General features: G+C 38.8%; 54 protein-coding genes (1 of these 54 cut by a window edge). 41 read left to right on the forward strand and 13 right to left on the reverse strand.

Going from position 1 to position 57,671, the window contains the following annotated elements; translation table 11 throughout:
• The 17 genes from T391_RS0105280 to T391_RS08130 all read left to right on the forward strand — a co-directional run.
• Positions 1-1,167: glycosyltransferase (locus T391_RS0105280; protein ID WP_027327446.1), on the forward strand; the 1,167-nt coding region annotated here is incomplete at its 5' end.
• 23 nt (positions 1,168-1,190) lie between these two features.
• Entirely contained in the window at positions 1,191-2,540 is a 1,350-nt protein-coding gene (locus T391_RS0105285; protein ID WP_476702729.1) for a S41 family peptidase, read from the forward strand.
• 9 nt (positions 2,541-2,549) lie between these two features.
• Positions 2,550-3,647, forward strand: coding sequence for an SH3 domain-containing protein (locus T391_RS0105290; protein WP_027327448.1), 1,098 nt, complete (start codon positions 2,550-2,552; stop codon positions 3,645-3,647).
• On the forward strand, positions 3,634-4,335 hold the full coding sequence (locus T391_RS0105295; RefSeq protein ID WP_027327449.1) for a lysophospholipid acyltransferase family protein: 702 nt from the start codon (positions 3,634-3,636) through the stop codon (positions 4,333-4,335). Before T391_RS0105290 ends, T391_RS0105295 begins: the two co-directional genes overlap by 14 nt.
• Positions 4,336-6,288: a ribosomal protection-like ABC-F family protein gene (abc-f, locus tag T391_RS0105300; protein ID WP_027327450.1), complete on the forward strand. Its 1,953-nt coding sequence runs from the start codon at positions 4,336-4,338 to the stop codon at positions 6,286-6,288.
• A 53-nt stretch (positions 6,289-6,341) separates the two neighbouring features.
• Complete coding sequence (locus T391_RS0105305; protein ID WP_027327451.1) at positions 6,342-7,694, forward strand: AAA family ATPase; 1,353 nt, start codon at positions 6,342-6,344, stop codon at positions 7,692-7,694.
• On the forward strand, positions 7,691-8,215 hold the full coding sequence (locus T391_RS08440; RefSeq protein ID WP_051420629.1) for a hypothetical protein: 525 nt from the start codon (positions 7,691-7,693) through the stop codon (positions 8,213-8,215). The genes T391_RS0105305 and T391_RS08440 overlap by 4 nt, the downstream gene beginning before the upstream one ends.
• A 1-nt stretch (position 8,216) precedes the next feature.
• Positions 8,217-9,152 carry a branched-chain amino acid transaminase gene (locus tag T391_RS0105315; RefSeq protein ID WP_027327452.1) on the forward strand — a complete coding sequence of 312 codons (936 nt, stop codon included), beginning with the start codon at positions 8,217-8,219 and terminating at the stop codon, positions 9,150-9,152.
• The gene (locus T391_RS0105320) at positions 9,142-10,221 is read left to right on the forward strand and encodes a prohibitin family protein (RefSeq protein WP_027327453.1); all 1,080 of its coding nucleotides are present in this window, start codon (positions 9,142-9,144) and stop codon (positions 10,219-10,221) included. Before T391_RS0105315 ends, T391_RS0105320 begins: the two co-directional genes overlap by 11 nt.
• 2 nt (positions 10,222-10,223) lie before the next feature.
• A complete protein-coding gene (locus tag T391_RS0105325) occupies positions 10,224-10,775 on the forward strand; it encodes a DUF2393 family protein (RefSeq protein ID WP_027327454.1) in 552 nt (183 codons plus the stop codon).
• A complete protein-coding gene (locus T391_RS0105330) occupies positions 10,772-11,464 on the forward strand; it encodes a YaaA family protein (protein ID WP_027327455.1) in 693 nt (230 codons plus the stop codon). The genes T391_RS0105325 and T391_RS0105330 overlap by 4 nt, the downstream gene beginning before the upstream one ends.
• A gap of 76 nt (positions 11,465-11,540) precedes the next feature.
• Positions 11,541-13,268 (forward strand): pyruvate carboxylase subunit B, encoded by a 1,728-nt coding sequence (locus T391_RS0105335; RefSeq protein ID WP_027327456.1) that lies wholly within the window; start codon positions 11,541-11,543, stop codon positions 13,266-13,268.
• Complete coding sequence (locus T391_RS0105340) at positions 13,265-14,299, forward strand: D-alanine--D-alanine ligase (RefSeq protein ID WP_027327457.1); 1,035 nt, start codon at positions 13,265-13,267, stop codon at positions 14,297-14,299. Before T391_RS0105335 ends, T391_RS0105340 begins: the two co-directional genes overlap by 4 nt.
• A 2-nt stretch (positions 14,300-14,301) precedes the next feature.
• Positions 14,302-15,030, forward strand: coding sequence for an alpha/beta fold hydrolase (locus T391_RS0105345; protein WP_027327458.1), 729 nt, complete (start codon positions 14,302-14,304; stop codon positions 15,028-15,030).
• On the forward strand, positions 14,993-16,477 hold the full coding sequence (locus T391_RS0105350) for a UDP-N-acetylmuramoyl-tripeptide--D-alanyl-D-alanine ligase (protein ID WP_051420630.1): 1,485 nt from the start codon (positions 14,993-14,995) through the stop codon (positions 16,475-16,477). Before T391_RS0105345 ends, T391_RS0105350 begins: the two co-directional genes overlap by 38 nt.
• A 10-nt stretch (positions 16,478-16,487) precedes the next feature.
• Entirely contained in the window at positions 16,488-16,976 is a 489-nt protein-coding gene (locus T391_RS0105355) for an HIT family protein (protein ID WP_027327460.1), read from the forward strand.
• A 9-nt stretch (positions 16,977-16,985) separates the two neighbouring features.
• Positions 16,986-17,831, forward strand: coding sequence for an ankyrin repeat domain-containing protein (locus T391_RS08130; RefSeq protein WP_051420631.1), 846 nt, complete (start codon positions 16,986-16,988; stop codon positions 17,829-17,831).
• Here the strand turns inward: T391_RS08130 and xseA are convergent.
• Entirely contained in the window at positions 17,817-19,052 is a 1,236-nt protein-coding gene (xseA, locus tag T391_RS0105365; RefSeq protein WP_027327461.1) for an exodeoxyribonuclease VII large subunit, read from the reverse strand. The two genes, T391_RS08130 and xseA, sit on opposite strands and share 15 nt — an antisense overlap.
• Before the next feature lie 114 nt (positions 19,053-19,166).
• On the opposite strand from xseA, the gene T391_RS0105375 reads away from it, so the two are divergent.
• From T391_RS0105375 to T391_RS0105405, 7 genes are read left to right on the forward strand one after another with little or no spacing between them, the layout of a single operon-like run.
• Entirely contained in the window at positions 19,167-22,112 is a 2,946-nt protein-coding gene (locus T391_RS0105375; protein ID WP_027327462.1) for a restriction endonuclease, read from the forward strand.
• Positions 22,109-23,971: a site-specific DNA-methyltransferase gene (locus T391_RS0105380; protein WP_027327463.1), complete on the forward strand. Its 1,863-nt coding sequence runs from the start codon at positions 22,109-22,111 to the stop codon at positions 23,969-23,971. The genes T391_RS0105375 and T391_RS0105380 overlap by 4 nt, the downstream gene beginning before the upstream one ends.
• Positions 23,971-25,536, forward strand: coding sequence for an ATP-binding protein (locus T391_RS0105385; protein WP_027327464.1), 1,566 nt, complete (start codon positions 23,971-23,973; stop codon positions 25,534-25,536). Before T391_RS0105380 ends, T391_RS0105385 begins: the two co-directional genes overlap by 1 nt.
• A 21-nt stretch (positions 25,537-25,557) precedes the next feature.
• Positions 25,558-26,451, forward strand: coding sequence for a biotin synthase (locus T391_RS08135; protein WP_051420632.1), 894 nt, complete (start codon positions 25,558-25,560; stop codon positions 26,449-26,451).
• Positions 26,448-27,278, forward strand: a complete 831-nt coding sequence (locus T391_RS08140; protein ID WP_034583963.1) for a YihY family inner membrane protein — start codon at positions 26,448-26,450, stop codon at positions 27,276-27,278. Before T391_RS08135 ends, T391_RS08140 begins: the two co-directional genes overlap by 4 nt.
• Before the next feature lie 12 nt (positions 27,279-27,290).
• Positions 27,291-29,192 (forward strand): transketolase, encoded by a 1,902-nt coding sequence (gene tkt / locus T391_RS0105400; protein WP_027327465.1) that lies wholly within the window; start codon positions 27,291-27,293, stop codon positions 29,190-29,192.
• On the forward strand, positions 29,189-31,360 hold the full coding sequence (locus tag T391_RS0105405) for a PD-(D/E)XK nuclease family protein (protein WP_027327466.1): 2,172 nt from the start codon (positions 29,189-29,191) through the stop codon (positions 31,358-31,360). Before tkt ends, T391_RS0105405 begins: the two co-directional genes overlap by 4 nt.
• 29 nt (positions 31,361-31,389) lie before the next feature.
• Here T391_RS0105405 and T391_RS0105410 read toward each other — a convergent pair whose 3' ends face one another.
• A complete protein-coding gene (locus T391_RS0105410) occupies positions 31,390-31,653 on the reverse strand; it encodes an EscU/YscU/HrcU family type III secretion system export apparatus switch protein (protein WP_027327467.1) in 264 nt (87 codons plus the stop codon).
• 10 nt (positions 31,654-31,663) lie between these two features.
• A complete protein-coding gene (gene ribE / locus T391_RS0105415; RefSeq protein WP_027327468.1) occupies positions 31,664-32,272 on the reverse strand; it encodes a riboflavin synthase in 609 nt (202 codons plus the stop codon).
• A gap of 70 nt (positions 32,273-32,342) precedes the next feature.
• Between ribE and T391_RS0105420 the strand changes: the two genes are divergently transcribed.
• From T391_RS0105420 to T391_RS0105485, 14 genes are all read left to right on the forward strand, one after another.
• Positions 32,343-33,104: a TatD family hydrolase gene (locus tag T391_RS0105420; RefSeq protein WP_034583965.1), complete on the forward strand. Its 762-nt coding sequence runs from the start codon at positions 32,343-32,345 to the stop codon at positions 33,102-33,104.
• 69 nt (positions 33,105-33,173) lie between these two features.
• Positions 33,174-34,295, forward strand: a complete 1,122-nt coding sequence (locus T391_RS0105425; RefSeq protein WP_233709537.1) for a lytic transglycosylase domain-containing protein — start codon at positions 33,174-33,176, stop codon at positions 34,293-34,295.
• Positions 34,292-35,203 (forward strand): septal ring lytic transglycosylase RlpA family protein, encoded by a 912-nt coding sequence (locus tag T391_RS0105430; protein ID WP_027327471.1) that lies wholly within the window; start codon positions 34,292-34,294, stop codon positions 35,201-35,203. The genes T391_RS0105425 and T391_RS0105430 overlap by 4 nt, the downstream gene beginning before the upstream one ends.
• Complete coding sequence (locus T391_RS0105435) at positions 35,200-35,694, forward strand: KdsC family phosphatase (protein WP_027327472.1); 495 nt, start codon at positions 35,200-35,202, stop codon at positions 35,692-35,694. The genes T391_RS0105430 and T391_RS0105435 overlap by 4 nt, the downstream gene beginning before the upstream one ends.
• A 28-nt stretch (positions 35,695-35,722) precedes the next feature.
• On the forward strand, positions 35,723-36,238 hold the full coding sequence (locus tag T391_RS0105440; protein WP_156923065.1) for a hypothetical protein: 516 nt from the start codon (positions 35,723-35,725) through the stop codon (positions 36,236-36,238).
• On the forward strand, positions 36,223-36,696 hold the full coding sequence (lptA, locus tag T391_RS0105445; protein ID WP_034584181.1) for a lipopolysaccharide transport periplasmic protein LptA: 474 nt from the start codon (positions 36,223-36,225) through the stop codon (positions 36,694-36,696). The genes T391_RS0105440 and lptA overlap by 16 nt, the downstream gene beginning before the upstream one ends.
• A complete protein-coding gene (gene yihA / locus T391_RS0105450) occupies positions 36,693-37,289 on the forward strand; it encodes a ribosome biogenesis GTP-binding protein YihA/YsxC (RefSeq protein WP_027327475.1) in 597 nt (198 codons plus the stop codon). Before lptA ends, yihA begins: the two co-directional genes overlap by 4 nt.
• Before the next feature lie 40 nt (positions 37,290-37,329).
• Complete coding sequence (locus tag T391_RS0105455; RefSeq protein WP_051420696.1) at positions 37,330-37,746, forward strand: N-acetyltransferase; 417 nt, start codon at positions 37,330-37,332, stop codon at positions 37,744-37,746.
• Positions 37,713-38,177, forward strand: a complete 465-nt coding sequence (locus T391_RS0105460) for a hypothetical protein (RefSeq protein WP_027327477.1) — start codon at positions 37,713-37,715, stop codon at positions 38,175-38,177. Before T391_RS0105455 ends, T391_RS0105460 begins: the two co-directional genes overlap by 34 nt.
• The gene (mrdA, locus tag T391_RS0105465; RefSeq protein WP_027327478.1) at positions 38,161-39,954 is read left to right on the forward strand and encodes a penicillin-binding protein 2; all 1,794 of its coding nucleotides are present in this window, start codon (positions 38,161-38,163) and stop codon (positions 39,952-39,954) included. Before T391_RS0105460 ends, mrdA begins: the two co-directional genes overlap by 17 nt.
• Positions 39,954-40,955 carry a UDP-N-acetylglucosamine 4,6-dehydratase (inverting) gene (gene pseB, locus T391_RS0105470; protein WP_027327479.1) on the forward strand — a complete coding sequence of 334 codons (1,002 nt, stop codon included), beginning with the start codon at positions 39,954-39,956 and terminating at the stop codon, positions 40,953-40,955. The genes mrdA and pseB overlap by 1 nt, the downstream gene beginning before the upstream one ends.
• The gene (coaBC, locus tag T391_RS0105475) at positions 40,915-42,123 is read left to right on the forward strand and encodes a bifunctional phosphopantothenoylcysteine decarboxylase/phosphopantothenate--cysteine ligase CoaBC (protein WP_051420633.1); all 1,209 of its coding nucleotides are present in this window, start codon (positions 40,915-40,917) and stop codon (positions 42,121-42,123) included. Before pseB ends, coaBC begins: the two co-directional genes overlap by 41 nt.
• The gene (locus T391_RS0105480; RefSeq protein ID WP_027327481.1) at positions 42,120-42,848 is read left to right on the forward strand and encodes a hypothetical protein; all 729 of its coding nucleotides are present in this window, start codon (positions 42,120-42,122) and stop codon (positions 42,846-42,848) included. The genes coaBC and T391_RS0105480 overlap by 4 nt, the downstream gene beginning before the upstream one ends.
• Before the next feature lie 5 nt (positions 42,849-42,853).
• Complete coding sequence (locus T391_RS0105485) at positions 42,854-43,549, forward strand: di-trans,poly-cis-decaprenylcistransferase (RefSeq protein WP_027327482.1); 696 nt, start codon at positions 42,854-42,856, stop codon at positions 43,547-43,549.
• Here T391_RS0105485 and T391_RS08145 read toward each other — a convergent pair.
• Genes T391_RS08145 through ccoG form a run of 10 tightly spaced genes read right to left on the reverse strand, consistent with a single transcriptional unit; the run spans position 43,546 to position 54,203 of the window.
• Entirely contained in the window at positions 43,546-45,321 is a 1,776-nt protein-coding gene (locus T391_RS08145) for an ABC transporter ATP-binding protein (RefSeq protein WP_034584183.1), read from the reverse strand. The genes T391_RS0105485 and T391_RS08145 overlap by 4 nt on opposite strands.
• Entirely contained in the window at positions 45,308-45,880 is a 573-nt protein-coding gene (locus tag T391_RS0105495) for an acyltransferase (protein WP_027327483.1), read from the reverse strand. The genes T391_RS08145 and T391_RS0105495 overlap by 14 nt, the downstream gene beginning before the upstream one ends.
• 1 nt (position 45,881) lies before the next feature.
• Positions 45,882-46,826: a Gfo/Idh/MocA family oxidoreductase gene (locus T391_RS0105500; protein ID WP_027327484.1), complete on the reverse strand. Its 945-nt coding sequence runs from the start codon at positions 46,824-46,826 to the stop codon at positions 45,882-45,884.
• Position 46,827: 1 nt separating this feature from the next.
• A complete protein-coding gene (locus T391_RS0105505) occupies positions 46,828-47,856 on the reverse strand; it encodes a GDP-L-fucose synthase family protein (protein WP_027327485.1) in 1,029 nt (342 codons plus the stop codon).
• A gap of 10 nt (positions 47,857-47,866) precedes the next feature.
• Positions 47,867-48,979: a GDP-mannose 4,6-dehydratase gene (gene gmd / locus T391_RS0105510; protein ID WP_027327486.1), complete on the reverse strand. Its 1,113-nt coding sequence runs from the start codon at positions 48,977-48,979 to the stop codon at positions 47,867-47,869.
• Positions 48,924-49,943: a glycosyltransferase family 10 domain-containing protein gene (locus tag T391_RS08150; RefSeq protein WP_051420634.1), complete on the reverse strand. Its 1,020-nt coding sequence runs from the start codon at positions 49,941-49,943 to the stop codon at positions 48,924-48,926. The genes gmd and T391_RS08150 overlap by 56 nt, the downstream gene beginning before the upstream one ends.
• Entirely contained in the window at positions 49,921-50,790 is an 870-nt protein-coding gene (locus tag T391_RS08155; protein ID WP_158654388.1) for a DNA ligase, read from the reverse strand. Before T391_RS08155 ends, T391_RS08150 begins: the two co-directional genes overlap by 23 nt.
• The gene (locus T391_RS0105525; protein WP_338041834.1) at positions 50,783-52,159 is read right to left on the reverse strand and encodes a mannose-1-phosphate guanylyltransferase/mannose-6-phosphate isomerase; all 1,377 of its coding nucleotides are present in this window, start codon (positions 52,157-52,159) and stop codon (positions 50,783-50,785) included. The genes T391_RS08155 and T391_RS0105525 overlap by 8 nt, the downstream gene beginning before the upstream one ends.
• Positions 52,156-52,869, reverse strand: a complete 714-nt coding sequence (locus T391_RS08160) for an FkbM family methyltransferase (RefSeq protein ID WP_199769589.1) — start codon at positions 52,867-52,869, stop codon at positions 52,156-52,158. The genes T391_RS0105525 and T391_RS08160 overlap by 4 nt, the downstream gene beginning before the upstream one ends.
• Positions 52,866-54,203 (reverse strand): cytochrome c oxidase accessory protein CcoG, encoded by a 1,338-nt coding sequence (gene ccoG / locus T391_RS0105535; protein ID WP_027327488.1) that lies wholly within the window; start codon positions 54,201-54,203, stop codon positions 52,866-52,868. Before ccoG ends, T391_RS08160 begins: the two co-directional genes overlap by 4 nt.
• A gap of 100 nt (positions 54,204-54,303) precedes the next feature.
• Here ccoG and T391_RS0105540 point away from each other — a divergent pair, with 100 nt between their 5' ends.
• The 3 genes in view from T391_RS0105540 to T391_RS08165 are tightly spaced (at most 17 nt apart) and all read left to right on the forward strand, a layout consistent with a single transcriptional unit that may run on beyond the window.
• The gene (locus T391_RS0105540) at positions 54,304-55,362 is read left to right on the forward strand and encodes an autotransporter outer membrane beta-barrel domain-containing protein (protein ID WP_158654387.1); all 1,059 of its coding nucleotides are present in this window, start codon (positions 54,304-54,306) and stop codon (positions 55,360-55,362) included.
• A complete protein-coding gene (locus T391_RS0105545) occupies positions 55,359-56,330 on the forward strand; it encodes a hypothetical protein (protein WP_027327490.1) in 972 nt (323 codons plus the stop codon). The genes T391_RS0105540 and T391_RS0105545 overlap by 4 nt, the downstream gene beginning before the upstream one ends.
• 17 nt (positions 56,331-56,347) lie before the next feature.
• On the forward strand, positions 56,348-57,671 hold the 5' portion of the coding sequence (locus T391_RS08165; RefSeq protein WP_051420636.1) for an AAA domain-containing protein. It continues 1,076 nt past the right edge of the window; only the first 1,324 of its 2,400 coding nucleotides appear in the window; it begins with the start codon at positions 56,348-56,350; its stop codon lies beyond the right edge, outside the window.

Genomic DNA, 57,671 nt, shown 5'->3' on the forward strand with positions numbered 1-57,671 from the left:
TACAATGTAGAACCATATCTAAAACAATGCCTTGATTCTGTGATCCATCAAACCTATCAAAATCTCCAAATCATCCTTGTAGATGATGGAAGCACAGATCAAAGCTTTGAGATTGCTTATGAATACTTCCAAAAAGATCAAAGAATCTCAATTATCCAAAAACCCAATGGTGGTCTTAGTCAGGCTAGAAATGTAGGGATGGATTATCTAATGTCTCTAACCCCACCCCCCACAGACTACACAGTCTATGCCCACTCTAAACCCTTTGCCCCTGATTACATTCATTTCCTAGATAGTGATGATTGGTTTGAGTTAGATTGCATTGAGAAGTGTGCAGAGATTTTTGCTAGTCATCCTCAGGTTGATATTGTGTGGCATGAGCATTCATGGTTTTTAGAAGAGATTCAGAAGAAAGACACTACCTCTATCTGGCCCAAAATTAAATTGCTCAAAGGATATGCCTATCCTCCAGAGCAAATCTTTGCTCAAATGTGCACACGACATTTTAACTTCGCTTGGCAAGGAGCCTTTAGATCAGAATTTGCACACCAAGTGCGCTTCATTGAGGGGATCGAATTTGAGGATGTAGCCTATGGCATGATGCTCTTTTCGTGTGCAAAATTGATCTACCTCTCAGATCAGAGGCTTATGTGCTATAGAATCCGCCCCAATTCAATTTGTCAGAGAACTCTGACCAAAGATCCCAATCTTATCCCCACCTACGCACCTTATATGCAGGTATTGATCGATGCATTTGGTGGGGACTTCAAGAAGGCAAAGTTTTATAGCTTTTTTTATGCAGATTGCATCAATATCATCAAAACACATCAGTGGATTTTGGAAAAAGAGATCGAAGAGGAAAATCCAGCCTTGGCTAGTGAGCTTAGAAGCTTTCTTGCTTTTAGGGCTCTTGTGTTTATATTTTCACGCAAGCATTGGTTTGGATCAATCGATCCTTACAAGACTCAAGAGATGTGTGATCAGATCCAAAGCTATGGATATAAGCCCAATGCCTTGCGCATCCAGATTCAAATCTTGCTTCATAAATTTGAAGGATTTAATATCCGAGTCTTTTTGAGAGAAAAAATCCCCTTTATTTATATTCCCCTCAGAAGTATCAAGAGGCTGATTTATTCTCTATTTGTAAGTGATAGAATACGATCCTAATTTTGATTTTTGCAAAGGGAATGATTGTGAAGAAAAATCTAACTTTATTTTTAAAGATCTTTTTTGTTTTGTCACTTGTTGTTGGTGGGGTGGCTTTGGCTGTTTCTAATTCTCAAGAAAAGAGTGAAAAAGAGCAAGCCCAAAATCGCCTTGAGCCTTACAAAAAACTTCGCAAGGTGATCAATCTTGTCGAAAATCATTATGTCGATGAAGTCAAGATCGATGAGATTGTGGATAAGGCAATCGAGGGGCTTTTAGCAAATCTTGATGCACACTCTGCTTATTTGAGTGAAAAAAAATTCAAAGATCTTAAAGCTCAGACTGATGGTGAATTTGGGGGGATTGGCATCACTCTTGGACTCAAAGATCATGCCTTGACAGTTATCGCTCCTCTTGATGATTCTCCAGCGGATAAGGCGGGGATGAAATCAGGGGATGTGATTTTGAAAATCAATGACAAAAGCACGCTCAATATGGGGATCGATGATGCGGTGAATCTTATGAGAGGAAAGAAGGGAACATCACTCAAGCTCACTATTTATCGCAAAGGTGAGAGCAAGCCACTTGTATTTGATCTAAAGAGAGATATCATCAAGGTAGATTCTGTCTTTGGTCGCAAGATTGATGGAACTGATTTTTATTATATCCGTGTGAGTTCTTTTGACAAAAATGTCTCAAGCAGTGTAGAAAAATTGCTCAAAAAGGCAGGCAAAATCAAAGGAATCATCCTTGATCTCCGCAATAATCCAGGAGGATTGCTCAATCAGGCAGTGGAGCTTTCGGAGTTGTTTATCAAAAATGGTGTGGTGGTCTCCCAAAAGGGTCGCACCAAGGAAGATAATGTCGCCTTCAGTGTCAATGGAAAAGCCCCTTATGCAGAGATTCCGATGGTTGTCTTGATCAATGGTGGAAGCGCGAGCGCTAGTGAGATTGTCGCAGGAGCGATGCAAGATCATAAAAGGGCTGTTTTGGTGGGTGAGCAAAGCTTTGGCAAAGGAAGTGTGCAAGTCGTGATTCCTCTTGGCAAAACAGATGGTCTCAAACTGACAACTGCCAAGTATTATCTCCCTAGTGGACGCACGATTCAGGCTGTAGGAATCAAGCCTGATATTGAAGCATTTTATGGAGATGTCCCTCAGGGTGATAAAAACGCTCTAGAGATCAAAGAGGCGGATTTGAGAAAACATTTGGAGGGCGAATTAGAAAAGCTTGATGAGGGCAAAAATAAGCAGTCCAAAAAAGAAAATAAAAAAACTAAAACTCAAGAAAAAACTATCACTCCTGAGATGCTGATGAAAGATAATCAGCTCAAAGTAGGTGTTGATGTGCTTAAGACTTGGGGTGTAATTGAGACAAAGCAAGAGAAAAAATAAGGCATTTTAATGAGAAAAATCCTTTTCTTGCTTGCCTTGATCATTGGCTCGCTTATTGCCTCTGGGCATTCTAAGATTGTTTATTTGCGTTTGCTTACTCCTTTGGATAAGGGGGAGGAGTTTTATGTAGGACAAAAAATACAGCTCAAATATAGTCTTTTGCTTTTTTCTGGCGCTTCGCTGATGGATGTGGAGTTTATCCCCAATTCCAATAAGGTCTTAGCTGATGGAGTTGAGATTCTCAATCCCAATTCAAGCTGGATCAAAAAAGAAGATGATTCATATGAAAATACCTTTATTTACAAGATCAAAGCTCCCAATTTTGCTATCCCCACATTGAAAGTTATGGCGATCTCTCAAGATGGGAGCTATGCTGATAGTGATGAAAATAAGGGAAAAAAATTTGAAGCTATTGCTTTGGATGGAGAGAAATATACAGGGGTGCTGAGTGAAGATCTGAGAGTCAGCAATGTCAGAGCCAAGAAGTATGATGAGTGGAATAATATTATGGTGTTTGATCTAGAGAGCAAGAGGGGGAATCTTGAGGATTTTAAGCTTAAGGAAATCACAAAACAGGGATTTCATGAAGAAGTTATTGAGCAAGATGATGGAAGAATGAGGGCGATGTATTATTGTGTGCTACCAGCACATCTCAAAGAGTTAAAGTTCACATTTTTCAATCTCACGACCTTGCGATATGAAGAGAAGATCATTCCTATCGTGCTTCAAAGCGATCGTGTGAGCACACAGAGTGATTTGGAGCCCAAAAATAATTTTTTGATTTTTAGCAATATTGTTTTGGCTCTTTTGGTTGTGGCATTGCTAGTTTTGGCTTTTTTCTTGCGTTCATATAGGCGAATTTTTTGGATTTTAATTCTTACTAGCGTAGTGTTATTGGTATTTTGGATTTATGGAATCTTGGGTGTGAGAGAAGTTGTGCTCAAACCTAATGCCAAGATCACAATCTTGCCAACACAAAATTCAACTTTGATGCAAAGTGTGAGTTTTCCTCTGAGGGTGGAGGTGATTGGGGGGCATGGAGGGTTTTATAAGATCAAGCTTGAAGATTCTAGGATTGGATGGGTGAGAAAAGATGAGTGCCAGTAAGCTTAGGGGGATTGTTGCGACATTGAGCATTGCCATAGGATTGGCAATCATTATGTTTTTTATGAAGTTTTCAGAGAGGAAGAATAATTCGCGTTTTGCACGCACATGGTGTAGGATATTTTTCCCATTTAATCGTTTTGAGCTCGAGATTTATGGAGCCTTTGATGAAAGGGCTGAGATTTTGATGCTCAATCATCAATCCGCTGTAGATATCATCGTTCTTGAAGGATTGCATCCACAGAATCCTTGCTGGATTGCCAAGAAACAGCTCGGTGAGATTCCTTTCTATGGTTATGCATTGAAGGGACCGAAAATGATTCTAATCGATCGTGAAGATCGATCCAGTTTGCTTCATATTTTTAAAGAATCCAAAAGAGCACTAGGAGAGGGGAGACCTCTTGTGATTTTTCCTGAAGGGACGCGATGCAAGGATGAGAGCAAATTTTTGCCATTTAAAAATGGAGCAAAAATGATTGCTGAGAAACTCAAATTGCGTGTTCAGCCTGTTGTTTTGGTGAATTCTAGTCGGATTTATGATAGCTCTATGATGCAAAGTAGAGGAAACAAAATGAGGATTGTTGCCCTCAAGTCATTTGATCCCTTGGAAGTTGGGGAGGATTGGTATGAGAGATTGGAGGGGCAGATGCAGGATGTGTATCACAAGCATTATAGAGAGCTAAATTCCTAAATGGCACTTTTGTCACTTTGTGAAGCCTCCAAGGCTTTTGATCTCAAAATCATTCTCTCTTCAGTTTCATTTTCGATTCAAGAGGGAGAGAGAATCGCGATTGTGGGTAAGAATGGGTGTGGGAAATCCACTCTCTTAAAGATTTTATTGCAAGAGTGTGATTTGGATGAGGGGGAGAGAATCATCCAAAATAATCTTAAGCTTTCATATTTGCCTCAGATTCCAGAGTTTGATCCAGCATTGAGCGTTCAAGAGGCGATAGAGGCAAGCTTAGTCGAGCTCAAATCCACTCACAAACGACTCCATGAGGTCAATTTAGCTCTACAAAACACGCCCAATGATCAGAATCTACTCAAAGAATATGAAGAGCTGACACTAGTTTTGGATGGACTAAATGCGTGGGATTTGGATGCCAAAGTAGAGGAAGTGATTGATGCATTTTCTTTACATGAGTTTAAATATCGCAGTATTGCTTCCTTGAGTGGAGGAGAGCAAAAGCGCGTCGCACTCTCACAAATCCTATTTCAAAAATGTGATATTTTGCTTCTTGATGAGCCGACAAATCATCTTGATGTGGAGATGGTGGAATTCCTTGAGCAAAAGCTCTTAGCGCTCAAAACTACACTTGTGCTCATCAGTCATGATCGCTACTTTATTGAGAATCTTGCAACGCGTGTGGTGGAAGTAGAGAATGGAAAGCTTGCTAGCTTTGATGGAGGCTATGCGAGTTATCTTGCACAAAAAGAAGAATTACTACGCGCTTTGAGTAGGGAGCATGAAGTGCTTCTTAAGCTTCTCAAAAATGAAGAAGAGTGGCTTAGAAGAGGAGTGAAAGCACGACTAAAGCGTAATGAAGGGCGCAAAAAAAGAGTGTTAGAGATGCGCCAAAAGGCCAAATCCAACCCATCGATCATCCACAAAATGAAGCTTGAGCTTCAAAGAGAGCAGAAAGCATTCAATCGCACTGAAGGCAAAAACAATAAAAAAATGCTTTTTGAAGCCAAGGAGATCACGCAAAAAATGGGAGATAAAATCCTCTTTGAGCATTTGAGTTTTAGAATCTTGCAAAGAGATAAGATTGCGATTGTGGGGAAGAATGGAAGCGGGAAAAGCAGTCTTCTCAAAGTGCTTTTGGGTGTGGATCAGCCTATGAGGGGAAAACTTGAGCGAGGAGAGATTAGGATAGGGTATTTTGATCAACATCGAATGATGCTAGATGATGAGAAAAATATCTTAGAGACTTTTTGTCCTTTTGGTGGGGATAGAGTGGATGTGAGGGGGAAAAATATGCATGTATTTGGCTATCTCAAAAATTTTCTTTTTCCCAAGGAATTTCTCAATCAAAAGATTGCCAATCTAAGTGGAGGAGAGAAAAATCGCCTAGCCTTGGCATTGCTCTTTACAAAAGAATATGATTGTCTGATCTTGGATGAGCCGACCAATGATTTGGATATCGCAACGATTAATATTTTGGAAGAGAATCTAGCTCTTTTTGATGGCTGCGTATTGATTGTGAGTCATGATCGCTATTTTGTAGATAAGGTGGCAGAGAGACTGTTTGTTTTTGAGGGGTCGGGGGTTGTGCATGAGTATTATGAAAGCTATAGTCAATATCTAGAAGACAAAAAAGAGCTAGCTCAGTATGAGAAACTTGAGCAAGAGATCGCTTTGGGGGAGACAGAAAAGAGTGAGAGAAAAGAAGAAAAGAAAAAGGAAGTCAAACTCAGCTATAAAGACCAAAGATTGCTAGATCTGTTGCCTAGTGAGCTTGAAGAGATGGAGAGTAAGATCAGAGAGCTTGAGTATGAGCTAAGTGATCCAAATCTTTATCAAAAAAAAGGGATTTCTGTGATTGCTGGAGAGCTAGAAGAACTAAGGGGGATCTATGAAGAAAAGATGATGATTTATTTTGAGCTACTGGAGAAAAGTGAAGCATTAAAGAGTGAGACATAAAATGAGTTTAGATAGAATCCGTGCATTAGAATTTGGCGGAGTGGAGTGAGGAAATGAAAGAAAAATTAGTGATTAAAAATTTTGGACCTATTGCTTCTGCTGAAATTGAAATAAAAAAGATGATGGTTTTTATCGGAGATTCAGGAAGTGGAAAGAGTGTTGTGCTTAAACTTCTCTCACTCTTTCGCTGGATTTATAAAAAACTTTCTATTGATTCTGAATACAAGTTTGATGATTGTCGAGAAATTTTAAGGCAGTCTGGGTTGCTAGATTTTTGTGTGAGCGAAGAGTTTGGATTATTTCATTCAAATGTTTTTGAAAGTAAGGCAATTTATTGTGTCGGAGAATCTGTTGTTGAAATTAGTTGCAAAAATGGAGGATATAAACTTGATTGTTCTAAATATAAAAGTGAGGGAGAGGTAATCTATGAAAAAGTTTCCTTTATTGCCGATGATCGAATTATCCTCCCTTTGGTTTTTAATCAGCAAATGAGGGTTTCAAAGTTTCCTTATCACCTAGAGAAGACATATGAAGATTTTTTTAAGGCTACGGATAAAAGTTTTACAAATGGTGCAAGGATAAATATAGAGACAATGGATATTTGGCTCTCTCAAAAAACGGAAGGGATTCGTCCAGTCTATTATCTTGAGAATAAAGATGGCTCAATTCGATTTCACAATGCTTCTTCTGGAATGAAATCAGCTTCAATTATCGAAACAATTACTTCGTTTTATGCTCAAAACTATGATGAAGCAAAAAGGCAATTTTCTGACTTGGAATTTCATCGTAAAATAAAACAGGAAGAGATTACTATTTTAGAAGATTTACCAGAAAGAATGAAAAAAATGGATGCCGTTCTTAAGGAGGACAAGAAAAACGAATTTAGTGCAAAAAAAATGAAACCTATTTTGAACGATATGAAAGATACGCTTGATAAGCTTAAAATTTTTTTAAAAGTTAATGTGGAGATGCAAAGAATAGAGAATTTAGAATATCGCCTAAGTTTTTTTATTGAAGAGCCAGAGCTGAGTTTATTTCCAACAGCTCAGAAGAGATTGGTGGATTATCTTGTAGCACTCACTTTCAAGAAAGATAAAAACATCAGAATGGCTTTTTCAACGCATAGTCCTTATATCCTTACTTCACTCAATTGTCTTCTTAAGGCTTACAAACTTGCAGAAGAATTTCCATCACTAAGAGAAAAAATTAAGAAGATTGTTGATGAAAAATATTGGCTCAATCCAAAAGAGTTTGATGCTTTTATGGTGGAAAATGGAGAGGTGTATTCAATTTGCAAAGAAGAGAATGAGGGGTTAATATTGGCAGAAAAAATTGATGGAGTATCTGATGAGATTAGAGATGTTTTTGATGAACTTATTGATTTGGAGTTGGAGATGAAAGATTGAAGTGCAATGTTGTAAAACTTGAATGTCCTTTTAAGGAAAAAAGTATTGAATTTGGTTGCAAAGAGGATAGTCTTTGTTGTGAGCTTGGAGGACAATTAATAGTTTGCGAAGAAAAGAAAAAGAAATTTCAATTAAGAATAGATAACAATGAATCTTTTTATAAAGCCAAACTTGATGACTGTATAGAAAAGAAAAAAAATGATGCAATAAGATGTGATTATATCATTTTTAATCAAGATAGAAGTAGGGCGATTTTTCTTGAATTAAAAGGGAACGATCTAAAAAAAGCTGTAGATCAAATTGAGGCAAGTCTTAAGCGATATCCTCAACTAGGAACGCAGGAGAAGATTCTATGTATTATTTCATCACGAGGAATACCGGTTAAGACTGATGAACAAAAACCTGAACATAGAGAAGCTTTAAAAACATGGAAGAAATTGACAGAGGAGAAACTGAGACATATAAGTAGTTCAAAACTTTGTCTTCAATATGATGGAAACACTTTTAAAAAAGGAGGCTGATTTGACCCAGTCACAATGGATTTGGAAGAATGGTGAGTTTATTCCTTGGAAGGAAGCGACTACCCATCTTTTGAGTCATAGCTTGCATTATGGAAATGCTGTATTTGAGGGGGTGAGAGCCTATCCGACAGATAAGGGATTGGCTATTTTTCGTCTTCAAGAGCATACTCAAAGACTGCTAGATTCTGCCAAGATTGTCGCCCTTGATTGCTCTTTTGGATTTGATGAGCTTTGTAAGGCTCAAATTGAACTTGTGAGGAAAAATACTTTTAGGGGGGATAAAAGTGTTTATATCCGTCCTTTGATTTATTTGGGATATGGAGATTTGAGGGTGGCACATTACCACTCTCCTATTGAGGTGATGATGGCATGTTGGGAATGGGATGGATATTTGGGTGAAGATGCACAAAGTCGTGGCATCAGAGTGAAAACTAGCTCTTTTAGACGCCCATCTAATCAATCAGGATTTCTAAAAGCCAAGGTCTCAGGCAATTATCTCAACTCTCAGCTAGCGCGTTATGAGGCATATAAATGCGGGTTTGATGAGTGTATTTTGCTTGATGATTCTGGCTTTGTGACTGAAGCAAGCAGTGAGTGTTTGTTCGTAGTGAAAAAAGATGAGTTTATCACACCTCCATGGGAGAATACGCTTTGCTCAATCACACAAGAGAGCGTGATGCAAATCATTCAAAAAGAAGGATATAAACTCACTCAAAGAGCAATTACACGCGATGAGATTTATACAGCTGATGAATGTTTTTTGGTCGGAACTGCTGCTGAGATTACGCCAGTTGTTGAGCTAGATTTCCGCAAGATTGGGGATGATTTTCCCAAGACACGATGGATTCAGGAGAGATTTAGCCAAGTTGCAGGTGGAGAAGATCCTGATTTTTTACATTTTTTAACTTATATTCAAGGAGAAACTGATGCCAATTGATCTAAATGAGCATTTGAAGAAAAAAAATATGAATCGAGAGGAAAAGCCCCAAGGAGAACCTAGGAGGGAGACACCTAAGCGTGATTTCACGCCTGATTTTGGAGGGAAAAAGCTTGGATTTTTGATCGCTGGGGTGGTGATTGTCGTGCTTTTGGTTTTGGCACGACCATTTGTAGTGATCAACTCTGGTGAGGTGGGGATCAAAGTGACTGCTGGAAAATATGACAACACCCCATTGCAGCCTGGATTTCATTTCTTTGTGCCAATTCTACAAAATGTAATTGTGGTGGATACGCGGGTGAGAATCATCAATTTTTCTCGCACAGAGGATATGGGAGTGATGGGAAAAAATCAAGGGATTTTTAGAAATGATGCAATTTCTGTGATGGATTCTAGGGGACTTTCTGTCTCAATTGAGCTCACCGTGCAGTATTCGCTCAATCCAACTAAAGTCCCACAAACTATCGCAACTTATGGACTTTCTTGGGAGCAAAAGATCATCAATCCTGTGGTGCGTGATGTCGTAAGAAGTGTAGTAGGGCGCTATCCTGCTGAAGAGCTTCCCATCAAAAGAAATGAGATTGCTCAAATGATTAGCACAAATATTCAAGATGAGATTGCTAAGCTCCCCAACTCTCCTGTCAGTCTTGATTCCGTTCAGCTTAGAGAGATCGTGCTTCCCAACAATATCAAAGAGCAGATTGAAAAAGTCCAAATTGCACGCCAAGAATCAGAGCGTGTGAGATATGAAGTTGAGAGAGCCAAGCAAGAAGCAGAGAAGGTTGCCGCTCTAGCACGAGGTGAAGCAGAGGCAAATCGAGTGAGGGCACAAGGTGTGGCTGATGCGATTTTGATCGAGGCCAATGCTCAAAGCAAGGCCAATAAAACAATCGCTGATAGTTTGACTTCAAGACTTTTGGAATTGCGTCAGATTGAAACTCAAGGCAAGTTCAATGAAGCACTAAAAGTCAATAAAAATGCACAAATTTTCCTCACTCCTGGTGGAGCTGTGCCTAATATTTGGGTTGATTCTAAAAATAAGCAAAAATCCACTAGCACAAATAGATAAGAATGAATACTCTTAGTCAATGGATCTATCAAGCTCGAGAGGGGATCATCCAGATCTCCTCCCTCTTGAGTTATTTTGATCTATTGATCTTTTTTGGATGTTTTTTACTCTTTGCTCTTTTGTATATTGTGGCTTGTATTTTGGCAAGAGTGAGGTTTGGTATCCCTCAATTTTTTAAAGTATGTGCTTGGAGTGTGCTGCTAGCCACGCCAATCTTTATTGTATGGATCAATCAAAATATTCTCTATAAAAATAGAGTTGAATACAAGATGGCTAAGCATTTGGAATATAGCCCTACTTTTTTTGTTGATGGTCTTGTTTATAATGAAGGAAGGGGACAGATTGGAAAGTGTTTTTTTGTTTTGGATATTTTGCGTCCATCTGATTCTTGGAAACATAAGATTTTGAATGCCTTCTTGCCTTATAAACAATACAAATACGAGATCGCTCAAGAGATCAAACAGGGTAAATCACAAGATTTTCAAATCACAATCAATCAGTTTCCCTACAAGCTTTATCAGATGAGAGTGGAATGCTATGGAGGTAGATTGTGAAGATTCTCTTCTCTCCTAGTGAGGGTAAGGCATATTCGAGGCAGAAAGATATGCTTTCTCCACACATTGCTTCACTTCATCAGCAGTATTTGCATTTTGTGCGATCTGCAAGTGTGGAGGAATTGCAAAAATTATGGGGGATTAAGAAAATAGATGAGTTTGAAAAGATTAGAGAATCTTCACTACAAGCTCATACGATGAGAGCGATTGAGTGTTATAGCGGTGTGGCTTATGAGGCGTTAGATTTTGCTTCTTTGGATAAAAGAGAGCAAGATTTTGTTTTGGAATCTGTGTTGATTTTTAGCAATCTTTTTGGGGTGGTGAGAGCTGGAGAAATCCTGCCTTTTTATAAACTCAAGCAGGGAGAAGGGTTTGAGGGAGTGAGCACAAAAGCCATCTATCAAAAATCTCAAGATCAAATTGACTTACTTTGTGGAGATGATTTGATTGTGGATTTGAGGGCAGAGTTTTATCAGAAACTCTATGTCCCCAAAGCACATTATGTGACTTTTGAGTTCTTAAAAGATGGCAAGAAAATCAGCCATTATGCTAAGTATTACAGAGGACTGGTTTTGCGAGAGATCGCTAAGCATCAGAGTGTTGATGAGATTTGGAAATATTTGAGTGATCTCACTTTTCTTGGTTTTCAAGACAAAAAAAACTGCACAAAACTTGTCTTTAGTCTCTAAACTTGCCAAAACAAAGCCATCAGCCCAAAAGCTTTGATAAAATTGAGGCCTTTTAATCAACAAAGGGATACATCAAATGAAACAAATCAAAATCACAGAAAATTCACTCAGGGATGGAATCCAGTCTCTTTTGGCGACTCGCGTGATGACACAGGACTTGCTTGAGGCTGCCAAAATCTTTGAAGACATCGGATTTTATAGCGTAGAAGTTTGGGGTGGAGCGACTTATGATGCGTGTTTGAGGTATCTCAATGAAGATCCATTTGAACGACTTAGTGCCTTTAAGGCAATTTTCAAAACAACTCCGCTGCAAATGTTGCTTAGGGGGCAGAATCTTGTCGGTTATCGCCATTATGGCAATGATGTAGTGAGGGAATTTATCCGCTTAAGTAGTGAATCGGGGATTGATATTTTTAGAGTTTTTGATGCGCTCAATGATGCTTCCAATCTCAAAGTCAGCATTGAGGCCATTTGCAATCAGGGCAAACATGCTCAGGGTGCGATTTGTTATACCACTTCACCTGTGCATCACCGAAAGTTTTTTGTCTCTTATGCCAAAGAGCTTTTGGCGATGGGGTGTCAGAGTTTGGCGATCAAGGATATGGCTGGATTGCTTAAGCCTTTTGAGGGCTATGAGTTGATTAAGGCAATCAAAGAAGAGACGGGGGCTAGTATTGCACTTCATGTGCATAGCACGACAGGATTTGCCTTTGGAACTCATCTCAAAGCACTGGAGGCTGGAGTAGATATCTTGGATTTAAGCAATAGTGCTCTAAGTGGAGGTACATCTCATCCAAGCACTCAGGCGATGGTTGCGACCTTGCAAGAGACACCATGGGAGACTGGATTAGAGATTGAAAAAATGGAGCAGGCTTCTAAGATTCTCAAAAAAGTGCGTCAAAAATATGCGATGTATGAATCAAGTTTTAATCAAATTGATACAGAGATCTTGAGCACTCAAATCCCAGGAGGAATGATCTCCAATCTTGCCACTCAGCTTAAAGAACAAAATGCACTTGATAGGATGCCAGAGGTTGCACAAGAGATTATTGAGGTGAGGAAAGATTTTGGATACATTCCATTGGTCACTCCCACTAGTCAGATCGTGGGGACTCAGGCTGTGCTAAATGTCTTGCAGAATGAGCGCTACAAAACACTCACAACAGAATCAAAAAATCTTATCTTAGGACTCTATGGCAAAACACCAGCCCCCATCTCTCCATCTCTCAAAGAGCGAGTAGGAGAAGCAGAGAAGAATCTAGAAGATGAAATGCCAAGGGCGATCCAAGAGAGCAGAGGATTTGCAACAAAGCCAAGTGATGTGATCTCTTATGCATTATTTGGAGAGATGGCGCGTCAATACTTGGAGCAAAAAGATAAGCAACAGCCCCAAGATCTTTTGCATCAAGATTCTCAAAACTTGGGCAGATATTTTGAACTTCAAAGTGGAGGAGAGCGCTATGAGGTGGAGATCTTGGATGTGCAATCTTGCAAGGTCCATCTAAAAATCAATGGAGAAGAGAGAGAGGTTGGAATCTCTGCTATGGATAGTGCATCAGAGATGGATGAGGAGATCTTTCAGGAAAACGCGATCTTTGCTCCAATGAGTGGAGTATGCACCAAGATTTTTGTCCAAGCCAATCAAAGGGTGAAGTGTGGAGAAGTGCTTGGTATGATTGAGGCGATGAAGATGGAAAATGAGATTCTTGCACCCAAGGATGGAGAGATTCAAGAGATTTGTATCGCTCAAGGTGAGAGTGTGAATCCAAAGAAGATTTTATTTTTATTAAAGGAAGAAGAATGAAATTGAGTTTGATTTTTGGGGGGAAAAGTTATGAGCATGAGATCAGCATTGTCAGTGCAATTTCGCTTTCAAAAATTCTAGAGATCACTCATTTTATTTTTCTAGATTATGAACATCAGTTTTTTCTCATCCCCAAAGAAAAGATGAAGTCAAATACCTTTAGTTCTGGAGCATATAAGCAGTGCAAGAAGCTTATGCCAACTTATGGGGATTTTGTGAGTGCTGGATTTTTGGGGGATAAAAAACTTGGAGTGGAGAGGGTTTTGAGTGTGGTGCATGGAGGTGATGGAGAAGATGGGGTGCTCTCTTCGCTCTTGGAATTTTATCGCATCCCTTTTATCGCTCCAAGAAAAGAAGCTTGTATCTTGAGCTATGACAAGGAGCTCACTAAGCTCTATGCTCAATCTAGGGGAGTTAAAGTGCTTGGATATGAGGTATTTTCTGTGCAGAATCCCCCGATATCACTCAAGCACTATCCTGCGATCATCAAGCCATCGCGTTTGGGAAGCTCTATTGGTGTCAATGTGGTGAGGGATGAAGCAGGTCTTGCTTATGGACTAGATTGTGCATTTGAGTATGATGATCGCATTATTGTTGAGCCTTTTGTGGAGGGAGTTAGAGAGTATAATCTAGCAGGGTATAGAGATCATGAGGGTAAGATCGTATTTTCAATCGTGGAAGAGCCAAAGAAGGCAGATTTTTTAAATTTTGAAAATAAATATTTGGATTTTTCACGCACAGAGCAAGTATTGAGGGCTGAAATCTCTGAAGCTCTTGAGCAAAGTTTGAGAGAGAATTTCATCAAGCTTTATGAAAATTGCTTTGAGGGGGCAATCATTCGCTGTGATTTTTTTGTGATCGATGGAGAGGTATACCTCAATGAGATCAATCCAATCCCTGGTTCTATGGCTAATTATCTCTTTGAAGATTTTTCATCTGTTGTTGCTGGGATCTCTCTTCCATTGATGCGTGAGATTAGTGGAAATTATGCATATATCCACAAGATTCAAAGAGCCAAAGGGAAGGCTTAAAGTTGGCAAAGAAATTTTTGGAATTTGAGGGGAATCGATTTGAGATTGCCTATGAGATGATCGATCATCAGATGGATCGATGGATTGTCTTTTTGCATGGTTGGGGAAGTAATAAGGGATTGATGAAACAGGCTTTTGGCCATTGTTTTGAAGGATTTAATCATCTCTATATTGATTTGCCAGGTTTTGGGCAGAGTCAAAACCACATTGCGCTAAAGACCACTCAATATGCACAGATTCTAAAAATCTTTTTTGAATCTTTGCAGATTGATCCTTTGGAGAATATGATTGTTGGGCATAGCTTTGGAGGGAAAGTTGCTGCGCTTTTGGCTCCTAAAGAATTAGTTTTGCTCAGCTCTGCTGGGATCATTGAGCCAAAACCTCTCAAAATCAAAGCCAAAATTTATCTTGCAAAATTTGTCAAAAAGATTGGGTTTTCTTATAAGGGATTGAGATCAAAAGATGCCAATGGCTTAAATGAGGGTATGTATCAGACATTTAAAAATGTGGTTGATGAAGATTTTTCATCAATCTTTGCTTCTTTGCCATCAAAGACTTATATCTTTTGGGGTACACAAGATCGTGCGACTTCTCTTGTAAGTGGAGAAAAGATCGCTTCTTTGATACATCTAAGTCATTTTCTTGCTTTTGAGGGAGATCATTATTTCTTTTTGAAATATGCAAAAGAGATAGATGATCAGATTCAGAGATGGAGGAAGAGCGTTGAGTAGTGTATGGCTGATTGCCCTAGATTATGTGTTTTTGTTTGTTTTGGCATATTATTTGATGAACAATCTTCAGTGGTATAACTATAGCCTTTATCGTGTTTTGACCAAACATCACAAACGCTCTTGGCATTTGTTTTATTTTGTTTTTCCTCTCATTGCTTATGGATTCAGTGCTTATATGGGGTGGGTAACTTACTTTTATTTTGCATTGATTGGTTTGTATCTGCCGATCTTTGTTTATTGGATATTGAGATTGGATAAACCGCTTAAATGGACTGGGCGTGTTTGGAGATTTTTTGGGATCTTGGCCTTGTTTGCTTCTGTTGATGCTGGACTTGAGCTTGTTTATGGAGAAGTGTTTGGATCTTTTGTCATGGCTTTGGGGTTTGCGTTGCTATGTTCGGATTTGTCTGAAATGATGCTTTTTAATCGCTACAAAAAGCTTGCACGCGAAAAAATTGCTTCGATGACACAACTCAAGATCATCCTAATCACCGCAAGCTATGGAAAAACAAGTATCAAAAACTATCTTTATCAGATTCTCAAAGCCAGATTTCGTGTGCAAGCAACACCAAGAAGTGTCAATACACTCAAGGGTATCGTAGCTGATATCAATACAAATCTTGATCTACAAAGTGATTTTTATATCGTAGAAGCAGGTGCAAGGCAGAGGGGAGATATCGCTGAGATTGCTGAGTTTTTGAATCCCCAGTTTGTCATTATTGGCAAAATAGGGCCTCAGCACTTGGAATATTTCAAATCATTGGATCAAATTGTGGAGACTAAATTTGAGGCTTTGAGATCTAGTCGCTTAAAATGTGCATTGATTGAGAGAAGCAATCCTATGCCTGAAAATCTCCCAAGATATGCTGATAGAGCCAAAGGAGAGATTGATAGAATCAGCTCAACACTTCAGGGCACAAAATTTGACATGCTACTTGAGGGGGAATGGTATCAGTTTGAGACGAAGGTTTTGGGAAGTTTCAATGCTCATAATATCGCGCTTTGTATTGAGATGGCTCAAAAGATCGGCCTTAACCTCAATGAGATTGCAAATCGCGTGAGGAGACTAGAGAGTGTGGAGCATCGCTTAAGTAAAAGTGAGGTTGGAGGAAAGGTGATCTTGGATGATAGCTTTAATGGGAATCTTGAAGGAATGAAAGAGGCGATCAAAATCTCTTCAGAGCATCAAGGACGCAAGGTGATTGTCACACCAGGGATCATTGAGAGCACAGATGAGATGAATGTCTGTTTGGCACAAGAGATTGATAAAGTATTTGATGTAGTGATCATCACTGGAGAGCTCAATGCCAAGATTCTCTCTCAAGAGATCAAGCATGCCAAAAAGATCTTGCTCAAAGATAAAGATGCTATGGAAAACACACTCAAGGCATCTCTCAAAGAGGGTGATTTGGTGCTTTTTGCCAATGATGCACCAAGCTATATTTAAGGAGGAGGTTGTGGATATTTTATATGCTCCGATGAGAAGCCATTATTTAAAGCATGGTGTCTCTGGAGAATGTGTGTTTTGTGAGATTTCAAAAGAAGCTCACAAAGATGAAGAGCATTATGTGTTTTATCGTGATGAAGTTTGTTTTGGGGTGATGAATCTCTATCCTTATACCCCTGGACATTTGATGTTTATCCCTCATATGCATATTGATTCTCCTCATTTGTTGAATCTAGAGCAATGGTCGCATCTAGCCAAACTTACGCGCAAAGGTTGTGAGATGCTCTATGCCTTTGGTGCTCAAGGGATCAATAGTGGGATCAATATCAGAAGTGCTGGAGGGGCTGGGATTCCTGAGCATCTTCACTGGCATCTTGTTCCACGCTTTGAGAGAGATACAAATTTTATGACCTCTATTGCACAGACGCGAATCTATGGTTGTGAATTTGTTGAAATCTTTAATAAAATCCAGCAATTATCTAAAGAATTTTTGAGATAAGGAGTGTAGATGAAAAAGTTGGTGTTTTTGTGTTGTTTGACTTTGACTTTTTTGATGGCAAGTAGTCGTTGGGATGCGTATTTGTTTAGCGATGACTATACGACTGTAAGACAGGGGATAACGCGTGGAGGAGATCTGAATTCGCGTTGGAGAGGGATGACACCTCTTTATAATGCTTGTCGAAGTGGATGGGCAGATATCGTAGAGTTGATGATCAATCGAGGTGCAGATGTCAATGCCAAAAGTTATGGAGAGACTGTTTTGCTTAAAGCTGCTGGTAAAAAGGTCAATGATGTTACATTGGCCAAAGTTTTGCTTAGCAATGGTGCAGATGTCAATGCTCAAGACACACAAGGTAATACAGCGCTCTATCATGCCATTATGAATAAAAATGGAAAGATGATCAAGCTTTTGCTAGATAATGGTGCGGATATGTATATCAAGAACAAAAGAGGAGATAGTCCAGCTAGATTTATCCTCTCCAAAAAATCAATGCCATCAGTGAGCTTTGATAATCCCGATTTGATGCTCTCTGCTCAATCTTTTTTACTTGGAAGAAGCACGGTACCGGTTGGAGTTGTCAATAAAACAGCACAATTTATGAAGATCTCACAAATAGCAGTGTATTTCAATGGAGATTTGCTTGGCTCTATTCAGGTCAATATCAATGTCGCACCACGAGCCAAAATGCCAAATATTGGATCAATCAAACTTCCAGCAACTTTCTATCAGAATCTCAAAATCAAGGAAAATGGGCGTGCTGTGGTCAAATACGGATTGGCAGTCGAATATAGCCTTGATGGAAGCTCAAAAAGCTTTGAAAACTCAAAAGATATTGAGTTAGCTCTCTGGTAATCTTTGAGCTTTGAATGTGATCTTTGGGCTTGTAAGCTCAAAGACTTCTCTCTCTTTGATCTCCTCTGCTTGGATGATTTTCCCATTTTTTGTGAGTTGGACATAGCCATTTTTGAGTTTTTGTGCGGGATCATAAGAGATAAATAATTGTCTGAGTGTAGAGAGCTCATCTTGGAATCTTTTGATGGGATTGGATGAGCCAAAAAGAGTTTTGAGTGCTTGAAGCTCTTGTTCTTTGTGTTGAAGTAGTGTATGAAGCTTGAGCTGGAGCATTTGCCCAATCTGTGTGCATGCATCTTCTTGAAGTTTGAGTTTGTGTGTGTGATTTGCTAGCTTATATTGCTCTTGGAGGGAAGAGAGCAAGAGGGAGCGATTTGAGAGGATTTGTTCAAAGCGATGGCTTAGGGTTTCTCTCATCTCTTGGAGTGCATAAAGCCATTGGGTTTGATCAGGGAGCAAAAGCTCGATCGCTCCACTTGGAGTGGGTGCGCGCCAATCAGCGACAAAATCACTGATCAAAACATCGCTTTCATGTCCAATTGCTGAGATGATGGGGGTTTGGGCTTGAAAGATGGCATCAGCAACCATTTCTTCATTGAAGGCCCATAGATCTTCTTGGCTGCCTCCGCCACGAGCTAAAATGATGCAATCAAATCCCATAGAATCAGCAAGTGCGATATTTTGAGTGATCGAGTATTTGGCTTGCTCTCCTTGCACAAGGGTATTGATGATGACAAATTGTGTCAATCTCCAGCGTTTTTGGGCGATTTTGAGCATATCTTGGAGTGCTGCTCCTGTGCTTGATGTAAGCAGGGCGACTTTTTGGGGGAAAGTGGGAAGGGGTTTTTTGTGTGCAAAATAACCTTGGACTTCAAGCTTTTTTTTGAGATCTTCATATGCTTGAGCTAGCTGACCAGTTTTAGAAGAGAGGATTTGTTTGCAAAGGATTTGATAGTTGCCCTTTGGTGGATAGACGCTTAGCCCACCTATGACTTCAATCTGCATCCCCTCTTGAAGGCGAACTTTGAGATGCTGGGCATTTCCACGGAATAAAACACATGCGATATTGCTCTGAGAATCTTTGAGACTAAAATAAATATGCCCACTTGAGTGAAAGGTGAGATTACTGATCTCTCCTTGGACATAGACAGAAAGAAAAGTTTCTTCTAGGATAGATTTGATTTGGGTGTTGAGCTCATAAACGCTTAGAGGTTTTTGCATCAGATTCCTTGATGGATGGGATGGGAGAAGTTTCTGATCAGAGATCAAAAATGCAACTATATCAAGATACAAAAGATACAATTCTGCTTTTAAAAAATATGAAAGTAATGAAAGATGATTTTTGAATCTCAACAATACCAACAAGACTGTATCAATAACATTGTCACGCTTCTAAAAGATTTTGATTTTGCTACACACGATATACAAAGTTTGCAAAAGTGTTTCAAAAACTTTTACTCCCACACACCCCAGCCTATCCAAACCCTAAGCGATAGAAAAAATATTGATATTCTTATGGAAACAGGAACAGGAAAAACTTTTACCTATCTCAATACAATCTTTGAGCTCCACAAACACTATTTTCAAAACAAATTTATCATCTTTGTGCCGCGCAAAGCTATTGCCGAATCTGTCAAACAAAATATCAATCTCACAAGAGATTATTTTTACGCTCAATACTCTAAGCACCTCAAAGCTTATTATTACAGCGATGAAAAATCCCTAAGCAATATCATCAATGGCTATATCAAAAACACAGATGAGCTCTCTGTGCTTATTCTCACAAACAGCTCGATAGACAAAGGAGAAGCAAATAGTCAAGACTCTAAAAATGGGAAGAAAAAGAGAAATCTCTCGACCAATATTTTGCGAAGAGAGCATGAAAAACTTTTTAGCAATGCCACGATTTTAGATGAGATTGTTGGACTGAAGCCCATCTGTTTTATTGATGAGCCACATCTCCTTAAGGGTGAAAAGTTTGATGAAGTTTTTCAAAATTTTCAAACGCTTTATTTTCGCTTTGGTGCGACATTTCCCACAGAAGAACCACACAAGCTTAGCAATCTTGCTTATTGTCTTGATAGCATCAGTGCTTTTAGAGAATACCTTGTCAAACAAATCAATGTCCATACTCTCTATGAAAATACACTTACACCCAAACTGATCTCAAGCCACCCCAAAGAGAAAAACGCAATATTTTCTTATGTGATTGACAACATCACACACAAAGCAAGTGTATATTTTGGAGAAGACATTGGAGAAAAACTGCATTTTCCTCAATGGAAAAGCAAAGATATTATCAAATACAAAACCAATTTAATCATCCTAAGCAGTGGGGAAGAAATCCACAAGCTTTCCACCTCCTATGAGCTAGATGATTCTCAAATCTCTAATCTCATCTCCACAGCCATAGATTTACATTTTGAAAAAGAAGAGGAACTCCTCAAAAAAGGAATAAAAGCTCTTTGTCTTTTCTTTATCCCTCACATTGATGATTTTAGAGGGCAATCCCCAAGGATTAAAAATATCTTTGAAAAACTCTATATCCAAAAGCGAGAAAAAGTCCTAAGCAACCCCGATCTCTCTGAAAGTTACAGAGCCTATCTAGCCAAAGACTTCAACGATAAAGGAGAGCTTTGCGTAGCAGGGGGATATTTTAGTGGAGACAAAGGAACAAAAGATGATAAAGAAGCCGAGGGGGTAAAGCTCATCCTAGAAGAGAAAGGAAAACTTCTCTCTATCAAAACTCCTCTAAGATTTATCTTTAGTGTTTGGGCTTTGCAGGAAGGGTGGGACAATCCCAACATCTTTACTCTTGTCAAACTTGCAAGTTCTACTTCATCTACAAGTCGTCATCAGCAAATCGGAAGAGGGCTAAGGCTTGCAGTCAATCAAGAAGGAAAACGAATCACCCACACTCACTGCAATGGGGATGACAATCTCTTCTATGATATCAATGCTCTTGATGTGCTTATTAGTGGAGAAGAGGGATTATTCATCGAAGAGCTACAAAAGGAGATTGAAGACACAAGTTTTGTTTTTAATCATAAAACCCTCCACAAAAACATCCTTTACTCTCAACTTCATTTCACTCCAGATGAAGCCGAAGATTTTATCTATCATCTAAGAAAAAGAAGTAAAGCGATTGAAGCAACCACAAGAGAATTCTATAAGTGCATAAAACCAATCTATGAAGTCCTTAGAGATGAAAAAGAAGACTTTTTGGAAATTCTAAGAGAGGAGAGCTATCTGAGAGCTCTAGATCTCTTCAAACCCTCCTCCAATAAACGCAATCAAACCAATGATGCCAACAAACGCAAATCCACAGCAGGGATAAGAAAAGAGCTTGCAAACGAGTTTCGCACTCTGTGGGAAAGTATCAACCAAAAAGCCAAGATTGTCTATAAAGACATTCAAACTCAAACGCTTATAGAAAATATTGCCAAAGCTTTCAATTCTCTTTCAATCAACTCAGAGACTACCACCCTCCTTACAAAGCGTTATGATCCCCAAAGTGGAAAAATACAAAAAATCAAAGAAGAAATTCTTTCTGCCAAACTTTATTCCAACACCTCTTTGATGATGACTAATCTCATCGAATTTGCAAAGAGTGAAAAACTTCCTCTTAGTTTTTTGCTCCAAGTCTATCAAGCTCTTGATCAGAGTAAAATCATCACAAATCCCAAGCAATCTCTTCAGCAACTTAAAACTATTATTCAAGATGAAATCCACTCCAATATCATTCAAAGTATCTCCTATGATTTCATCCAGACTCAAATCAGTGCTGAAGATTTGCTCTATGATTCACAAGGCAATCCAAGAGAAAGTATCCTTTGTGAAAAGCTAGGACGCTATATTGATGAGGGAAGCAAACCACAAGAAAACTATCTCTATGACAAAGTAATCTTTGATAGTCAAATCGAGCTTACAGCCATCACTCAAGATCCAAAGCATATCAATGACCTCACAATCCAAGTCTATGCCAAACTTCCTAAATTTTCTATCCCTACACCTTATAAAAACTATGAGCCAGACTTTGCCTACCTCATCAGTACCCAAGATGATCAAAAAATCTTCCTTATCTGTGAGACAAAAGGCTATGGGAGTGAGAGAGATATCCCGCCCACAGAGCAAAAAAAGATCGACTATGCCAAGAAGTTTTTCCAAAAACTTCAAGAATATTTGGGAGAAAGTGTGAAAATTCACTTCAAAACACGCATCAATGCCCAAGAACTCAAAGATTTGCTACACAATATCGCTACCCAAGGAGAAAGCAAATGATAGATAAGCAAGAAGCTCAAAAAAAAGGACTAAACATCATCGATAGCACAAAAGAGAATAATCCTCTAAAATCCATACTAGAGCAAAATTTCCCTGACACCCTAAGTGAAGGGCATGTCAATCTCAAAGCTCTTGCTATGCTTTTGGGACTTGATCCTCACTCCAACGCTCAAGGCTATGAGCTCACTTTCACAGGCAAGGGTTTAGCCAATACTCTCTACACCACTCCTACAGAATTTGAACTAAGTGAAGAAGTAGAGAGGGGCAAAGACAGGGAATCTACAGGGAACTCCATCATCATCGGCGATAATCTTGATGTGCTAAAAATCCTCAAATCCGCCTACTATGAAAAAATCAAAATGATTTACATCGATCCCCCCTACAACACCAAAAGTGAAAACTTCATCTATCCTGATGACTTCAGAAAAGATTATAGAAAGATTTTGCGTGAAGTGGGGTTGCTTGAGATTGATGAAGAGGGCAAAGAGGTAGAGAGCAAGACACTTCAGACTTTTCGCAATATCACAGGCTCAAGAAGCCATAGTGGATGGCTTAGCTTTATGCTCCCACGCCTCAAACTTGCTAGAGATTTACTCAAAGAGGATGGGGTGATTTTTATCAGCATTGATGATAACGAACAAGCCAATCTCAAGATTCTATGTGATGAGATTTTTGGAGAGGAGAATTTTGTAGGGGATTTTATACGAAAGACAAAAAGCACAACAAATGATGCAAAAATTGGAATTAATTATCAGCATGAATTTTTGCTTTGCTATGCAAAAAACAAAGATTATACAATCTTACTTGGAGGACAAAAAGATTTGAGTCAATACAAAAATCCAGATAATGATCCAAACGGAGAATGGGTTTCAAGTGATCCAAGTGCCAAAAGCGGAAAAATGGAAATGAATTATTTTGCTATCACCAATCCATATACAAGAAAAGAAGAATATCCACCCAAGGGAATGTTTTGGCGTTTTTCAAAAAATACAATTCAAAAACATATTGATGAAGGGAGAATTTGTTTTAAAAAAGAACATAAAGAAAATGAAAGGAGCTTCATTTATAAAAGATATCTAAAAGATTTAAAAACGACGCTTAAAACATTTAATACTCTTTCTTTTACCGATAATATTTTTATGAATCAAAAAGCCACTAAAGATTTGATTGAGTTTAATATGGTTGAATATTTTTCCTATCCAAAAGGTGTGGAATTTATCAAAACAATTCTCAATCATTCTACAAATGATGATTCTGAACTTGTTCTTGATTTCTTTGCAGGGAGTGGGACGACAGCACAAGCGGTAATGGAACTCAATGCAGAAGATGGGGGTAATCGACGCTTTATCCTAGTGCAACTCCCTGAGCCTATCGATGAGAACAAAAACAAAACAGCTTATGACTTTGTGAAAAACGAGTTAGGTAGAAGTGAGCCAAAGATTAGTGACATCACTATTGAGCGAGTTAGTCGTGCAGGGGAGAAGCTCAAGGGCGAGGGGCTTGTAACTTCAGGAGTAGATATCGGTTATCGCGTGTATTCATTGAGTGAAAAAGCAAGACTAAGTGATGAGGGGAGTATCATCCCTCATAGTGCCACCACTTCTCCCCAAGACATTGCTAGAAACCTTGCACTCTTTGCAGGGAAACCCTTGCATATCCCATTAGAGGAAATCGTGACAGACAAGCTCTTTGTGTGTGAAGATATCCTTTGTGTAGTGGGGATTGACAAAGAAGTAGAAGAGAAAATCTTAGAGGACAAGAACAGAGCCATTTTCATCGATGGCTATGGTAATCATAGCTTAGAATCTTTCCTCAACCTCAATATCCCCAACGACGAGCGTGTGAATGTGGTGTATTGATGTCTAAAAATCCAAATATTACAGATTATGAAATAGGAATCATTAAGGCGCTTATTGATATAGAGATACCTAATCAAGAGATTTTAGGATGTATTAACCACTATCGAGGAAATATAAAGAATCACATAAATAGCGGGCGTATTCCAGATATTAAGCAGGGGCGTATTGGGAAAGAAATCATGGCGTTAAGCGAAAGAGAAGCTCGAGATTTTTTGGAAAGATATAGCACTTTCGAGCTTAAAGCAGATGGGCTAGAGAGTTTGCTGAGTCATACAAATCTAACGCTACATATAAAAGAAAATGAAAAAATTGAATTTAAAAAAAGTTTTCATGGTTTCAAGAATTGGGACAAAGTTCTTAAACCAATTCAAGGCATGGCAAATAATTGTGGGGGATATATTTTCTTTGGAATAGAAGAAAAAGATGAGATAAACAAAGATCATGAGGGTGGAAAAATTCTTGGACTTGAAGAGAAGCAGGTTAATTATTTTAATGTTGATTCTAGAGAAATTAGTAATCATCTAAACTCTTACTTTCAGGAGGAAATTAAGATTGAAAGATTTGAGCGAGAGATTGAGGGAAAAACAATATGTGTTTTAAGAGTTTATGAATCTGATAATAAGCCAATAATCAATAAAAATGGTGAAATATTTTATCGCTATAACGGTCAAGTAGCAAAAATACAAAAACTTGACTTGGTGAGAATTTTACGGCAACAACAAGAAAAAAATGTAATGCTCACTCTTAACAAGCATCTTGAAACTATTTTAAAAAATGGAGTAGAGAATTCTGCGATTCTCAATATTCAAACTGGAGATGTCAGCGGAAAAAGTGGCAATTTTTTGATTGAAAAAGAACTATTGAAGGATATACATTTCATTAAAGAGGGGCACTTTGTGGAGAAAAATGGAGCTCCTGCCTTGATTTTGAGGGGAGAAATAAAGCCAATTGATAATATAGGAACAGTTACATCTGTTCATATCCCAAAAAGCATCAATGAAACAGAAATTTATCGATGTTTTTTTAATCAAGATGAAATTAGTCCACAAGAAGCAAAGGAATATCTTAAGACGCTTTCCGAATCTCAGATGTACTGGCTTCCAATAAGATATTTTATGAAAAAAGCAAATTTATCTCTAGAGGAAACTTTAATTTTTTTTGAAACCTTAAAACAAGAAACACAGAAATCTAAAAATGTCGAAAAGAAAATTAGCAACCTTCAGAAGAACGATCCACAAAAAGAAAATAATTGTCTTTTCCTAGATCAGATTAAAAATCAAGCAAAGCTTACTACTTTTATAAAAAAAGATAGCGATATTGAAAAGATTGCTCGCTCTATTCTAAGTTTAGAACCCCAAGATTTTGAGGTGAGCTATATAATCCAAGAAGTAAAAAGTCTTTATGATTTCTGTCGTGAAAATGAAAAAAAGACTCAAATATCTATTGTTAGAAAAGCTATTGCTTATATTGATAAGATTTTATTTGATCAGAGGTTGATGGAAAAAGAAGTAAAAAATCAAATGGAGCACTACTCCAAGGTAGAGAAATCAAAGAATATCCCATAGAATTTCATAAAAGGAGTTGAAATGAAACGAGAGGTTTTTCTATGCTCGATCAGCAATGTCAGCAGTGGAGGGTGTAGTGAGGATTGTTCTTATTGCACACAGAGCGCACATTATGAGACCAATGTCCCACGATATAAATACAAAGATCCCAAAGAAGTGATCAATGAAGCCAAAGAACTCAAAAAATATGGAATGGTGGGATTTTGCCTAGTGACCTCTGGGAGGGGGCTTGATGATAAGAAATGTGACTATATCGCCTCTTTGGCTCAAGAGATCAAAAAAGAGGTGAGCGATATCCATCTCATTGCATGTTGTGGGAGAGCAAGTGAAGATTCTCTAAAACATCTCAAAGCCCACGGAATCGATACTTACAATCACAATCTTGAAAGTGCTCAAAGTTTTTTTGGATCCATTTGTCGCACGCATACTTGGGAAGAGAGATTTGAGACTTGTGAGAATGCATTGAAGGCTGGACTTGGGCTGTGTAGTGGTGGGATTTTTGGACTAGGGGAGGAGTGGGAACATAGAATCGAGCTTTTGAAAGCCTTGCGTTCTCTCTCTCCTCATTCTGTACCCATCAATTTTTTCATCCCTCACCCCTCACTCCCTCTCAAGCGTGAAGTGATGAGTAAAGAAGAGGCATTGGAATGCATTCTTTTGGCCAAAGAATATCTGCCCAATGCTAGATTGATGATTGCTGGAGGAAGAGAGAGGGTGTTTGGAGAAGATCAGAAAAAAATGTTTGAGTATGGAATCAGTGCCATTGTTTTGGGAAATTATCTCACGACACTTGGAGAAACCCCCAAAAAAGATCTTGAAATGCTTCAAAAATACGATTTGCAGATTATGGATATCCAAGCAAGTCTAGCTCTTTTGAAGCGAGAAGGGCTTGGCTTGGCTCAAGAGTGCAAATGAACTCTTATCGTGTTTGTCAAAGAATCAAATCTCTGTATAACTTTCTCACTCATGAAGATGAGTTATTTGTCTATGCATCTTCATTGAGTTTTTATACGATTTTTGCTCTGATTCCTTTGCTTTTGATTGTGCTCTCTATCCTCTTGCTTTTACCTGATTTTCAAAATACATTTTTGGAGATCAAAGATTTTTTGCTCTCCAATGTGCTGCCCACACACTCTGAGGTCGTTGCACGATTTTTAGATCCTTTGCTTGTGCATAGCTCCAAGATGGGGATTGTGGGCTTTGTTTATATTCTCTTTACTTCGATTTTGTTTTTTCGAAACTATGAATACATTACTTCCAAAGTCTTTAGGAGTTCGCCTAGAGCATTTTTTGATTCACTAAGTATGTATTGGATGCTTGTCTCGCTATTTCCGCTTTTTTTGGGAATCTCTTTTTATTTTGTTTTTGAGCTAAAAAGTCTTTGGGGATATTGGAGTTTGGGTCCTTTGTTTGTGCAATTGATGCCTATTTTGGGAGGTTGGTTTGTGTTTTTGGTGCTTTTTAAAATCTCAGCCAACAAAAAGCTTGATCTCCAAGCCCTTGTTTTTACCTCTTTGCTCACCTCATTGAGCTGGAATATCGCCAAATGGATCTTTGTCTATTATGTTGCTTTCAATCATTCTTATAAGACGATCTATGGCTCTGTTTCTTTTGTGCTTTTTGTGATGCTTTGGATTTATGTTTCATGGTTGATTGTATTGTTTGGGATGCGGATTTGTGAGGGGATTCATCAAAAGAAAAATGTGGTTTTAAATAAGAAAAATGTAGAATCTCAAGCCTAAAAAGGAGAAGTTATGCAAAAACAAATAATGTCAGATACACTCAAGATTTTATGCGCTGATATGGTTCAGCGTGCCAATAGTGGGCATCCTGGAGCACCGATGGGTCTATCAGATGTAGCCGTTGTATTATCTCATCATCTCAAAATCAATCCCAAAGATTCCGCTTGGCTCAATCGCGATCGCTTGATCTTTAGTGGAGGGCATTGCTCAGCCCTTGTGTATGCCTTGCTTCATTTGTGGGGATTTGATGTGAGTTTGGAGGATTTGAAAAATTTCCGCCAACTTGGGAGTAAAACCCCTGGACATCCTGAGTTTGGTCATACTCATGGGGTAGAGATCACGACAGGGCCATTGGGACAGGGAGTAGCTAATGCTGTGGGATTTGCTATGGCAAGCAAATATGCTCAAGGAATCTTGGGAGAGGATGTGATCTCTCATTTGGTGTATTGTTTGTGTGGGGATGGGGATTTGGAAGAGGGGATTAGCTATGAGGCTTGCTCACTTGCTGGTCATCATCAGCTCTCAAATTTGATTCTCATTTATGATAGCAATAAGATCACAATTGAGGGAGAGACCAAGATCGCTCTTAGTGAGGATATAAGAGCTAGATTTGTAGCTCAAGGATTTGATGTGTTTGAGTGTGATGGTCATGATTTTGAAAGCATTGATCTAGTTCTGACTCAAGCCAAAGATTCCTCTAAGCCTTCTTTGATCATTGCTCATACAGTGATTGGGAAAAATGCCTCTAGTATGGAGGGAAGTCACAAAACTCATGGCGCACCCTTGGGTGAGGAGGTTTTGAGAGCGAGCAAAAAATCGATGGGATTTGATGAGAATCAATCTTTTGTGATTAGCCCTGAGATCAAGAGTGCTTTTGAGGCAAGTATCGCTTCAGGGATGGTGGAATGTGAGCGATGGAGAGATTCTCTTTCTCAAGAGGTGAGGGCAAAGATTGAAGAGCTGTATTCACCTGATTTTTCAAAAGTGCAGTTTCCGACATTTGAGAGTGGAGCAAAGATTGCCACAAGAGTGAGTAATGGAGAGATTTTAAATGCGATTGCTCAAAGCTATGGGGGGTTGATTGGTGGGAGTGCTGATCTTGGCCCCTCAAACAATACTCTCCTCAAAAATGAGGCAGATTTTCCACTTGGGCGTAATTTGCACTTTGGTGTGAGAGAGCATGCGATGGGTGCGATTTGCAATGGGATTGCAAACTATGGACTGTTTTTGCCTTATTGTGCGACATTTTTTGTCTTCAGTGATTATATGGCTCCAAGTGTGAGGGTAGCAAGCATTATGAATAGTCGTGTGTGGTATGTTTGGACGCATGATAGTATCGGTGTGGGTGAAGATGGAGCGACACATCAGCCTATTGAGCAGCTCTCCCACTTCAGGGCAATGCCCAATCTTTATGTCTTTCGTCCAGCAGATGCCAATGAAAATGTCGCTTGTGCTCAAGTTGCCCTAGAGCTTAACTCTCCAAGTGCCTTTGTACTCAGCCGTCAGAATCTTGAGGTTTTATCTCATCAAGTGACGAAAGACATGGTAAGCCATGGGGCGTATGTGATCTTAGAAGATCAAAATCCTGATGTGATCCTTGTAGCAACAGGATCAGAGGTCAATCTAGCACTCAAGGGAGCAGAAGTGCTAAAAAATCAAGGAAAATCCGTGAGAGTCGTAAGTATGCCATGTATGGAACTCTTTGAGCAACAAGATGAAGCCTACAAAAATAGCATTCTTGGAGATCGAGAAAAAACGATTGCGATTGAGGCATCAAGAGGAGTAGAGTGGTATCGCTATGCCAAAGAAGTGATCGGGATGCAGGGATTTGGTGCATCTGGAAAGGGAGATGAGTTGTTTGGGCATTTTGGAATCAGTCTTGATCATTTGCTTGAGGTTGTTCAAAAGCTTTGAAAGAAACACTTTTTGTCTTCTCTAGTTCGCGTTCACTAGAGAGTTTTGCATTTGCTCAAGAGGGATTCCTCCCTCCATCTCTGACCCTTGAGGAGTTTTTCTCCCAATCCCTCATCGTCCCAAACAAAACAAAAGCACCGCTTATTTTGCAAAAAATTCTGCTTGCAGAAGTACTTAAAGAGTTTGAATTTGATGATCAAGAGAAGCAGTTTTTGTTTTTTGAATATAACTTTTTGGGTTTTTTGGAGACTTCTCCATTTCTTTTAGCACTTTTTAGTGAGATGTTTGGAAGTCAGGTGGAGCTTGAGGAAATCTCTTTGGGAGATATTTATGGTGAGTATCAAGATCATTTGAGGGTGCTTGAGAAGATTTATTGTGCATATCGATCCAAATTAGATGAACTTGATCTCTATGATTTTCCTTGGAAATATGATTTATTTTGGGATTATCTTGAGACTTTTGGAGAGATTCGGTGCTTTATTGATGGATTTTTATCTCGCTTTGAATGGGAAATACTCAATCAAATCGCTCAAAAAATCCCACTCTCTCTAGACCTTCATATCGATGAGTTTAACCTCCCTTATTTTGCTCATCTCTCTCCAGCTCTCAGCATCAATCATCAATACACTATCTCTTTATCTAGTGGTGAGATTTTGAGCTCAAAACCTTGGAATCTAGAAGGGGAAGTAGGGGTGAGTGCATGTGATTTGAGGATTGATGAATGCAGTGTGGTGATCCAGAGAGTGCAAGAGTGGCTCAAAGAAGGAGTAGATCCAGATAAAATCGCGATTGTATTGCCCAAAGAAGATTTTGCAAAATTTTTATTTGCAAGCGATAGGGGAAGGAATTTCAACTATGCGATGGGCAAACAAAATGATGGCTTGAAAAAGCAGCTTGATCAGATCTTTGATCATTGCAGACATTTGGATGGAGCAGCGCTATTTGATCAGATAAGATCTGAGATTCTCAAATTATCAATTCAGGAGAAAAGCAAGGAAAAAATGCTAGAGATTGCAGCGATGTTTGAGAGAAATCTTGCATTTGTGCAATCTTTGGAGATTCAAGAAATCCTTGAACTCTTATTCTATGAGCTCAAGAAACTCAGAGAAGATGATCATAGTGGGGGGAAAGTCAAAGTGATTGGTGTGCTTGAGACGCGAGGAGTTAGATTTGAGAGAGTGATTGTTGTGGATTTTAATGAGGATAATATCCCCTCTCTTTCTTTTCAAGATATGTTTTTAAACACTCAGATGCGTCAAAATCTTGGGATGCCAACACTGAGAGATAAGCAAAATCTTCAAAAACACTATTATCTTGAGCTTTTTAAAAATGCACAAAAAATCGAGCTAACCTATTTGCGTCTTGGGCTTTCATCTTTCCTCAAAGAAGCCAAGATTCCACATAAGATTGAAGATAATCGCTTCACACTTTTTGCTCCCGCTCAAAAGAGAGAATATGTAGAAGATAAGATTTGCGCAAAAGTTGGGAAGGATTTTGTCTTCTCATCGACTTCATTGAGAGCATTTCAAGAATGCAGACGAAAATTTTATTTTTTGTATTTGAGAAAACTCAAGGAAGAAAAAAAACGAGAAGTTTTCTTGGGACAGAAGATTCATCAATTACTTTATGAATCCTATAGAGATACTTCTTCAATCCAAGAAGCACGCAAACTCTTTGAGCAAAAGATGTTTGCTTGGAAAGAAGAGAGTGAGAGTATGAGATTTGGAATGGAGCTAGATCTTGCTGTGCGCAAAATGCAGAAGTTTTGGTCTTGCGAGATGAATTGTCCTCCAGATGAGATTTTGTATTTGGAGCATTCATTTGATCTAGAGTGGCATGGAGTGAAGTGGAATGGGAGAATTGATCGGATTGATCGTGTGGGGGATGTGATTAGAGTGATTGACTACAAATTTACAGATCATGCAAGCAGTGATGTGATCCAAGGAGCAATTTATGCTCACTATGTTCAAGATCTTTTTCCTTATGCATCTATTGAGACTTATTTGATGCCACTCAAAAATGGAAACTACACACAAGTGGATGTGCAAAAGGGAGAGGAAAAAGTCGCTAGTCTTGTTTGTGAAGTCTTACAAGAAGAGAGTTTTGATAAAACACATGCAAGATCTCATTGCACAGATTGCTCTTTTAGAGTGTTGTGCAATCGATGATAGGAAGAAAATGGGGGGATGAGGGAGTATCATTGGCTAAGCTGTGCGTCTTGTTCGCATTTGTGAAGCCAGATAAAAACTTCGGCTAGCGCATGATAGAGCTCGGAGGGAACTTCTTGGTCGAGATTGAGATCGATCATAGAATCCACAAGTTCTTTGTTTTGAAAGAGGGGGATATCCCATTGGATTGCTTTTTGGATGATGGCATTGGCGATCTCGCCTTTACCTGATGCGATCACTTTGGGTGCATGATCTTGATAGGCCTTATATGCAAGGGCGACAGCTTTTTTCATACTTTTTCTTCTAGTAGCCTAAGGTGATTTGATCAAATTGATCCCATTGGTTTTGTTTCTTGCAAGAAAGAATATGTGCAATGCTTCGCACAATCATATCTGTCTCGATATTGACTCTTCTGCCGACTTTGTATGTGTGAAATAAGGTTTGCTTCAAAGTGTGTGGGATCAGTGTGAGAGAGAGGAGATTGTGGGTGCATTCTGAAATTGTTAGACTAATTCCATCAATTGTGATGGATCCTTTGGGAATCAAAAGATGAGTGATGTGAGAGGGGACTTGGATGAGAAAATCGCTTTGATTGTGGTGATGTTTGATCTGTGTGATTTCTCCAATCGCATCGATATGTCCTTGGACAAAATGCCCATCAAAACGATCACTCATCTGAAGTGCTGGTTCGATATGGGCTTGGTATTGGAGATTTTCTGTGGCAATTTTTTCTTGTGTGTGATGTGTGAGCTCTAGGATGAAGCCATCGTTTTTGTTTTCAATCACAGTCAGACAAGCTCCATTGACTGCGATGCTATCTCCAATTTTTGGTCGAAGAGGGCTTTGAATATAGAGTTTATTTTCTTTAAAATCTTTGATTGGGGCGATTTCTCGCACAAGTCCGCTAAACATAATTTTCCTTTTCTATGTAGAATTGCGCTTCATTTTTGAAAGTATATTTGAAAGTATTAGAGGAAAAGAAATGATTGATTCTCACTGCCACTTAGATAGCGAAGTTTTTCAACAAGATTTAGAAAATGTCTTAAATGCAGCAAGGGAGGCTGGGGTAGATAGCGTCATTATTCCTGGAGCGGATCTTGCTGATGCTCCAAGAGCTATAGAGATTGTCAATCGATATGAAAAAATCTTTTTTGCAAGTGGGGTGCATCCCTATCATCTTGACACTTTTGATTTAAAAAGCATTGAATCAAATCAAAATCATCCTAAATGTGTCGCAATAGGCGAGTGTGGTTTGGATTATTTTCGATTGCCACTAGAAGATGTGGAGCAATATAAGCAGAGACAAAAAGAGTGCTTGATCGCTCAAATTGAACTTGCAATTTCTCTCAATAAACCTTTGATTCTTCATGTGAGAGATGCGAGTGGAGATATGGCTGAGATCTTGAGGGCTTATCCGAGGGCTAGAGGGGTTTTTCATTGCTTTAATGCCGATAGAATCCTGCTTGATTTTAGTGATCGTTTTTATTATGGGATTGGTGGAGTTTTGACATTTAAAAATGCTAAGAGATTGGTGGAGGTATTGCCCTTGATTCCTAAAGAGCGTTTATTGCTAGAAACTGATGCACCTTATCTCACCCCACATCCTTTTAGGGGAGAGAGAAATGAGCCCAAATATATTCCCTTGATTGTAGAAAAAATGGCAGAGATTCTAAATCTTTCTGTGCAAGATATTAGAGAGCTATGCAGACAAAATACTCAAAAACTCTTTAATTTATTTTTGTAAAATGGCGGATTTATTTTTCAAGTGCGGATTGGCGTTTTGACTTAGGTTATAAAGTTGTAGGATTTGAGTTTGAAAAAATTATTGATTTCTTGTGGTGTTGGGTGTTTGCTGTTGTCTGAAGTGATGGGGTATGGGGGGCAGGTTGATTTCAAGATGCCTCAGGTGCGCTCTAGTGAGGGGATTTTGAATTCTTTTGATTTGGATGTGAGTTTTCTTCCTGCTCTCAATCAAGCCAATATGACTTATGAGAGAAGTGTGCAAGCAAGATGGGAGTATTTTGTCCAAAAATTTGATCAAGGATATGAGGTGATTCCCACATTGCGATTGATGATGGCTGAGGCTGGGATCCCTCAAGAGTTTTTATTCCTTGCAATGGCAGAATCAGAATTTTCAATGCGTGCCTATAGTCCCAAAAAAGCAAGTGGAATCTGGCAGCTTATGCCAAAGACTGCCAAAGAGCTTGGATTGCAGATCAATGACTATATTGATGAACGACGCGATCCCATCAAGAGCACCAAGGCAGCGATTCGCTATCTCAAATATCTTAAAAATGTGACAGGGGAGTGGTATCTAGCCGCGATGGCATATAATTGTGGGATTGGTCGATTGCAAAAAGCGATCAAAAAGGCAGGGACGAAAGATATTCAAACCTTGATCGATCCGCACAAAGCCTATCTTCCAAAAGAGACGCGATATTATATTCGGATGATTTTGGGGATGAGTTTGGCATTTAATAATGCGGATGTTTTGAAAAATGAAAATAAAGAATATTTTCTCAATCGTGGTGCAAGTAGCACGATTACGGGTGTAGAGGTTGATGCTGGCACACCCTTGCTTGAAATTGCTCAATCCATCAATCTCTCACTAGAAGAACTCAAGAAATACAACAAGCATTTTAGATACAACTTCCTTCCCCCAGGCAAGGGTAAATACACAGTCTATGTCCCCTACAATAAACTATCTGCTTTTAAGCAAAATTTTCAGCCTACCAAAAATCAAAACACAATGTATGTTTTGCATCGTGTCAAAAAGGGGGAGACTTTCTATAGTATCGCCAAAAAATATAAGACGAGCGTCCAAGAGCTTCAGACGATCAATGAACTCAAGAATGATCATTTAGCCATCAAGCAATCACTCATTATTCCTATCCTCAAAGAAAACTATAAAAAGAGAATTGCTCAAAATCGATGAGATTCTCATATTTTTTGACTCTTGGGATTGCTCTTGTTTTGATAAGTTGCTCAAGCAATAGCGTCTATCGTGGAGGAATTGGAGGGTTTAGTGATTATGAAGATCTTGAGCTTTATCGCAAGGGAACCCCTCTGGATCCAGCCTACAATGAGAGTGGTGATTTTGTAGAGCAAGGTGGGGGAAATGTAGATGTGAGGGGGATGCGCGAATCTAAGGCGATACAGCGAGCCACAATGCGTCCTTATAAAATCGATGGAAAGTGGTATTATCCTCAGAGAGTGAGTTTGGGAGAACGATTTGATGGGATTGCAAGCTGGTATGGTCCAGATTTTCACGCCAAGAAGACTTCTAATGGCGAGATTTATAATATGCATGCTCATACAGCAGCAAGTAAGATTTTGCCAATGAATACAGTAGTGAGAGTCCATAACAAAGAAAATGGAAAAACAACTATTGTGCGAATCAATGATCGTGGTCCCTTTGTGGATGGACGCATCATCGATCTCTCCAATGCTGCAGCTCATGAGATCGATATGGTCCAAAAGGGAACGGCGCGTGTTGTTGTTGAGGTGATTGGATTTAAGGGAGTGATTGGAGCAAAAATGAGCAAGCCTCAAGAGATGACTAAAGAGCTCAAAAAAGAATTTGAAATTGGTGCGACAGAGGAGAGTGTTGATGGTGGGATATTTGCACTTCAGATCGGGGCTTTTAGGCGTCAAGAGGGAGCAGAGGAATTGAAGCAGAAATTTGACCAGCTCAAAAATTACAAAACAATCATTCAAGTGCAAGAACTTGAAGATGGAGATATTTATCGTGTGATGATTGAGGGATTTAGAAGCGAAGAGGAAGCCAATGATTTTCTATTGAGGCATCCAAATATTAGACGAGGGATAATTATAAGAGAATGATCAAATTGCTTGCATTGGATGTGGATGGGACTTTGACAGATGGAAAGGTCTATTACTCAGATAGTGGAGAAGAGCTAAAGGCATTTAATATCAAAGATGGTTTGGGTCTGAATATATGGAAGAAGCTAGGACGAAAGAGTGCAATTATCACAGGGAGAACTTCTTCTGTTGTTGAGCTGAGGGCTAGAGAGCTTGGAATCGATTTTGTTTTTATGGGGATTAAAGATAAGGGCGAGGTTTTGCAGAGATTGCAAGGAGAGCTTCAAATCACGGCTAGAGAAATTGCAAGCATTGGAGATGATTTAAATGATTTGGCTATGTTTGCACACAGTGCTTTGAGTTTTATGCCCAAAGATGGATCAGCACTTCTCAAAAAACATGTGAAATACATTTTAAATGCCAAAGGAGGAGAGGGTGCCGTGAGAGAGATGATTGAGATGATTTTGGAGCAAGAGGGGCAGGGAGAGTGTTGGTTTGAATTCTTCCATTAAGGTTTATCTTTTTTTTCTAGGAATCTTGGTGTTTTCGATTCTTTTTATTGTGCGACCACCAGAGGGTGAACAGAAAAAGAATCGCAATCAAGAAGAGATTGCTACACTAGAAGTTCTGGATTTTACGCTTTTTAGCGCAGTTGGAAATTATCCTGAAACCAAAATTGTGGGCAGACGCGGGATGCAATTTGAAAATCGTGATGAATTTTGGGATTTTTATTTGACGAACTATAATCGTGATATTGGTGGTCTTAGGGCTTTGAAAACACAGGGAGATGAAGAAAACTTCTATGTCGCTCATGGAATCAAGCGTGATGATCGCTATATTTTTAATGGAGAAATTTACTATAGCAATACAGATGGAATGAGTTTCAAGGCCAATAAGGGGGTGTTCTATCTCAAGCAAAGAATTTTTCAAACCGATGGGGCATTTTTTATGCAGACTAAAGAGGGAGAATTTGAGGGGGAGAATTTGAAATATGAGGGGATATCTCAGAGAATGGAAGCTCAATTTCCAAAGGGGAATATATGGCTAGAAGATTGATTACCTTAATGATCCTTGCGGGGTTTTTGTATGCTTCAGAGAAGCTTGAAGTCACTGCAGATAAGATTATTTCCAATCAAAGTCAAACAGTGATTAGTGGAAATGTGGTCATCAAAAGAGAGCAAGACATACTTTATGCCAAAAAAGTCACTGTCAAGATGGGTAAGGATAGGCGCCCTTCCAAATATGAAGCGATTGGGGAAGTGAAGTTTTTTGTCAGAACAAATGATGGGCGTAAGATGCGAGGTGGAGGAGATAAGATTATCTATGATGCACTCAAAGATGAGTATCGCTTGCTTGGAAAAGCATGGGTGCAAGAAGATAAAAAACCAAATGCAATCAGGGGGGAAGAGATCGTTCTCAATCGCAAGAGTGGGGCGGCAAGTGTTGTGGGTGGCAAGAAAAAGCCTGCAAAGATTATTTTCACATTAGAAAAACAAGAGGAGAAAAAGAAGTGATAAGAGATGCTAGATTTCTTGCCTCAGCTTCAAATCTTGCACAATGCCCTCAAGCTCAAAATATTGAGATTGCTTGTCTGGGAAGGAGCAATGTGGGAAAATCAAGCTTTATTAATCTCTTTCTTGGCAAAAAAGGATTGGCCAAGAGTTCATCTACCCCTGGCAAAACGCGTTTGATCAATTTTTTTGAGGCTATTTATGAGATGGATGGGGTATTGATCCCTTTTAGGATTGTTGATCTTCCTGGTTTTGGATATGCCAAAGTCTCCAAAGATCAAAAACAAATGTGGGAGAAAAATCTACTTGAATTTCTTCAGCATAGGCATAGCCTTAAGCTTTTTATCCATCTCATCGATTCCCGCCATCCTCATTTGCCAATTGATCAAGAGGTGGGTGTGTTTTTGCAGAAATTGTGTCGAGGAGATCAGAGGGTTATGGAGATTTTTACAAAAGCAGACAAACTGAAAAATCAGGAGAAAAGCTCTTTGTTGGCCCAGCATAAATGTCTCATTTCAACAACTCCAAATGAAGGTAAAATAACCCCCTTAGATTCTCTGCGCAAACAGGTGATTACTTCAGCTTTAGGACAATGATTTGAAATATGAAAAACCCACTTTGAGTGATATTCCACAAATGCTTGCTCTAGTCGAGCCAGAAGTGCAAAAAGGCAATATTTTGCCAAGAAGCCAAGATGAGATTGCCAATACGATCCGCTCTTATGTGATTGCACGAGATGAGGAAAAGATTGTTGGTTTTTGTGCGCTTTATATCTACACTCAAAAACTTGCTGAGGTGCGTAGTTTGATTGTAAGTGAGGAGTATCAAAATCAAGGGATTGGTAAAGAGCTTGTATTGCGTGTTTTGCAAGAGGGCGAAATGCTAGGGATTTGTGAGTTTTTGGTGCTGACTTATCGTGAAGCTTTTTTTAAAAAATTGGGCTTTGAAGTGATCGAAAAAACAGAGATTCCCAATCATAAAATCTGGACAGATTGTATTAAGTGCAAACATTTTCCACAATGCAACGAGATAGCACTATTCAAACGCTTATAAGATTTTTTGCAATCTTTGGGTGTTTTGCAATTTATATTTATTTCACAGATATTTATGTTGTGCTTCCTCCAATGCTTGGAATCTTATTTTTGTTTTTTTGTCATTATCTTCAAGAGAGTGATTTTCAAAAGTTATTTTTGGTGCTGTTGTGCCTGCTTTGGATGGAGCTTGATAAAAATCTGAGTTTTGGGGGGTTATTTTTTTATTTTTTATTTCTTTATTTTGTGATTTATCTTCCGCTGATGTATCTTTTCTCCAAAGCTGTGTATATGAAAATCTTTTATGTGTGTTTGGTGTATTGCGGTTTTGGAATCTTATATTCTTTGTTTTTTGCTTCAGATTATGTGGATTTTGGGGATCTTTTGATGTTGTTGGGTTTGTATATGCTTGGTGAAGGGGTAATGGTTTTATTGCATGAATTTAAGAATTAAAATTTTTGTTTTTATGTGTTTGGCTGTTTGCTCTGTGCTGATTTTGCGCATGTATTTTTTGAGCATCAAATCCAATGTTTATTTTGAAAAGATTGCACAACGCAATACAGAAAAGACTGAGATTCTATCTCCATCACGCGGGCAGATTCTAGATCGTAATGGTGAAATTTTAGCAACCAATGAATTGGGATTTTCAATAGCTCTCAATCCTTTGCTTAGGACGCAAAAAACTCTCTATAAAGAGCTTGAATTTTTGAGGATTTATTTCCCCCAAATTCCATTGGAGGATTTGGAGAAAGAGTATCGCACACAATATTCTCCCTATAATCATGATCCAATTGTTGTGATTCCTTTTATTCAATATGATGAAATGCAAAAAATCTATGCCCATTTGATCCAAAATCCCAATATCACAATCCAGCCCAATACAAGGAGACGCTATCCTTACGCATCTTTGGCATCTCATATCATTGGCTATGCGGGATCTGCAAATGCTAGAGATATTCAGCGAAATATTGTTTCTAAATACACAAAAATTGTTGGGAAGTTGGGATTAGAGAGGGAATACAATGATTTTTTGCAAGGAGAGCTTGGAAGCAAAACAACCAAGGTCAATGCCCTCAATAAAGAAGTTGATTTCATCACAGAAACTCCACTTAAAAATGGCGGAGATCTTCAAATCAGCCTGGATTTAAGGATGCAAGAAATTTTGGATGAAGAATTTAAGGGGCGAAATGGATCTGTTGTAGTGATGGATGTCTCTAATGGTGAGATACTCGCAGCAGGAAGTTATCCTGAGTATGATCTCAATGATTTTGTAGGAGGGATCTCTTATCAGAAGTGGAATAATCTCTTAGAAAATCCCTATAAACCATTAGTGAATAAATTTTCAACAGGGACTTATCCACCAGGATCAGTGATTAAGATGGGGATTGCACTGAGTTTTTTGGAGCATGCGGGGATTGATGAGAAAACTTTGATTGATACACCTGCTTATGTTGAGCTTGGAGGAAGGAAGTTTAGGGACTGGAAGATCGGTGGACATGGCAAATCAGATATGATCAAAGCAATCAAGGAAAGTGTGGATGTGTATTTTTATATCCTCTCTCAAAAGGTGGGGGTTGAAAATATAGCCCAAACGCTTAAAAGTATGGGATTTGGAGAAAAAAGTGGGATTGATTTGCCTGGAGAATCTAGAGGGATTATGCCAACGCCAGAATGGAAGATGAGACAATATGGCCAGCAATGGTTTGTGGGAGATACGATCAATATCTCAATCGGTCAAGGAGCTTTTTTGACAACTCCTATTCAGATTGCCCGCTATACAGCACTGCTTGCAAGTGGGATGCTGCCAACTCCTCATTTTGTGATGCAAAAAGATGGAGAGGAGATTGAATATGAGCGACAAAATGTCCTCACTCCTGTCCAAAAAAGCAAACTTCCAGCCATTGCGCTTGGGATGTATCAGGTCTGCAACTCTCCCAATGGGACAGCCTATCGTCACACCAAAGATTCCAAAGTCAAGCTTGCATGCAAAACAGGTACAGCTCAAGTGGTTGGAATCCCTCAAGAGATCAAAAAGAGAATCAAAGAAGAAGATATGGCGTATTTTCACAGATCTCATGGATGGATCACGGCTTTTGTGCCTTATAAAAATCCAAAATATGCCATCACGATTTTGGTCGAACATGGCGGGGGGAGTAGTGCAGCAAGTCCGATTTTGGTTAAGATTGTCAATCGAATGTTTGATATGGGATACTTCAAGGAGAACAAGTAATGTTTGATGAAAAAACCATTTTGATCACTGGGGGGACTGGGAGCTTTGGCAAAGCCTTTGTGTCAAGAATTTTGAGAGATTATCATCCTAGAAAGATAATCATTTATAGTCGTGATGAACTCAAGCAATATGAGATGGAAAAAGAAATCAATGATAAAAAAACAATGCGTTTTTTTATCGGGGATGTGAGAGATTCTCAAAGATTAAAGAGTGCGATGGAGGGTGTTGATATCTGTATCCATGCAGCAGCGCTCAAGCATGTCCCAATCGCTGAATATAATCCAATCGAATGTATCAAAACCAATATCAATGGAGCGATCAATGTCATTGATAGCGCGCTTGCTTGTGGGGTAGAGCATATTCTAGCTCTAAGCACAGATAAGGCAACAAGTCCAATCAATCTCTATGGAGCCACCAAACTATGTTCTGATAAGTTGTTTGTGAGTGCTAATAATATCAAAGGGAGCAAGAGGAGTAGGTTTTGTGTCGTGCGCTATGGGAATGTCGTGGGATCAAGAGGGAGTGTTGTGCCATTTTTTAAGAATCTTGTGCGTGAGGGGGCTGAATATCTACCGATCACTGATGAGAGGATGAGTAGGTTTTGGATCACACTTGAAGAAGGTGTGGAGTTTGTGATCCAAAGCTTAAAAAGGATGCATGGAGGTGAGATTTTTATCCCCAAGATTCCAAGTATGAAGATCATTGATCTAGCACATGCACTCGCTCCCAATCTCCCAATCAAAATCATCGGAATCCGTCCAGGAGAAAAACTTCATGAGGTGATGATCCCCAAGGATGATTCTCATCTTGCACTTGAATTTGATCGATTTTTTCTGTTGGAGCCAAGCATTAGTTTTCAAACCCCCATTGATTATACGCAAACACGCTTAAGTGAAAGAGGGAGGCGTGTTGAGAGTGGGTTTGAATATAGTAGTGATCAAAATACGGAATGGTTAAGTGATGAAAGATTGCTTGAGATGGTTGGGGGACAGCGTGCTTAGAGGGAGAAGGATTCTTATCTGTGTGAGTGGAGGGATTGCGATTTATAAATCCCTTGAACTTGTGCGTTTTTTCAAAAAAAGGGGGGCTGAGGTGAGGGTTGCGATGACGCCTGCGGCATTGAGATTTGTCTCACCTCTTACTTTTGAGGCTTTAAGTGAAAATCCTGTGCTTTTTGAAGAGAGTGAAGATTGGGGGAGGGGTGTGACACATATTAGTTATGCCTCATGGGCTGAGGTTTGCATATTGGCTCCAGCGACGATGAATACATTGAGTAAATTTGCCTATGGAATGGCAGATAATACTTTGTTGAGCACAATGCTAGCATGCTCTGCCCCAATCATCATCGCCCCTGCTGCTAATACACAAATGTTTCTCTCTCCTCAATCCCAAGAAGCAATTTCTAAGCTCAAAGAAATGGGTTGTTGGATTGTTGAGCCAAGAGAAGATGTATTGGCCTGTGGGGTATATGGAATCGGTGCTATGCAAGAGATCGAAGAGATTGCTTTTGTCGCGATGCGCTCAATCAATCAATGCTCATTTTGGAGAGATCAAAATGTTATTGTGAGTGGAGGGGGAAGTTTTGAGGGGATTGATGAGGTGCGTTGTATCACCAATTATTCAAGTGGGATGCAAGCAAGTTATTTTACTCTTGCTTTATATTTGCTTGGTGCAAATGTGTGCTTTGTGAGCTCAGCTTGGCCTATCACATTGCCCTCCAAGATCAAACAGATTCAAGTTAAAAAAACACAGGAGTTTTGGGAAGCAATCTTGGCACATCAATCTTGGGGAGATTATTACTTTGGAATCGCAGCCTTGAGTGACTTCATCCCCAAAGAGCAAATGCTAGGCAAACTTAAGAAAGAAAATGGCTTAGAAGTAGAGTTTGTGGAAAATATTGACATCTTAAAATCACTTGAGGGAATTAAAAAAATTGGCTTTAAGGCAGAAAAAGATTCTCAAAATGCATATCAATATGCACAAAAAATGCTGAGAGAAAAAAGATGTGAGTTTGTATGCCTCAATATCATTGGAGAAGAGAATCCATTTGGATCATCCAAGAATGCAATCTCGCTTATTGGGCAAGATGGGGTGCATGAGTTTGGTTTGAGTGATAAATTTACCTTAGCTCTTGATGTGCTCAAAAAGATTGCTGATGTGTCCAAATGATCGAGCAACTCTTAGGGATCCAAAAACTTCAGACTAGCACTCATCAGCGTCTTAGTCATTTTAATGCGACCTTGCCTATTTTGATTGAGGTTCTCAAAAAAACAAAGCCTAATCATTATTTGTTGATGGTGGGAAATCAAGTTTTAGAGACAAAAAGTCTCAAAAATTTGCAAGTAGGAGAGCGCTATTTTGCTTTGATGCGACACTCTTCTGTGGGGGGATTGATGCTCTCATCGCTCAAACCAGAGCCAAAGATTCCCAAAGGAGTATTGGAGCTTTCATGGGATGAGGTGACTAGATTGGTGCAAGATCATGGAGCTAAGAGGGAGTTGCAAGAGTATGCATTGGATAAAATGGCTTTAGCAAAAACAAGAGATGAGTTTTTGGCATGGGGATTTTATCTGCTTGGGATGCAAAGGGAAATCTTGAGTTTTTGGGTGGAACATCAAGAGAAGAAAACCTTTATGCAAATTGGACGCAAGAAAAATGGATTGGTTTTTTATGCCATGTTTCCACATTTGGGGGAAATGAATGGAAGAATCTATTTTTGTCAAAAAGAAGATGAAATGATACTTGAGCTTGGTGTGAGTTACGAGAGTGTCGCGTCGTTTTTGAGGGAGAAACAAGAGGAACTTGTAGGGGTGGGGCGACTTATTTTGCATGTAAGAGACAAAATCATTCCTCTTTTTTTGCCTCAAGAACAGCTATTGGATCTAAAAATTTAGGATAAATGATGCAGGAATTAAAGCATTTAGCCATCATTATGGATGGTAATGGAAGATGGGCTCAAAATCGTGGAAAAAGACGCATAGAGGGACACAAGATGGGGGCAAATGTTGTGCGCACGATTACCACATGGTGTGCCCAAAATGCCATCTCCACTCTCACACTTTATGCATTTTCAACGGAAAATTGGAAGAGGCCAAAGTATGAAGTCGACTTTTTGATGAAGATGTTGAAGAATTATTTAGATCAAGAGCTAGAAACTTATCAAAAAAACAATATTCGTTTTTTTGCGATTGGAGATATTGATGCCTTTTCCTCTCCACTCAAAGAAAAAATCTTTGAAGTTCAAGAAAAGACAAGTCAAAATAATGCACTCACACAGATCTTGGCTCTTAATTATGGAGGCAAAAATGAGCTTAGTCGTGCAATTTTGCACAATAAAGAAAGAATCTCTCAAGCTAGCAATGCTCAAGAAATAGAGAAAGTGCTTGAGGATTCTCTAGATACACGAGGGATCCCTAGCGTGGATTTGCTTTTGAGGACTGGAGGAGAGCAGAGATTATCAAACTTTTTGCTTTGGCAGTGCTCCTATGCAGAGCTATTTTTTACCCCCACACTCTGGCCAGATTTTACGATTGTGGAATTAAATGCAATCATCGATCAGTTTTTAAAACGCCATAGGCGCTTTGGGGGACTTTAGCTTGCATTGGTGAGGGGGGTGATAGTGATTTGTCGATCACATCGCTCAACTGTGCTGAGACGATGGGCAATCACAAGAAGGGTTTTATCTTGACTTAGTTCATAGATTTCATCCATGATTTGAGCCTCTGTCTGATTGTCTAGAGCACTTGTGGCTTCATCAAGGACTAAGATTTCTGGATTGTCATAAATTGCTCGCGCGATTCCGATGCGCTGTTTTTGCCCTCCGCTAAGCTTGATTCCTCCATCACCCACATGGGTTTCAATCCCATCATGCTCTTGGAGAAAATCATAAATTTTTGCAATTTTGCAAGCTTGAATAATCTTTTCCTCATCATATTCTGAAGCAAAAGCAATATTTTCTGCCACTGTTCCATCAAAAAGATAGATACTTTGTGGGATATAACCAAACTTCTTTCTCCATGACTTGATATTGTCTTGAGTGAGTGGAGTATCATCCACAAGGATCTTTCCAGAATTTGGGACATAAAATCCTGAAATAATATCTACAAGGGTGCTTTTGCCTGCTCCACTTGGACCTACAAAGGCAATTTTCTCCCCTTTTTTGATTGTGAGATTGAAGTCTGAAATGATTTTTTTATCTTCTTGATAGGCAAAATGAATGTCTTGTAATGTGATTTGTGAGTGGAAGTGGATGGGTTGATCTCCTTCGGCTCTGGGGATATTTTTGAGCTCTTCATAAACAAGCTCTATAGCCTTTCCATTCATTTTCATTGAATTGTAATTATCTAAAATCTTCATAACAGAAGGTAGCACCTTGTAGAGAGCCAAAGCATACATCGAGATGATGGGCAAAACCGCACTTGCATCATCATATTTGTATAAAACATAAGCCACACTTGCAATCAAAATACAGAAACCAAGAGTTTCCAAAATATTTCGTGTCATTCCCATCAGGGTTTGTGTCGTCACTTCAATCTTTGCACGATTGTAGCCTTGATCTAAGAAGGCTTGCTCAAGCTTTTCTTGAGAATCTTTGATTTTGATGATTTTGAAATTACCAAAAGTGCTTGAGAGAAGATTCAAAAATCCTCCCTCAACTTTGATTTTTTCTGCTCCTCTTTTGCCCAAACTCTTACTGATTGTTTTGGTAACTAAAAAAATCTTGATTGTGAGCATGAGAGTTAGAACAAGAGTCATTTTCCAGCTCACTTTAAGGAGAATGATGTATAAACATCCAATTGTAAAAAATTCTGAATATAGAAATAAAAATGAGCGAATAAACTGAGAGGTGCTCATCGCATCATTCAAAATATTTCTACGAACAAGATCAGAATTTTTATTGACAAAATCTACATAGTTTGTGCGCAAAAGTTTTTGAAATAGGCGAAATGATGTGTCGTGATACTTTCTATATGCAAATAAATTGATCGAATAATCATAGAGAATCTTATAAAGAGAGCGAAAGATATAAAATGCAAGCAAAGCCCCGCTAAAAACAAACATAAATTGCTGAGTGCTAGAAAAATCAAAGAGATTGTAGATCATTGAGCCATATTTGCTATTGATAAGCATAGAGGGATTGGAAGCAAAAGTGATGAAAGGCATAATAATCCCCACACCAATAGTTTCGATGAGAGAGAGCAAAATAGTCATAAAGAGCAAAATAATGAGTGAAACTTTGTCTTTGCGTGTTGTTAAGAATCTGAATTTTTCTAAATTGCTTGTTGTTGGTTTTTGTTCACTAGGTTCTGTTTCTGATCGTTTTTTTGTTTTGGTCTTTGAATTTGCTTGAGATTTATTGCTTGTCATCATCAATCTCCATAATTTCTCCATTGTTTTCTTGATACAAACTTGTATCGTAACTATCTTTTGCAATTTTATTGTCAAAAAGCATTTTTTTGCCTCCTTTATCCACCCATCCAACTTGTCTTGCAGGATTCCCTACCATTAAAGCAAAGGGCTTGACATCTTTTGTGATGACGCTTCCTGCACCAATGAGAGCATATTTTCCGATTTTTACTCCACAGATAATCGTCGCATTTGCTCCAATTGAGCATCCTTTCTCTAGTAATGTGGGTTTAAATTCATTTTTGCGATTGATAAAACTTCTAGGATTGATGACATTGGTAAAAACCACGCTTGGTCCAATAAAAACTTCATCTTCACATATCACACCCTCATATACGCTGACATTGTTTTGGATTTTGACGCCATTGCCGATTTGGGCATTTGGGCCGATCATACAATTTTGTCCGATATTGCAATTTTTACCAATCTTTGATCCTGATAAAATATGGCAAAAATGCCAAATCTTGCTTCCCTCACCGATAAAACAATCAGGATCGATAAAACTACTGGGATGAATCATCTTAAGCTTTCAAAAAAGAGTGCAAACAATCTCCACTCTTTGTCTTCATATGGCGGATTTTGTAAGTAAGATCTACTGAAGCTTTGGCTTCAATTGCTCTAAATCCCCCTCCGCTTAAAATGTCACGATAGCTCTCGGTATGAAGATCTGTGAATCCATCGCTAAATTCAAATTCATCTCCATCAAGTCTTAGGCTTCTAAAAGTCGGCTTTTGGGCAGCTTGGACTTCAGAGGGAAGGGTTTGTCTATCCACACTCAAAAACCACTTTACTCTTGCATGCTCAAGTTCAAGGTATCCTGCTTTTGTTTTGGGATTTGATAGATGCACCTCGGCTTCTTTGCATTCTCCAAAAATCCATTGCAACATATCAAAAAAATGCACCCCAATATTGCTAGCAATCCCTCCACTCTTGCTCTCATCACCCTTCCAACTAGTGAAATACCACCTCCCGCGGCTTGTGATGTAGGTGAGCTCAAGTTCATAGATTTTGTGAGGATTTTCTTTGAGTTCTTGCTGCACTTTTTCTCTTAGAGCAATGATCTTGGGATGAAGTCGGAGTTGTAAAATCGTATAGATATTTTTCTGATATTCCCCCTCAAGTTCTAAGAGTGCATCAAGATTCCAAGGGGTTAGCACAAGAGGTTTTTCACAAATCGCATCAGCACCATTGCGCAGGGCTAGACGGATATGGGCATCATGGAGATAGTTTGGAGAGCAGACACTTAGATGAGTGATACCTTCTTTTTGGCGTCTGAGCTTTTCGATGTGACGATCAAAGCGCTCAAATTCTGTAAAAAAATGAGCTTCTGGAAAATAACTATCCATGATTCCCACACTATCATGAATATCTAGCGCACAGACTACCTCACCCCCATTTTCTTTGATCGCTTTTAAATGGCGAGGAGCAACAAACCCTCCAACTCCAGTGATTGCAAATTTCTTCATTTTAAACCCTTCTTTGATAGCTTTGATAAACCTGTGTGATTCCATCTTTGAGATTGATTTTGGGCTTCCAGCCTAGGGCGTTGAGTTTTGAGCTATCAAGAAGTTTTTGCATCGTTCCATCAGGCTTGCTAGAATCAAAGACAATCTCTCCTTCAAAGCCGATGATTTCACGGATCAAAGACGCTAAATCAACGATAGAAATATCTTCCCCATAGCCAATATTTAGATGCGTGTTTTTGATCTCTTTTTGATTTTTGGTGAGATCTGTAAAATCAATATTTCGCATCACAAAAATACAGGCTTTAGCCATATCACTTGAGTGCAAGAATTCTCTTCTTGGCTTCCCGCTTCCCCATATCTCTACTTTATCTTTGAAGATTCCATATTGTGCTAAATCCCTAGGATCACCAAAATCTCGTTTGATTTCTTCTATTTTTCCTAACGATAAGAGTTTGGCAAGATGAAATTTGCGCAATAGGGCAGGGAGGACATGGGAGTTTTGCAAATCAAAATTATCATTTTCTCCATAGAGGTTTGTGGGCATGACAGAGAGAAAATTTGTGCCATATTGGAGGTTGAAACTCTCGCACATCTTAAGTCCTGCAATTTTGGCAATCGCATAAGGTTCATTGGTGTATTCAAGCTCACTTGTGAGCAAAACATCTTCGCTCATAGGTTGAGGAGCGTTTTTTGGATAAATACAGCTTGAGCCTAGAAACAGAAGCTTTTTGACTTTGAATTGGTGGGCATTGTAGATGAGGGCATTTTGCATGGCAAGATTTTGATAGATAAAATCTGCTCGATAAGTATTGTTTGCCAAGATTCCCCCAACTTTTGCCGCACAGAAAAAGACATATTCTGGTTTGTGAGATTTAAAAAATTCACCCACTTTTGCAAAATCACACAAATCAAGTTGGGCATGGGTTTTGGTGATCAGATTTGTATAGCCTTGAGATTGCAATTCTTTTAAAATTGCAGAGCCCACAAGTCCGCGATGCCCAGCAATAAAGATCTTAGAATCTTTTTGCATGACTTGCTCCTTACTCAAAATATCTCATAATCTTGTGTCCGCCCTGTTGCAAATAACGATCTTTTTTCATCAAAGCCAAATCAGACTTCATCATATCCTCAACAAGCATTTTGAGATCATATTGGGGTTCCCAGCCTAGCTCTTTTTTGGCTTTGCTTGGATCTCCTAGCAAGAAATCTACTTCTGTTGGGCGGAAATACTTGGGAGAAACTGCTATGACCTCTTGACCTATTTGGAGGTTAAACTCAGGATTGGAGCAAGAGGCGATATAGCCTTTTTCATCCACACCTTCACCCCTAAATTCAATCTCAATTCCCAAATAACCAAAAGCCATTTTGACAAAATCACGCACCTCTGTTGTGATTCCTGTGGCGATGCAAAAGTCTTGAGGTTTATCTTGTTGCAAAATAAGCCACATTGCCCTTACATAGTCTTTGGCATGACCCCAATCTCGCTTGGCTGAGAGATTCCCAAGATAGAGCTTATCTTGCAATCCTAGAGCGATTTTGCTCACAGCTCTTGTGATTTTTCGTGTCACAAATGTCTCTCCGCGGATTGGACTTTCGTGGTTGAACAAAATTCCATTGCAGGCAAACATCCCATAAGCTTCGCGATAATTGATTGTGATCCAATAGGCATAGAGTTTGGCACATGCATAGGGAGAACGAGGATAAAAAGGAGTTTTTTCACTTTGTGGAATCTCTTGGACAAGTCCATAGAGTTCGCTTGTGGAAGCTTGATAGATTTTGCTTTTTTTCTCCAATCCAAGGATTCTGAGAGCTTCTAGCAATCTCAAAGTCCCGATTCCATCGGCATTAGCTACATATTCAGGCTCTTCAAAGCTTACAGCCACATGACTCATGGCAGCAAGATTGTAGATTTCATCAGGTTGCACCTCTTGGACGATTCTGATCAGGTTTGTGCTATCTGTTAGATCCCCATGGTGAAGATGAAAATGCACATGGCTTTCGTGGGGATCTTGATAGAGATGATCGATGCGATCAGTGTTAAAAAGTGAGCTGCGACGCTTGATCCCATGGACTTCATAACCCTTTTGAAGTAGGAATTCAGCCAAATATGCGCCATCTTGACCCGTGATTCCTGTAATGAGTGCTTTTTTCATATTTTCTCCTTGATGTGAAATTGATTTTTTGCAATAAAGGTGATGTGAAATTTACTGGATCATGAACCCTCTTTCTATACCAATAACTTAGATTATTTTGCCTTCTGCTGGCTTTGGAGATAGGCTGAGTAAAAATATGATCAAAAAACTTTTCAAGTTTTTGCTCATAAGTTTGCTGAAGATCATCGATCAAAAAGGCTTTTTCTTGCAAAACTTTTAGATAAGCCTGTGGATTAGAATCTAGATAGAGAATGTATTGGATTGCTTCATCCATTGAAGAAAAATTGGAGAGATTGATGAGGGCTTTTGGATTGATCCATTGATCAATTTCTGAATCCCCCCAATAGATAGGGATGGTTTTGGCACAGAAAGCTTGGATCAGTTTTTCTGTGCAGTAATGAGGAGAGGAGGTATTTTCAAAAGCAATATTAAATTTATAAGAAGAGATAAAGGTATGCTTGTCTGCAATGATTCTCCCAATATTGTTTTTAAATCTCCCTCCACTGGCAACAAACTTATATGCGCTTAAAGCATCGAAAAATTTTTCTCGAATCGGATGTGCATACTTGTTACTTACAACAAAACTACAAAATTCTCTCTTGCTAAGATCATATGTGATATTTTGATGTTTGCTTTGTACAAGTTGAATGATGGGCTGCTGTTTGTGGGTGTATAAAAAAGGCAAAGGAAAGCGTAAGTAGCGATCAGCAAATGTAAGATCACAAAATCCCAGTGCATAATCATAGAGATTGAAGTCAGGAATCACATCTTCACCTGTGAAGAAAATCTTGATGCAATCATACTGAAAATGCTCTTCTCCAAATAGAGAGCACAGAAGGTAGTCAGGCTCCTCGCTTTGGATGATATTGTATTTCCTAGAAAGAAACTTGATGAAATAATTGCCATAGAAATCATGATTCCACCAATCAGTCATCTTGAGCTTAATCGTTGGTTTGATTTTCATTTTTTCCCTTGTTTGAGAAATGGGTTGAGAAATCAGAATCGCTTCGGATTCTTAAAAAAGTCGGAAATCTTGGATTGCCCTTATTGGTGTGTCCAAAAAATTTGTAAGTGATGATTGTACCAATTGAGGGAGGATTTTTGCGAAAATTCTCATCCATACCACTTCCGATTTTGATGATTTTCTCTCCATCTTGGCACAAAAATGATCCCACCATTCCCTCAAATTTTCCCTTTCCTTGAATGAAGCGCGTGATTTTGCACTCCCTGTCTTGATAGGTTTTGCATTTCATTGCTTGTTTGTTGCGTCCGGTATAGTAGGGAGCGCTTTTGTCTCTGATCACGATCCCTTCTCCATTTTCTTGGATGATTTGCTTGAGAATGGAGGCAAGGGGAGAAATGAGGGGAGAGTGGGGGATGATTGAGATAAAGGGTGCGTAATGATTGGCTAGATAGTCTTGGAGGACACTCAAACGCTGGATGAGATCCCCTTGTTGATGAGGCACTTCAAAGATATGGAATCTGAGATTTTTCCACTCCATTGAGCGATTTTTATTTTTGATGATTGAGACAATGTTTTCAAAATCCCCTCTCTTACTCCACAGCTCTCCATCAATGGCAAAGGGAGGGAAGTTTTGGGTAAAAAATGCGGGAGGATTGAGTTTTTTTCCACTGCGTGTATAGAGGGCTTTTCCATCCCAATATGCTCGCACACCATCAAGTTTCTCGCTCCAGAGATATTGATGAGGATTTTGTGCGATCAATGCTTCATCACAGGGCGCAAGCAAGAGAAGCTCTCTACCTGCTAGAAATCCAAATACAAAATAAAGGCAGAAAAAAATCTTAAGCACGATGAAAATCATCCTCAAGTCTTATGATGTCATCTTCTCCGACATATTCTCCCACTTGCACCTCAATCATGACAAGATCGAGTTTGCCTTGATTGCTAAGACGATGAGGCATGCCCATAGGGATATAGGTTGATTCATTGCTTTGAAGGAAGATTTCTTTCTCCCCAATTTGCACATAGGCTGATCCACTGATGACGATCCAGTGCTCATTGCGGTGAAAATGCTTTTGGAGACTTAAGCGCTTTTGGGGCTTGACGATGATTTTTTTGATCTTGTAGAATTGCCCCTCTTCCAAAACTTCATAACTCCCCCATGGGCGATAGACTAATGAATGAGTGTTTAAAATCTCTTTGCCTTCAAGTTTTTGAACAATCTCTTTGACTTCTTGGGTGCGGCCTTTTTGTGAGATGAGCAATGCATCTTTGGTCTCAATAATGGCTAGAGAATTGATTCCAATTAGAGCAGTGGGTTTGGAGGCTAAGATGAAATTATCTTTAGAATCTTTGCAAGTGAGCTCTTGAGAGGAGCTATTGCCATTTTGATCGCATTCAAACTCTGTAAGCAAACTATCAAAGCTCCCCACATCATTCCAAGCAAAAGTGCTGGCAACCATAGCGATTTTTTGAGTTTTTTCCATCAGGGCATAATCGATGCTGATTTTTGGGATCTCTTCCATTCCTTTGAGCCAAATGAAATTGTGTTCTTTATTTGATTGAGCAAGAATCTTTTGGCTTTTTTCTAGCAATTCTTGGGCATGGATTTGGCACTCTGCAAGAAAAGTTTGAACCTCAAAGCAAAACATTCCACTATTCCAATAATACTCTCCACTTCTAAGAAATTCTTCTGCCTTGTGTTGATCGGGTTTTTCATGGAAGCCAAGGACAGAGGAGTTTTTAGAGTGGATATAGCCATAGCCTGTGTGAGCAGAAGAGGGTGAGATACCAAATGTGATGATTTTTCCCTCTTGTGCTTTATAAATCGCCTCTTTGACATTCATAGCAAAAGCCTCAAAATCACCGATCAAATGATCGCTTGGAAGAGCCAAAATGATATCTTTAGCGCTAGCTGATAATGCACCCAAAATCAATGCCGCAGCACTATCTCTTGGAGAATCCTCAAGCAAAAATGTCTCTACTTTTCCATATGTTTGACTTTGTTCTTGTGCTAGGAAGTAGTGATTGATATTGGTGATGACTTCGACTTGCCCCTCTATTTGAAGAGATTCCAAAAGCTCAAAAGAGCGCTTGAGTGTTTTTTGAAAGAGAGTTTCATCAGGAAAAAGAGGAGCAAATTGCTTAGGAAGCATAGTTCTTGAGAGTGGCCAAAGTCTCGTGCCAGATCCCCCGCATAAAATCAAGATTTTAATCATTTATAAACTCCTTGTCTTGGAAAAAGAGAGTATTGAATGTCTTGGCAAAAAGCTTGTAGTTTTGAGCTGATAAATAAACATAAAGAGGAGAGGAGAGAATTTCTTCCATATCCCCCCCCCCCTAGAGCCTCTACAAGCAAAATTTTGGGGCGATATTTGATCCAATCATTTGTCTCCAAGACTTCCAAATCCAAGCCCTCCACATCAATGCTCATAAAATCAATTTGTTGATTTGGTGAAAGATGCTTATCTAGGATTTGATTGAGTGGTTTTGTTTCCATTGTATAGGTATGGATGAGTTGATAGTGTGGGTTTTGTAAGATACGGGTGATCGCCTCTTCTTTGAAGGTATTGAGTGCTGATTCGTTGAAAGAAAAATACTTAAGAATCTGTCCTTCTTTTCCTATTGGGGTTTCAATGTTGATGTCTCTTGGTCTATGAGTATTAAAAAGCTTCATTGAATGAGGCATCGCATCGATATTGATACCCTTCCAACCTCTTTTGTAAAACAAATATGTGTTGGAAAATCTAAAAGGATGATGTGCCCCAACATCAATATAAAAGCCCTCCCTTTGATGTTCAAAAATTCTTTTTAAGATGAGATCCTCACCCTCTTGAGAATAAGCCTTATTGGCATAAAGGGCAAATGTATTTTTGAGTGAGTGAAAGATGGATTGTGCATAGGGGATTTTTTTGATGAGATGTTTCATGGTTGCTCCTTGGGATAGATAAAGACTGTGCGTCTTTGGGTTGTGATAGAAGGATTTTGTGTGCTTGAGATTTTGATAGTGATAGGGATGGAGAGATCACGCGCTGGATTTTGGAGTTTGCCTTTATATTTGAGGATCAAAACCGTGCGTCTTTTCTGACCTCCTTTGATAAGAATCTTATGTTTGGGGCGTGTTATCTCTAGATCTGGATGACTGATTGAGATGATGAAGTCTTGATTTTTTTGATTGAGATTTTCTATGAGGAGTATGTATTCATTTGTGATGCTTTGATCAGTATGGATTGTATAAAGCGATGTGGGTCTAGTGATATTGAGAAGGATCTGATCGTGTTTTTCACCCATAAAAAAAGCTAGAAAGATACTCAAAGTCAGCACGAAGCTATACCCAATGGTTTTGGTCCTCCAGTATTTGATCTTGGAGTTTTGCCTGATGGCATTAGGACTGCTCCACTGGACAAGACTTGGTTTTTGGAATTTTCCCATCACACTTGTGCAAGCATCCACACACTCTAGACAATTGATGCACTCAAGTTGCATTCCAGCCCTAATATCAATATGTGTTGGACAGACTTTGACACATTTTTGGCATTCAATGCATTCAGCCTCTGGAATCCTTTGCTTGAGCGGAAGCGGGATACGCTCCTTATGTGAATCAAAGAGTGCTCCTCCTCGCCTTTCATCATAGATCACACTTTGAGTGTCTTCATCAAAAAGCACGCTTTGAACACGAGAATATGGACAAACATAGATGCAAAAATTTTCTTTAAGAAAGAAAATATCAAAGGTGAAAAAAGCACCAATCCCAATCCAAAACCCAAGCAATACAAGATGATCTTTGGGATCAAGAAGATAGGTAAAAAAATCACTTGGTGGCACAAAATAAAATAACAAAACAGCGCTTGCACAAAAACAAAGCACAGTGATAATTAAAAATGAAATAAGTTTTTTGAGTTTGGCAGACCAAGTGGAGAGATCTTGAGTTTTTTGCTTGTTGGAGATCTTGTTGAGTTTGAGAATCTTACCCTCAATCAGATCTCTTAAGATCACGCGAAAGATTGTCTGAGGGCATGCCCATCCACACCAAAAACGCCCAAGGAGCGTCGTGATGAAAAAAATCCCAACAAAAAGAATAATAAGCAAAAAAGGCATCACATAAAGTTCTTGCATACTAAAAACTAAGCCCAAAAGATGGAGCTCTTTGTGATCAAAGGAGAGGAGGAAGATTTGGTTTTGATTGATTTGAATGAAGGGTAAGATACACGCAATAAGTGTGATACAGCAATAAGTGATATAGCGTTTCAGTCGGTATTGCATAGGAGCTCCTTAATCCAGCTAGCCAAGGATGAATATCTTTTTGTATATTAGATAGAATTATATACTTAAGTTTTTAGAGTCTAGAGGGATTGGATTGAGTTTGATTGGGCGTGTTTTTTGTGGAATATGTTTGGGGTGTGTCTTGCATGCTGAGATTCCTTACTGGTCTGCTCAAAGTCTTGCATCCGTTTTTTACTCTCAATTTGATGCCTTCCATCTGCACTCTCGCTCTTTGTTTGCTCGCAGTGGAGCTTTGCGTTCCAATACTTTGAACAACTCTGTATGGTTTAATGAAGAGTTTGGATTTTTGAAGCACAGAGCTTTAGACTATGCGCTTGAAGATCAAGGGTTTTATAATAATTTGAGCTTTGGAGCTGATACATTTGTGGCATTACCCAAAGCCCAGCTCTACATTGGTGGAGTGCTTGATATTATCGCTGGCACATCCTCTTCCCCTCTATATAAGGGAGATAAGGGGAGCTATGGAGTGGGCGCATATTTGACTTATTTTCATCATTCACGATTCTTTATTGATCTGTATTTGAAGTTTTTTTATGCGACACAGACTGTCGTTTTTGCCAACTCACCCTTGCAAGATTCTGTTTGGGGGCTGGGGGCTGGGAATTTTGCTCTAGGGATCAATATCGGTCAGCGTTTTGATACATCTTTTTCTCCATTTCTTCCCTCATTTTTTTTTCTAGAGCCATCTGTGAGTGTGGAGAGTGGCTATTTGCCAAGTCAGAAATTCACTTTAAGAAATCAAATCACTGGAGAAATGCAGGGCTTTATACCGCTAGGAATCAAAGCCAATCTTGCCTTTGGATATGAATGGAATAGGGCTTTTAGAGGATCTCTTAAGGGGGGAGTTTCTCTTGAATATGATCCCAAGATCAATGGAGTGATTAGGATTGAAGATGGGATTTCTTCATCTCTTAGACTTCCTGAGCGTTATGATTTTCGAGTGGGATTGTTTATGGAGGGTGATTTCATACTCAATCAGAGTTTTAGATTTTTTGTGCGCTCTAAAAGCACTTTTTCAGGCAAGCTCAACACAATATATGCGATGAATCTTGGGATGCGTTTTAGTTTTGGCAAAGTCTCCAAGCATGGATTGCATTCTAAGCAGACAATTGATTGGAATGAGGAGAGAAGGCAATGAGGCGAGGGGTGGGATATATCCTCATAGCTGCCTCTTTGGCAAATGCGCAAACTCTTTTTCATACTCAGAGCAAAATCTTCACCTATGAGCAGAATCTTCAGCGCAAGCACATCGAACAAATGCGTTTTGATTCTGCATATGATTGGCGAGGTTGGGGGCTTATCAATAGTGGGATTAGGAATAATTTCATCGGAGAAACTCTTTTAGCTGCTGATGTTTTGCCCCAGATTGCTTTTGATCGATCTTATGTTTTATCTAATGGTGAACTGATGATCGGTGCTGATCTTAATGGGAGTGGTGGGGTGCTTTATGGAGGGGAGGATGAGGCAACTTTTGGGGGATATGGAATGGGTGTTTATATGCTTTATCGCACACAGTCAGATTGCTATCTTTCACTAGGTTTGAAATTTGTCCAGATTTTTCAAAATTCTTATGATCAGTGGTTGCAGAATATTATGGGTTTGTTAGATGTGGGAGTGGGAAAAAAGTTTGATTTTGGAGATCGATATTTTATTGAGACAAATATCCATTTTGGTATGGGAGTGATCTCTGATTTGCATTTTGCTTTTAAGCAAAATGGACAGAATATCAAGCTTGATTCTCAAGAGAATCTCCCTTTTAATTTTTTGACAACTTTTTCTATAGGCAAGCAAATTGGTAAGCATCAGGTCAAAACAAGCATTTCTCCAAAATTTGATTTTTATGGTTTGGGCAAGATTTTTAGAGAAACTCCACAAGGTTTGAGCACTCATAATCCAGACTTTCATTTTGATCTTTTATTGTCTATTGCTTATGATGCACAAATATGGGAAGGCGCTCACTTTTTTACTTATGCTGATTTTTATTCGCTGCAATTTGAAGCAATGATTGGGGCTGGCATACGCGTTGAGTTTGGAGAGAATAAATATAAACCACTCAAATATCCCAAAATCAAGCTAGACAAACTCAAAAAAACTTATTTGAAATAAATCTATAGGGAGAAAAAGTGGAGATTTTTCAATATCTAAAGGAAATTTCTCAGTTTGTTGGACCAACATATATCACAGAAAATGGAAAACAAAGAAGAATGTTATATGATTTTTGCTATTCAAAGATTGATTATCCAAAAAATCTTTTGGATAATTTTTGCAAAAGATGCTTAAATAGGGAAAAGAGGCAAAAGGAAAGAACTACGATTTACCCATTTGGTTTTAATTTGAGTCAAAAAAAGGCAATAGATGAAGCACTGCAAAATTCAATTAGCATAATCGAAGGTCCTCCAGGAACCGGAAAAACACAAACGATTCTCAATATCATTGCCAATGTTGTCTTGGAGGGGAAAAGCGTTGCTGTCGTTTCAAACAATAATTCCGCAATACAAAACATAGAAGAAAAACTAAGAAAATATTCTCTTGATTTTATTTGTGCAAAATTAGGAAGTTTTGAGAACAAAAAACATTTTATTCAATCTCAGAGGGAAGAATTGCCACAGATTGGAAAGAAGAGTTATAGTGCAAAAGAATTAAAAGTTTTACATCGACAACTTCAAGAGATTTGTATTGGCTTAGATAAAAAACTCTTGCAGCAAAATCAACTTTTTGAAACAAAGAGAATACTTTCTTCTTTACAGATAGAAAAAGAGTATTTCAAAGATTACTTATCACATAATTCCCTTGTAAGTTCTTCTTTGGTAGCTTTAAAAATTAATTCTTCACAAATGGCATCTAAAATTCTTTCTATTTGCCGAAGGAAGCAGAGTCTTAAAAAAATTGTTGTTTTGATTTTTTTAAGATTTTGGGATAGAAGTTTGTTCTTATTTTATCGTTTAATTAAAGAGCTCGGAGAGATTGATAAGGTTACGGGGGCAGTTCAAGAAAGATTCTATGATTTGAAAGTTTTAGAACTTTCTAGAGAAATCAAAAATCTAGAAAAAGATTTAAAAAGATACAACTTCAAAGAAAGAATACAAGAGAGTACAAGGTTATCTCTTGAAATTTTTTCTTCCTTTCTTCAAGGAAAATATTCTAAAAATCGTAAATCCTATACTCTTGAGGATCTTTTTTATAAATCTGATCAATTTTTAAAAGATTATCCATTGATTTTGAGTACAACATATTCAATTTATGGGAGTCTATCAAAGAAAGTAAGTTACGACTATTTAATTATGGACGAGGCATCCCAAGTGGATTTATGTACTGGTGCACTTGCTTTGCATTGCTCAAAAAATGCTGTAATTGTTGGAGATACAAAGCAATTGTCGAATATTGTTCCAAAAGAACAAAGTAAAATATTTCGAGATCTTTTTAAAAAATATTCAATAACAGAGAGCT

Origin of the sequence: Helicobacter pametensis ATCC 51478, assembly GCF_000518225.1 — a bacterium.
Lineage (GTDB): Bacteria > Campylobacterota > Campylobacteria > Campylobacterales > Helicobacteraceae > Helicobacter_G > Helicobacter_G pametensis.

Coding starts and splice junctions, on each gene's coding strand:
- T391_RS0105385 (WP_027327464.1), top strand. CDS start 23,971: ATGTCTAAAAATCCAAATATTACAGATTATGAAATAGGAATCATTAAG.
- T391_RS0105320 (WP_027327453.1), top strand. CDS start 9,142: ATGCCAATTGATCTAAATGAGCATTTGAAGAAAAAAAATATGAATCGA.
- xseA (WP_027327461.1), bottom strand. CDS start 19,052: ATGCAAAAACCTCTAAGCGTTTATGAGCTCAACACCCAAATCAAATCT.
- T391_RS0105485 (WP_027327482.1), top strand. CDS start 42,854: ATGATGCAGGAATTAAAGCATTTAGCCATCATTATGGATGGTAATGGA.
- T391_RS0105500 (WP_027327484.1), bottom strand. CDS start 46,826: ATGAAGAAATTTGCAATCACTGGAGTTGGAGGGTTTGTTGCTCCTCGC.
- coaBC (WP_051420633.1), top strand. CDS start 40,915: ATGAAAGATTGCTTGAGATGGTTGGGGGACAGCGTGCTTAGAGGGAGA.
- T391_RS0105435 (WP_027327472.1), top strand. CDS start 35,200: ATGATCAAATTGCTTGCATTGGATGTGGATGGGACTTTGACAGATGGA.
- abc-f (WP_027327450.1), top strand. CDS start 4,336: ATGGCACTTTTGTCACTTTGTGAAGCCTCCAAGGCTTTTGATCTCAAA.
- T391_RS0105340 (WP_027327457.1), top strand. CDS start 13,265: ATGAAATTGAGTTTGATTTTTGGGGGGAAAAGTTATGAGCATGAGATC.
- T391_RS0105410 (WP_027327467.1), bottom strand. CDS start 31,653: ATGAAAAAAGCTGTCGCCCTTGCATATAAGGCCTATCAAGATCATGCA.
- ccoG (WP_027327488.1), bottom strand. CDS start 54,203: ATGCAATACCGACTGAAACGCTATATCACTTATTGCTGTATCACACTT.
- T391_RS0105495 (WP_027327483.1), bottom strand. CDS start 45,880: ATGATTCATCCCAGTAGTTTTATCGATCCTGATTGTTTTATCGGTGAG.
- ribE (WP_027327468.1), bottom strand. CDS start 32,272: ATGTTTAGCGGACTTGTGCGAGAAATCGCCCCAATCAAAGATTTTAAA.
- T391_RS0105430 (WP_027327471.1), top strand. CDS start 34,292: ATGAGATTCTCATATTTTTTGACTCTTGGGATTGCTCTTGTTTTGATA.
- T391_RS0105325 (WP_027327454.1), top strand. CDS start 10,224: ATGAATACTCTTAGTCAATGGATCTATCAAGCTCGAGAGGGGATCATC.
- T391_RS0105420 (WP_034583965.1), top strand. CDS start 32,343: ATGATTGATTCTCACTGCCACTTAGATAGCGAAGTTTTTCAACAAGAT.
- T391_RS08140 (WP_034583963.1), top strand. CDS start 26,448: ATGAACTCTTATCGTGTTTGTCAAAGAATCAAATCTCTGTATAACTTT.
- T391_RS0105380 (WP_027327463.1), top strand. CDS start 22,109: ATGATAGATAAGCAAGAAGCTCAAAAAAAAGGACTAAACATCATCGAT.
- T391_RS08150 (WP_051420634.1), bottom strand. CDS start 49,943: ATGAAAATCAAACCAACGATTAAGCTCAAGATGACTGATTGGTGGAAT.
- T391_RS08130 (WP_051420631.1), top strand. CDS start 16,986: ATGAAAAAGTTGGTGTTTTTGTGTTGTTTGACTTTGACTTTTTTGATG.
- T391_RS0105525 (WP_338041834.1), bottom strand. CDS start 52,159: ATGATTAAAATCTTGATTTTATGCGGGGGATCTGGCACGAGACTTTGG.
- T391_RS08145 (WP_034584183.1), bottom strand. CDS start 45,321: ATGACAAGCAATAAATCTCAAGCAAATTCAAAGACCAAAACAAAAAAA.
- pseB (WP_027327479.1), top strand. CDS start 39,954: ATGTTTGATGAAAAAACCATTTTGATCACTGGGGGGACTGGGAGCTTT.
- T391_RS0105290 (WP_027327448.1), top strand. CDS start 2,550: ATGAGAAAAATCCTTTTCTTGCTTGCCTTGATCATTGGCTCGCTTATT.
- T391_RS0105460 (WP_027327477.1), top strand. CDS start 37,713: ATGCAACGAGATAGCACTATTCAAACGCTTATAAGATTTTTTGCAATC.
- mrdA (WP_027327478.1), top strand. CDS start 38,161: ATGAATTTAAGAATTAAAATTTTTGTTTTTATGTGTTTGGCTGTTTGC.
- T391_RS0105545 (WP_027327490.1), top strand. CDS start 55,359: ATGAGGCGAGGGGTGGGATATATCCTCATAGCTGCCTCTTTGGCAAAT.
- gmd (WP_027327486.1), bottom strand. CDS start 48,979: ATGAAAAAAGCACTCATTACAGGAATCACGGGTCAAGATGGCGCATAT.
- T391_RS0105455 (WP_051420696.1), top strand. CDS start 37,330: ATGCTTGCTCTAGTCGAGCCAGAAGTGCAAAAAGGCAATATTTTGCCA.
- T391_RS0105350 (WP_051420630.1), top strand. CDS start 14,993: ATGATCAGATTCAGAGATGGAGGAAGAGCGTTGAGTAGTGTATGGCTG.
- T391_RS0105335 (WP_027327456.1), top strand. CDS start 11,541: ATGAAACAAATCAAAATCACAGAAAATTCACTCAGGGATGGAATCCAG.
- lptA (WP_034584181.1), top strand. CDS start 36,223: ATGGCTAGAAGATTGATTACCTTAATGATCCTTGCGGGGTTTTTGTAT.
- T391_RS0105375 (WP_027327462.1), top strand. CDS start 19,167: ATGATTTTTGAATCTCAACAATACCAACAAGACTGTATCAATAACATT.
- T391_RS0105505 (WP_027327485.1), bottom strand. CDS start 47,856: ATGCAAAAAGATTCTAAGATCTTTATTGCTGGGCATCGCGGACTTGTG.
- T391_RS08160 (WP_199769589.1), bottom strand. CDS start 52,869: ATGAAACATCTCATCAAAAAAATCCCCTATGCACAATCCATCTTTCAC.
- T391_RS08135 (WP_051420632.1), top strand. CDS start 25,558: ATGAAACGAGAGGTTTTTCTATGCTCGATCAGCAATGTCAGCAGTGGA.
- T391_RS0105295 (WP_027327449.1), top strand. CDS start 3,634: ATGAGTGCCAGTAAGCTTAGGGGGATTGTTGCGACATTGAGCATTGCC.
- T391_RS0105480 (WP_027327481.1), top strand. CDS start 42,120: ATGATCGAGCAACTCTTAGGGATCCAAAAACTTCAGACTAGCACTCAT.
- tkt (WP_027327465.1), top strand. CDS start 27,291: ATGCAAAAACAAATAATGTCAGATACACTCAAGATTTTATGCGCTGAT.
- T391_RS0105305 (WP_027327451.1), top strand. CDS start 6,342: ATGAAAGAAAAATTAGTGATTAAAAATTTTGGACCTATTGCTTCTGCT.